53 protein-coding genes and 1 tRNA gene (1 of these 54 only partly in view) are annotated in these 55354 nt (G+C 71.3%); 26 read left to right on the plus strand and 28 right to left on the minus strand.

Features of this window, described 5'->3' with window-relative positions; translation table 11 throughout:
* A protein-coding gene (locus tag ACN265_RS22245) for a HEAT repeat domain-containing protein (RefSeq protein ID WP_421409278.1) crosses the window boundary here: on the minus strand, positions 1-1480 show its beginning. Its footprint begins 2726 nt before the window's first position; 1480 of the gene's 4206 nt are visible here — the first part of the coding sequence; the start codon lies at positions 1478-1480; the stop codon falls past the left edge of the window.
* A 299-nt stretch (positions 1481-1779) separates the two neighbouring features.
* Here ACN265_RS22245 and ACN265_RS22250 point away from each other — a divergent pair, with 299 nt between their 5' ends.
* Entirely contained in the window at positions 1780-2766 is a 987-nt protein-coding gene (locus ACN265_RS22250) for an SCO2521 family protein (protein WP_421409279.1), read from the plus strand.
* On the opposite strand, the gene ACN265_RS22255 is transcribed toward ACN265_RS22250, so the two are convergent.
* The 7 genes from ACN265_RS22255 to ACN265_RS22285 form a co-directional block, all read right to left on the minus strand.
* Entirely contained in the window at positions 2745-3722 is a 978-nt protein-coding gene (locus ACN265_RS22255; RefSeq protein WP_421409281.1) for an SCO2522 family protein, read from the minus strand. The genes ACN265_RS22250 and ACN265_RS22255 overlap by 22 nt on opposite strands.
* A complete protein-coding gene (locus ACN265_RS22260; protein ID WP_421409283.1) occupies positions 3707-4636 on the minus strand; it encodes an SCO2523 family variant P-loop protein in 930 nt (309 codons plus the stop codon). Before ACN265_RS22260 ends, ACN265_RS22255 begins: the two co-directional genes overlap by 16 nt.
* Entirely contained in the window at positions 4636-6477 is a 1842-nt protein-coding gene (locus tag ACN265_RS22265) for an SCO2524 family protein (RefSeq protein ID WP_421409285.1), read from the minus strand. The genes ACN265_RS22260 and ACN265_RS22265 overlap by 1 nt, the downstream gene beginning before the upstream one ends.
* Positions 6478-6681: 204 nt before the next feature.
* Positions 6682-7470, minus strand: coding sequence for an SCO2525 family SAM-dependent methyltransferase (locus ACN265_RS22270; RefSeq protein WP_421409287.1), 789 nt, complete (start codon positions 7468-7470; stop codon positions 6682-6684).
* A gap of 546 nt (positions 7471-8016) precedes the next feature.
* On the minus strand, positions 8017-9249 hold the full coding sequence (locus tag ACN265_RS22275) for a GNAT family N-acetyltransferase (protein ID WP_421409289.1): 1233 nt from the start codon (positions 9247-9249) through the stop codon (positions 8017-8019).
* 609 nt (positions 9250-9858) lie between these two features.
* Positions 9859-9930, minus strand: a tRNA-Val gene (locus ACN265_RS22280).
* A gap of 56 nt (positions 9931-9986) precedes the next feature.
* Positions 9987-10619 (minus strand): TIGR02611 family protein, encoded by a 633-nt coding sequence (locus tag ACN265_RS22285; protein WP_420118957.1) that lies wholly within the window; start codon positions 10617-10619, stop codon positions 9987-9989.
* Positions 10620-10912: 293 nt separating this feature from the next.
* Here ACN265_RS22285 and ACN265_RS22290 point away from each other — a divergent pair, with 293 nt between their 5' ends.
* Positions 10913-11344 carry an SsgA family sporulation/cell division regulator gene (locus ACN265_RS22290; RefSeq protein ID WP_053653619.1) on the plus strand — a complete coding sequence of 144 codons (432 nt, stop codon included), beginning with the start codon at positions 10913-10915 and terminating at the stop codon, positions 11342-11344.
* A 112-nt stretch (positions 11345-11456) separates the two neighbouring features.
* Here the strand turns inward: ACN265_RS22290 and ACN265_RS22295 are convergent, their stop codons facing one another.
* The gene (locus ACN265_RS22295; protein ID WP_420118952.1) at positions 11457-12233 is read right to left on the minus strand and encodes a glucose 1-dehydrogenase; all 777 of its coding nucleotides are present in this window, start codon (positions 12231-12233) and stop codon (positions 11457-11459) included.
* Between the two features lie 155 nt (positions 12234-12388).
* On the opposite strand from ACN265_RS22295, the gene ACN265_RS22300 reads away from it, so the two are divergent.
* The 4 genes from ACN265_RS22300 to ACN265_RS22315 all read left to right on the plus strand — a co-directional run bounded on the left by ACN265_RS22300 (position 12389) and on the right by ACN265_RS22315 (position 14754).
* Positions 12389-13303 (plus strand): helix-turn-helix transcriptional regulator, encoded by a 915-nt coding sequence (locus ACN265_RS22300; RefSeq protein WP_204924094.1) that lies wholly within the window; start codon positions 12389-12391, stop codon positions 13301-13303.
* 7 nt (positions 13304-13310) lie between these two features.
* Entirely contained in the window at positions 13311-13766 is a 456-nt protein-coding gene (locus ACN265_RS22305) for an RrF2 family transcriptional regulator (RefSeq protein WP_204924179.1), read from the plus strand.
* 150 nt (positions 13767-13916) lie between these two features.
* Entirely contained in the window at positions 13917-14096 is a 180-nt protein-coding gene (locus ACN265_RS22310; RefSeq protein WP_007075522.1) for a DUF4236 domain-containing protein, read from the plus strand.
* A gap of 127 nt (positions 14097-14223) precedes the next feature.
* A complete protein-coding gene (locus ACN265_RS22315) occupies positions 14224-14754 on the plus strand; it encodes a potassium channel family protein (protein ID WP_204924093.1) in 531 nt (176 codons plus the stop codon).
* Here ACN265_RS22315 and ACN265_RS22320 read toward each other — a convergent pair.
* Together ACN265_RS22320 and ACN265_RS22325 are read right to left on the minus strand one after the other, a co-directional pair.
* Positions 14714-15619 (minus strand): hypothetical protein, encoded by a 906-nt coding sequence (locus ACN265_RS22320; RefSeq protein WP_421409294.1) that lies wholly within the window; start codon positions 15617-15619, stop codon positions 14714-14716. The two genes, ACN265_RS22315 and ACN265_RS22320, sit on opposite strands and share 41 nt — an antisense overlap.
* A gap of 24 nt (positions 15620-15643) precedes the next feature.
* Positions 15644-16165: a VOC family protein gene (locus ACN265_RS22325; RefSeq protein WP_420118955.1), complete on the minus strand. Its 522-nt coding sequence runs from the start codon at positions 16163-16165 to the stop codon at positions 15644-15646.
* Between the two features lie 50 nt (positions 16166-16215).
* Here ACN265_RS22325 and ACN265_RS22330 point away from each other — a divergent pair, with 50 nt between their 5' ends.
* A complete protein-coding gene (locus tag ACN265_RS22330) occupies positions 16216-16677 on the plus strand; it encodes a MarR family winged helix-turn-helix transcriptional regulator (protein WP_204924177.1) in 462 nt (153 codons plus the stop codon).
* 57 nt (positions 16678-16734) lie between these two features.
* Positions 16735-18738 (plus strand): tetratricopeptide repeat protein, encoded by a 2004-nt coding sequence (locus tag ACN265_RS22335; RefSeq protein ID WP_421409296.1) that lies wholly within the window; start codon positions 16735-16737, stop codon positions 18736-18738.
* A 403-nt stretch (positions 18739-19141) separates the two neighbouring features.
* Here the strand turns inward: ACN265_RS22335 and ACN265_RS22340 are convergent, their stop codons facing one another.
* On the minus strand, positions 19142-20515 hold the full coding sequence (locus ACN265_RS22340; RefSeq protein ID WP_421411583.1) for a HAMP domain-containing sensor histidine kinase: 1374 nt from the start codon (positions 20513-20515) through the stop codon (positions 19142-19144).
* A 41-nt stretch (positions 20516-20556) separates the two neighbouring features.
* Entirely contained in the window at positions 20557-21213 is a 657-nt protein-coding gene (locus ACN265_RS22345; protein ID WP_088642184.1) for a response regulator transcription factor, read from the minus strand.
* 95 nt (positions 21214-21308) lie between these two features.
* Here ACN265_RS22345 and ACN265_RS22350 point away from each other — a divergent pair, with 95 nt between their 5' ends.
* On the plus strand, positions 21309-22448 hold the full coding sequence (locus ACN265_RS22350; protein WP_204924090.1) for a LolA family protein: 1140 nt from the start codon (positions 21309-21311) through the stop codon (positions 22446-22448).
* Positions 22449-22621: 173 nt separating this feature from the next.
* Positions 22622-24982 (plus strand): HelD family protein, encoded by a 2361-nt coding sequence (locus tag ACN265_RS22355; RefSeq protein ID WP_421409298.1) that lies wholly within the window; start codon positions 22622-22624, stop codon positions 24980-24982.
* A 69-nt stretch (positions 24983-25051) separates the two neighbouring features.
* Here ACN265_RS22355 and ACN265_RS22360 read toward each other — a convergent pair whose 3' ends face one another.
* Positions 25052-25441, minus strand: a complete 390-nt coding sequence (locus tag ACN265_RS22360) for a hypothetical protein (RefSeq protein ID WP_232377442.1) — start codon at positions 25439-25441, stop codon at positions 25052-25054.
* Positions 25442-25854: 413 nt separating this feature from the next.
* On the opposite strand from ACN265_RS22360, the gene ACN265_RS22365 reads away from it, so the two are divergent.
* Complete coding sequence (locus ACN265_RS22365; RefSeq protein WP_204924175.1) at positions 25855-26139, plus strand: hypothetical protein; 285 nt, start codon at positions 25855-25857, stop codon at positions 26137-26139.
* A 125-nt stretch (positions 26140-26264) separates the two neighbouring features.
* On the opposite strand, the gene ACN265_RS22370 is transcribed toward ACN265_RS22365, so the two are convergent.
* From ACN265_RS22370 to ACN265_RS22380, 3 genes are all read right to left on the minus strand, one after another.
* Positions 26265-27248, minus strand: coding sequence for a sporulation protein (locus tag ACN265_RS22370; protein WP_421409301.1), 984 nt, complete (start codon positions 27246-27248; stop codon positions 26265-26267).
* Positions 27249-27311: 63 nt separating this feature from the next.
* Positions 27312-28577: a Bcr/CflA family efflux MFS transporter gene (locus tag ACN265_RS22375; RefSeq protein WP_204924086.1), complete on the minus strand. Its 1266-nt coding sequence runs from the start codon at positions 28575-28577 to the stop codon at positions 27312-27314.
* A 72-nt stretch (positions 28578-28649) separates the two neighbouring features.
* Positions 28650-29318, minus strand: coding sequence for a TetR/AcrR family transcriptional regulator (locus ACN265_RS22380; protein WP_420118667.1), 669 nt, complete (start codon positions 29316-29318; stop codon positions 28650-28652).
* A gap of 56 nt (positions 29319-29374) precedes the next feature.
* Here ACN265_RS22380 and ACN265_RS22385 point away from each other — a divergent pair, with 56 nt between their 5' ends.
* A complete protein-coding gene (locus ACN265_RS22385) occupies positions 29375-30229 on the plus strand; it encodes an alpha/beta fold hydrolase (protein WP_421409302.1) in 855 nt (284 codons plus the stop codon).
* A gap of 30 nt (positions 30230-30259) precedes the next feature.
* Here ACN265_RS22385 and ACN265_RS22390 read toward each other — a convergent pair whose 3' ends face one another.
* Positions 30260-31180, minus strand: a complete 921-nt coding sequence (locus ACN265_RS22390) for an alpha/beta fold hydrolase (protein ID WP_421409304.1) — start codon at positions 31178-31180, stop codon at positions 30260-30262.
* A gap of 56 nt (positions 31181-31236) precedes the next feature.
* On the opposite strand from ACN265_RS22390, the gene ACN265_RS22395 reads away from it, so the two are divergent.
* Positions 31237-31851, plus strand: coding sequence for a TetR/AcrR family transcriptional regulator (locus ACN265_RS22395; RefSeq protein ID WP_421409306.1), 615 nt, complete (start codon positions 31237-31239; stop codon positions 31849-31851).
* On the opposite strand, the gene ACN265_RS22400 is transcribed toward ACN265_RS22395, so the two are convergent.
* On the minus strand, positions 31838-32179 hold the full coding sequence (locus tag ACN265_RS22400; protein WP_421411586.1) for a hypothetical protein: 342 nt from the start codon (positions 32177-32179) through the stop codon (positions 31838-31840). The genes ACN265_RS22395 and ACN265_RS22400 overlap by 14 nt on opposite strands.
* Positions 32180-32429: 250 nt before the next feature.
* Positions 32430-33203 carry a phosphotransferase gene (locus ACN265_RS22405; protein WP_421409308.1) on the minus strand — a complete coding sequence of 258 codons (774 nt, stop codon included), beginning with the start codon at positions 33201-33203 and terminating at the stop codon, positions 32430-32432.
* A gap of 186 nt (positions 33204-33389) precedes the next feature.
* Between ACN265_RS22405 and ACN265_RS22410 the strand changes: the two genes are divergently transcribed.
* Both ACN265_RS22410 and ACN265_RS22415 read left to right on the plus strand, forming a co-directional pair.
* A complete protein-coding gene (locus ACN265_RS22410) occupies positions 33390-34064 on the plus strand; it encodes a uridylate kinase (RefSeq protein ID WP_421409309.1) in 675 nt (224 codons plus the stop codon).
* 78 nt (positions 34065-34142) lie between these two features.
* On the plus strand, positions 34143-34574 hold the full coding sequence (locus ACN265_RS22415; RefSeq protein ID WP_421409311.1) for an NUDIX domain-containing protein: 432 nt from the start codon (positions 34143-34145) through the stop codon (positions 34572-34574).
* Here ACN265_RS22415 and ACN265_RS22420 read toward each other — a convergent pair.
* Complete coding sequence (locus ACN265_RS22420; protein WP_421409312.1) at positions 34548-34982, minus strand: hypothetical protein; 435 nt, start codon at positions 34980-34982, stop codon at positions 34548-34550. The two genes, ACN265_RS22415 and ACN265_RS22420, sit on opposite strands and share 27 nt — an antisense overlap.
* Before the next feature lie 58 nt (positions 34983-35040).
* Positions 35041-35406, minus strand: coding sequence for a DoxX family protein (locus ACN265_RS22425; RefSeq protein ID WP_421409314.1), 366 nt, complete (start codon positions 35404-35406; stop codon positions 35041-35043).
* 115 nt (positions 35407-35521) lie between these two features.
* Here ACN265_RS22425 and ACN265_RS22430 point away from each other — a divergent pair, with 115 nt between their 5' ends.
* Complete coding sequence (locus tag ACN265_RS22430; RefSeq protein ID WP_363657052.1) at positions 35522-35899, plus strand: winged helix-turn-helix transcriptional regulator; 378 nt, start codon at positions 35522-35524, stop codon at positions 35897-35899.
* A gap of 121 nt (positions 35900-36020) precedes the next feature.
* On the opposite strand, the gene ACN265_RS22435 is transcribed toward ACN265_RS22430, so the two are convergent.
* On the minus strand, positions 36021-39083 hold the full coding sequence (locus ACN265_RS22435; RefSeq protein ID WP_421409316.1) for a hypothetical protein: 3063 nt from the start codon (positions 39081-39083) through the stop codon (positions 36021-36023).
* A gap of 12 nt (positions 39084-39095) precedes the next feature.
* On the opposite strand from ACN265_RS22435, the gene ACN265_RS22440 reads away from it, so the two are divergent.
* Both ACN265_RS22440 and ACN265_RS22445 read left to right on the plus strand, forming a co-directional pair.
* Positions 39096-39911 carry an inositol monophosphatase family protein gene (locus tag ACN265_RS22440; RefSeq protein ID WP_421409317.1) on the plus strand — a complete coding sequence of 272 codons (816 nt, stop codon included), beginning with the start codon at positions 39096-39098 and terminating at the stop codon, positions 39909-39911.
* A 66-nt stretch (positions 39912-39977) separates the two neighbouring features.
* Positions 39978-40562, plus strand: a complete 585-nt coding sequence (locus tag ACN265_RS22445; protein ID WP_421409319.1) for a hypothetical protein — start codon at positions 39978-39980, stop codon at positions 40560-40562.
* A gap of 126 nt (positions 40563-40688) precedes the next feature.
* On the opposite strand, the gene ACN265_RS22450 is transcribed toward ACN265_RS22445, so the two are convergent.
* Positions 40689-40910 carry a DUF397 domain-containing protein gene (locus ACN265_RS22450; RefSeq protein WP_421409321.1) on the minus strand — a complete coding sequence of 74 codons (222 nt, stop codon included), beginning with the start codon at positions 40908-40910 and terminating at the stop codon, positions 40689-40691.
* Positions 40907-41770, minus strand: coding sequence for a helix-turn-helix domain-containing protein (locus ACN265_RS22455; RefSeq protein WP_421411588.1), 864 nt, complete (start codon positions 41768-41770; stop codon positions 40907-40909). Before ACN265_RS22455 ends, ACN265_RS22450 begins: the two co-directional genes overlap by 4 nt.
* Positions 41771-42074: 304 nt before the next feature.
* Here ACN265_RS22455 and ACN265_RS22460 point away from each other — a divergent pair, with 304 nt between their 5' ends.
* Together ACN265_RS22460 and ACN265_RS22465 are read left to right on the plus strand one after the other, a co-directional pair.
* Positions 42075-42323, plus strand: coding sequence for a DivIVA domain-containing protein (locus ACN265_RS22460; RefSeq protein ID WP_208569897.1), 249 nt, complete (start codon positions 42075-42077; stop codon positions 42321-42323).
* Entirely contained in the window at positions 42317-42595 is a 279-nt protein-coding gene (locus tag ACN265_RS22465) for a hypothetical protein (RefSeq protein WP_421409323.1), read from the plus strand. The genes ACN265_RS22460 and ACN265_RS22465 overlap by 7 nt, the downstream gene beginning before the upstream one ends.
* Before the next feature lie 27 nt (positions 42596-42622).
* On the opposite strand, the gene ACN265_RS22470 is transcribed toward ACN265_RS22465, so the two are convergent.
* Both ACN265_RS22470 and ACN265_RS22475 read right to left on the minus strand, forming a co-directional pair.
* Entirely contained in the window at positions 42623-43399 is a 777-nt protein-coding gene (locus ACN265_RS22470) for a DeoR/GlpR family DNA-binding transcription regulator (protein ID WP_357932550.1), read from the minus strand.
* Between the two features lie 40 nt (positions 43400-43439).
* Positions 43440-45488: a beta-galactosidase gene (locus ACN265_RS22475; RefSeq protein ID WP_421409327.1), complete on the minus strand. Its 2049-nt coding sequence runs from the start codon at positions 45486-45488 to the stop codon at positions 43440-43442.
* 279 nt (positions 45489-45767) lie between these two features.
* On the opposite strand from ACN265_RS22475, the gene ACN265_RS22480 reads away from it, so the two are divergent.
* The 4 genes from ACN265_RS22480 (at position 45768) to ACN265_RS22495 (ending at position 51340) form a co-directional block, all read left to right on the plus strand.
* Entirely contained in the window at positions 45768-47093 is a 1326-nt protein-coding gene (locus ACN265_RS22480; protein ID WP_204924072.1) for an ABC transporter substrate-binding protein, read from the plus strand.
* Between the two features lie 22 nt (positions 47094-47115).
* A complete protein-coding gene (locus ACN265_RS22485) occupies positions 47116-48075 on the plus strand; it encodes a carbohydrate ABC transporter permease (RefSeq protein WP_088642202.1) in 960 nt (319 codons plus the stop codon).
* On the plus strand, positions 48072-48992 hold the full coding sequence (locus ACN265_RS22490) for a carbohydrate ABC transporter permease (protein WP_204924071.1): 921 nt from the start codon (positions 48072-48074) through the stop codon (positions 48990-48992). The genes ACN265_RS22485 and ACN265_RS22490 overlap by 4 nt, the downstream gene beginning before the upstream one ends.
* Before the next feature lie 152 nt (positions 48993-49144).
* Positions 49145-51340: an alpha-galactosidase gene (locus ACN265_RS22495; protein ID WP_421409330.1), complete on the plus strand. Its 2196-nt coding sequence runs from the start codon at positions 49145-49147 to the stop codon at positions 51338-51340.
* A gap of 208 nt (positions 51341-51548) precedes the next feature.
* Here the strand turns inward: ACN265_RS22495 and ACN265_RS22500 are convergent, their stop codons facing one another.
* A complete protein-coding gene (locus tag ACN265_RS22500) occupies positions 51549-52937 on the minus strand; it encodes a cellulase family glycosylhydrolase (RefSeq protein ID WP_420117103.1) in 1389 nt (462 codons plus the stop codon).
* 381 nt (positions 52938-53318) lie between these two features.
* Between ACN265_RS22500 and ACN265_RS22505 the strand changes: the two genes are divergently transcribed.
* Both ACN265_RS22505 and ACN265_RS22510 read left to right on the plus strand, forming a co-directional pair.
* Complete coding sequence (locus tag ACN265_RS22505) at positions 53319-54281, plus strand: TIGR03557 family F420-dependent LLM class oxidoreductase (protein ID WP_377682238.1); 963 nt, start codon at positions 53319-53321, stop codon at positions 54279-54281.
* Positions 54278-55294 (plus strand): alpha/beta fold hydrolase, encoded by a 1017-nt coding sequence (locus tag ACN265_RS22510; protein ID WP_421409333.1) that lies wholly within the window; start codon positions 54278-54280, stop codon positions 55292-55294. The genes ACN265_RS22505 and ACN265_RS22510 overlap by 4 nt, the downstream gene beginning before the upstream one ends.
* The last annotated feature ends 60 nt before the right edge of the window (positions 55295-55354 follow it).

Consider the following 55354-nt stretch of genomic DNA (forward strand, 5'->3'; position numbering starts at 1 on the left):
GTCGTCGTCTGTTGCGGGGCAGCGGGTGGCCCCGGTCGACGATGGCCATGAGGATCAGCAGCAGTGGGTTGCCGGCGATCTCGTGCATCGCCCGGGAGTTGCGCACCACGTCGAGTAGCTGTCGCCGCTGCCGTTCCGCCTCCGCTTCGGTGGGCATCACGTAACGGCACCAGTTGCCGAGGAAGCGGGCGATCTGCCCGTCGTCGAGATCCTCGATCGTGAAATGGTCGAACCCGGCGTTGGCGAAGGGCGGCCGCAGGTGTCCCGCCGCCCGGGAGGTGACCACCGTCAGCACCCCCGGGTACTCGTTGGCGAAGGTGGCGATCTGCGCGGCCACCTCCTCCCGCTGCGCGGGGTCGACCACCTCGTCGAGGCCGTCGAACAGGAACAACGCCCGGCCGCCCCGGCGCAGATACGCCTCCAGCACCCCCCGGTCGAGTCCGGGCAGGCCCATCTGCTGGCTGTGGCCCACGTAGTCCAGCAGGCCGTCGCACCGCCCGTCTCCCCGGTGCGTGGCGTACGACCGCAGTTCGATCAGCACGGGCAGGTGGCCGTCCAGCGCCGCCAGCCGGGGCTCGGCGCAGACCCCGGCCAGCACCAGCGCCAGGTAGCGGGCGACCGCGGACTTTCCGGATCCGGCGTCGCCCAGCAGCACGATCATCCGCCGGGCGGGATCGCACACCACGTCGAACAGCATCGACGCGTCCTTGGCCGCGTACTCCTCCCGCAGGCGCTCCACCTCCTCCGGGTCCACCACCCCGGGCAGCCCCGCGTCGTCACCGTCCGGCATGGCCCCGGTCGTGCGCCACCAGGCCAGCGGCATCTCCGGGCGGGCTTCCTCGTGCACGCGGGGCTCCACGAACACCTTCGGCAGCCCGACGGTCAGGTAACCGATGGTGGGACGGGGTGAGACGGCGTTCACCGGGACCGCCTCGTACATCAGGGCCAGGTTCCGGTGGTAGCGGACCCGCATCTCCTCCGGCAGGTGGGTGCCCGGGTCGGCCGGCCCGCGGACCGGGGACCGGCCGCTGAGCACGTCGGTCAGCGCCGCCGTCACCTTGGCGGTCAGGTCGTCCACGCTGGAGAAGAAGTCACACAGGTGGTGCTCCTGGAGCTCCCGGCGCAGATCGACGATCCGGTCACCGTCGGCGCCCCGGTCCATCATGTGGCCCGGCCAGTGTGCGTCCTCGGCGAGCAGGAAGACCAGGCAGGGCTTGCCGGCCGCGAGCGCGACGCGGTATTCCAGCTCGGTGATGGACGACGTCTGGCCGGGCGGCCGGAATCCGTACCGCCAGGCGAAGAGCCCGAGGTAGAGGTCACAGTCCCGGACGTTACTCAGGCAGCGCTCCAGCGGTGGCTGGACGTCAGCGCCGTACGCCTCCATGGCGACGTCCTCGATATATAGCCGACGAGCCACGGCGTGCACGGCCAAGCGATATTCCAGCAGGTCCTTCTGGGTGGCCGAAATGTAGACCTTCATGAACGGCACCCTCCGGGAGGGAGACTGGCGACCGTTGCTTCAAAATACCAGCCGCCGTCCCCTGCTCATGTCCGACGGACACTCACCGCGTGGTGCTGCACATGGGATTCCCACACAGAGGCGGGCCTATGATGTCGGCAGCACGGATTCAGGTCCGAGCAGGCCGGATCTCATTTTGCCGGGATTTCTCTTCCTCCGGCACGCATCCGGAACCGGCACGGATCACGGCGGCGCATGTCAATCACCAGGGACGCATTCCGCGAGCCGGCGCGGACGGATGCGGCGATGTGGAGGAAGTCATGCTCACACTCGGTGAGGTGCACACCAACCTGCTGCAGCACAGCACGGCGCTGGTCCACGAGCAGAGTTCCGAGGTGCTCCGCCTGGTCGAGGGAGAGGCGGTGCTGACCTCCCGCCGTCCGTCGCTCTACGCGGTCTCCCCCGACGTCCGCACCGGGGTGGACTGCTGGCTGCCCAGCGCCCGCCGCCGTCAGCTACGCGGGGTTGGTGCGGTCGTCACCCGGGCGATCGTCACCGGCGGCCGGATCGTGCAGGCCTCCTCGGTCATCCGGGTGACGGGCGGTGAGCGACGCCGGCCGTGGTCGCACTACCTGGCCAACCCGGGCGTCCTTGAGACGGTCGGCAGACTGGACGCCGTGGATCTGACCGCGGGATTCCTGCGCGGCGACGACGCCGACGTGCTGAACCTGGAGGCGATCACCGGTCGGGTCCTCGACGATGTGCAGACCTCCGACCTGCTGGACCGGCGTCCGCCGCTGCGCGCGGCGCGTACCCGGCTGCGCTGGGCCGCGCAGGTGTCGCCGCAGCCGGAGCGGGAGGTCTCGGCCGTGGTCACCGTGGAATCCCCCACGCTGCGTACGGTCGAACTGGTGCTCGATCCCCAGGACGTGCCGGACGCCGTGGCCGCCCTCTGCGAGGACCTTGCTCTGCACGACTGGCTGTTGACCACGCTGTCCTCCCTCGTGGAGGCCGCCGTCGCCCGCTCGGCCTCCGGCCAGGAACACATCGAGCGGCTGCGGCCGGTGCTGGAGCACCTGCTGCACCTGTGGCTGCCCGGTGCCCGGGTGAACCCCCGGCTGCGACCGATCTGGGACCGGCTCGAACAGGTGCCGGGGTTCAGCCGGCAGTGGAACTCGTCGGTCACCTGGATCCGGGACCAGATCGCCGTGGCCAACCTGACCCTGCTGCGTGACCTCGCCAGCCTGGTTCCGGCCGGCCAGCAGGGCGGCAGGGCACTGACCGCTCACCCGCCGATGAACACGTAACTCAACCGGTCGACCAGGTCGCCGGGCAACCGCACGCCCTCGCCGCCCGCCCGGCTGGTGACCTGCTGCGCGATCGCCGGGGGCACCGCCAGCTGGCCGAGAATCGTCCGTACCGCCAACTCCACCGGCAGGTACTGGGTGTCCATCAGCGTCAACGTGCGGTAGGCGCAGAACGGCGCGGCGGCCGGATTCAGCTGAACGACGGCCGGTAGCGCATCCCACGAGTCGGGCAGCTCGCCGGTGAGCCGGTGCGGCTGCATCAGCACCTCGCCGCGACGACGCAACACACCCAGCCTGGCCATCTGCCAGACCGAGGCGAGCAGGGCGCACGACCACACCCGGCTGCTCGAATCGCCGGACCACAGCTCGACGTCGACGAAGACGGAGTGCCGGGGGTCACCTGACTGCACCGGCGGGGACCACGGCCGGGGCAGCGTCATCGCCGGCGCGTCGACGTGACCGGGTGAGCGCATGCCGTTGGACAACCAACCCGACTCACTCAACGGGGGACGGCTACCGGTGGTGTGCCGGGGTGGCTCCACCACCAGCGCGTCGACGACCATCTGGGCCACCTCGACGCCGTCGTGGCGGGCGAAGCTGGACTCCCGGGCGACGTAGTCGAGCACCAGCCCCTGCGCCGCCGCCGCGCTCTGCACCTGCCCGATCACCTCGCGGGGGGTGCCGAACCGGTAGAAGTAGTCGTCCACCATGAAGCAGGTGCTGACCCGGGGCTGGCGACCCCCCGCCAGCCCCCGGCTCGCCAGCACCGGGATGATCGCCGACCACTCGGCGATCCGGGCGAACCTGTCCCGCAGCTCCTGACATTCCGCGCCGAAGTCCTCAGCGTAGAAGTGCCCCAGTTCCACCGACAGGTGCGCGTACGCAACGCCCTTCGTACGAGCCACTGCGGCTGCCTCCTGGAACGTGACGTCCAGGTCGGTCACACGGTGTCCCACGCGGTCTCGTCGAACAGCCGCGCGGTCAGCTCCACGAAGGCGTCCACCGTCCTCACATTCGCGATCCTGGTCTGCACATCGTGGTCCGAGATGAGCTGCTCCCGCCACTGCAACAGCGGGTCGAGCGGCACCGAACCCAGTCGGGTGGTGCGGCCGACCCCCTTACGTCGGGCCAGCTCCGACAGCTCGTCGTCGCACTTACGCAGGAATGCCTGTTGGGCGAGGTCGAGATGGCCCACCTCGCTGCCCCGGGCGTCGATCAACGCGGTGCGGACGAACCGCAGCGACTCCCGCAGCCGTTCCGGCTCGTGGCCGTACTCCTTACCCACGGCCAGAATCCCGCCCGCCTCGAAGGCGAGGTCCGCCGCCGCCGTGACGTGTTGCGGGGTCCACCTGTGGAAGACCAGCCAGCGGGCGGTGACCTTACGCAGGGACGGGATGGCGGTCGCGGCCAGGGCGATGTGACTGGCGTACGACCGGCCGGTGCTGAGGTCCACCAGGGTCAGGTCGAACTCCTCCTCGAGGCGGAGGAAGAGTTCGGCGCAACGCTTGGCGATGTCGCTGGTGAAGCCGAACTCGCTGCCGTTGCGCTGGCCGGGCAGGAGCACCAGGGACCCCGAGCCGACGGGCCGCTGGCGCAGGCTGGCCCGCTCGGAGGTGCCCCAGACGTCCAGCCGCTCGGGCGAGGGAATCTGCCCAAGCAGGTACTGGTGCAGGCCGCCGCGGCTGGGCCCCGAGCCCTCCACCCCGTTGACGGCCTGCGGGATCTGGAACGTGATCCCCGCCGTCGGCGAGCCGAAGTCGTAGTCCAGGTAGCAGGTCGACCTGCCGGCCAGCGCGCTGCGGTAGGCGATGTTCGCCGCGGTCACCGACCGACCGGTACCGCCCTTGGGGGACGTGACGAAGACCAGCATCAGATCCCCTCACCGGCCTTCTGCTGACCGGTGGTGACGTCGTTGATCTGCAGCAACACCGTGTTCGCCAGGGCGGCCGCCGTGCCCGGACGCTCGTCCACCAGCAGTTGGGCCCGGCGCAGGCTGGCCCGGATGCTGCGCATGTTGCGTTGCATCGCCACACCGGAGAACGTGCCGCGCATCATCTCCCGGTCGAACAGGTACTCGGCCTCGTCGACGAGATCCTGGGCGTACGCCGCGAGCCCGCCGGCCCGGGGGAAGGGCCGTTCCGAGAGCAGCTGACTGGCGTTGACCATCGCGTGCACCGCCCGCTCGGTCAGGTACCAGGAGGGCGCCTCGGGCATCGGCGCCAGCCCCGGGAACGCGCCGCCGGCATGGTCCCACAGGCCCCGGTACCGGCCGTCCGGGATGCGCCGCAGCAGCAGGTGGTCCCACACCTCGTCCGCCAACTCGAGCAGTTCGCTGCGCCGCCGGGCGTTGTTCAGCAGGCCGGCGACGGTTACCGCCCGCTGGAGCAGCACCGTGGAGAACTCGTTGACGTTCCACGTCATGATCGGCCTCGACTCACGGTCGTTGAGGATCACCTGTTTGCCGGGCGCGTGCACCAGCAGAGCCTGCTCACCGGGGGACGCGCGGCGGGTGATCCGCGCCCGCTGCGCCAGCTCCACCAGCACCGAGGCGATCCGGCCGAGCTCCTCGTCGCCCCCGCGCCCCACGGCGAGCAGACCCTTGACCGCCAGCGACGTCGTCTGCAGCGTGTAGTAGTCGGACCGGTCGCCGTCGGTCGTCCGCCACGGGATGTCCTCGATCGGCCAGCGTCGCCGGTTGCCGAAGGTCGCCACCGTCGCCCAGTAGGTCCGGGTCAACTCCCAGCGCAGTTGCAGCGCCCAGGACAGCCGCTGCTGTTCCTCGTTGAGCAGGCCGAGCAGGCGGGTGCGTTCGGAGTTCAGGTCCTCGATGGCGTCCATCGCGATGACCGTGAAGTAGAGGCAGGGGGCGTTCTCCGCGGACCCGGGGCGCTGCCGGCCGATCGGTTCGCTGGTCGGGACCTCCTCGGCTCCGGCGATGGTCCCCCAGGACCAGCCGCACTCGAAGAGCATCTCGCTGTTGTCGAGGTCTTCGGTCACCCGGCCCGACCCGAGGAGCACGCTGCGCAGGCTGGCCATCGTGTCCCGCAACTGTTCGCGCAACGCGTCCACGACTTCCCGGCGCGGTAACTCGTCCTGGTTGACCATGTCGCACAGCCGACGGCCATACGGGTCGGTGGGGGTGAAGACGGAGGTGCTGAAGCTGCGGAGCAGACCGACCATGGCCGCGGTCAGCCGCACGTTGGCCATCGCCTCCAACTCGTCCAACTGGGCGAGGAGATCACGCCGTTGGGTGGCATTCCGGTAGACCTTGACGAAACCGATCGTCGCCAGCGTGAGCGTGACGGACACCGCGAACGAGTCGACGATGTCCAGCGAGTGCTGTTCCTCGGTGAGCGGTGGGCCGCCCTCCGTCGGGGTGAGGTAGCTGCCACCGGCGAAGATCGGCGTGCCGGCCTCGTCGGTGTAGCGGCGGAAATAGTCGATCATCACGCCGACCAGCTGACGAGGGATCCTGATCGCGCCGCCGAGCGAGCCAAGTGCCTCGACCACGTCGTCGTCGACCCGGTCCGGATCGTCGAGCGACAGCACGGAAACCTTGGCCGCGGGGAGCAGCAGGGTCAGCAACTGCTCCGCGTCACTGATCGAGTTGCTGCCGCTCCGGCCGCCCCAGCGCCATTCACCATTGTCCCAACAACTGCGCACCGTGGCCCGCCAGATGTCGAGGATCTCCTGGCGCGGCTGTATCCGCATGATCCACCGCCGTCTGCTGTAGTCGCCGACTCAGAACCGCTGTCGTTGCCGTGCGCGCGAAGGTCCACAGTCGCCGAGTTCCATCTTAGCGGGCAGGCCGCGTGTCAGCTGAGACAGAATCTTGGGTGTGGGCGAGCCGGCTACCAGTATGAGTCAGGTGTCCGCACCGGGGCGTCGTCCCACTGCGGCCATGACAAACCGTCACTATCCACGGGTACGGCCCGTGACCAGCAGCATGCTCACGTCTCCGTCACGTATCTGAGGCCGGGGACGTTCTTCGTGTACGTCCATGTCGTATGCACCGGTCGCGATATCGGCCACCACCTCGGAACGTGCCAGTGCAACGGCCGGGAACGAATGTCGACCGACGTCGTAGCCGGTGGAGCCGAGCATGACCGCCACGGCAAAGGGCGAGTCGGGCCGCAGCGCCTGGAGGAACCGGGAGATGGCACGTTCGGCCTCCACCCGATCGGCCGAGATGGAACACGCCACGAAGAACATCGTGCCGGCATCCCAGGCGTGTGTCGGCAGGTCGAAGACGCTGGTCTGCGACACCCGGCCGACCTTCGCCAGGCACCGCCGCGGCTCGGTCAGAGCCGCGTACGTCGGATGCTCCGCACACACCTGCCAGTACGGATCCCACGTCGCATCATAGGAGTCGACCTGCTGACGCAACCAGCGCACGTTCGATGTCGACCACTCACACAGGTCGATGGTGTGCGCGAACGGCAGGAGTGACAGCGCCGGATAGAGATTCGCCCCCGACCCCACGTCCACACAGCATGCGTCGGAAAGCTCAGCTCCGGCGAAGAAGTCCCTGGTCCGGCGGAGGATCTCGCGATCGTCGTCCCGCAACTCCGCGTAGTTGTGTCGGATGTACGTCTGCGGGTCGAACCCGTCCCACTCGACTTCCGCATTGACCGTTCCCGGTTTCTGAATCGATACGGGCGAGGTCAACGGCTTGCTACCATCAGCAGCCGGGGTCATCGCCATGGCTGAGCCTCCATCGATGTCAGGGGTCACCTTCGGTGGCTCGCCTGCAAGCTTGAGTGCACCACCCATTGTCCATCGGACGTGCTGCCCGCCGACAAGGGCGCTCCGTGAGCACCCAGGACAAACCACTCCGACCGACCTTGGCCTCCGCGCCGACCTGGATCACCGGCGAGATCGGCTACGTCCTGGCCGTCGGTTGCGACCGACGCGTGCACGTCAACGAAGACCGCCCCAGATACACCCCACAGCCGCACCACTGATGAACTGGCCTTACACCTGCACTGGCCACCCACCCCCTTCTGCTGCACACGACGGCACCTGTCCATCACTCTGACCTTCCTCGCCGCGGACCGACCTGGCCCGGCGATCATGGCATTGATCGCCGCCGAGATCCGCCTACCCCTCAAACGCCTTCGTGCCCACCGTGGCGCTCCCGCCGGACCATGTCCTGCGCTGGTCGAGGTGGCGACGAACAGCCCGAGCCCGCCGGTCCCACTACCAGCGCAGACAGGTCACGTGACGATGGAAGCTGGATCAGCCCGCGGCTCACCGCCGGATCTGCCAGAGACGGTCGACAACGCTGGATGTGGCCTCATCTCCGCGTTTCGCCAAGCAGATGTACGACCGGGAGATGAGGCTGAGGGCGACGGCCCCGGTCCAGACCCAGGTGAGCCAGGACGGTGCGAGGCGGATCGCCGCAGCCCCGGCCAGTGGGGCTGCCGCAGTGACCAGGGACAGCAACCGGGTCCACGTGCTCCTGTGGAACCGGACAGAGATCGAGAAGGCTGACCGGTCGTACAGGGCGAGTGCCACGGAGAACAGCAGAGCCGCCAACAGTGCGGCGGTCAGCGACGAGGTCACCTCGGCGAAGGTAACCGGCAGGGACACCAGAAATGGGAACACACCACCGAACTCGGACAGCACATTGCCCCATTTGGCGTACCGCCCGAAGCTGTTGGTGCGCAGCCGGGCCAGTTCACCCGAGGTGTTCGCATAGATGATCAGAGAAGAGGTGGTTGCCAGAGCCGCCCCCATCAACAGAACGCGTACCGCATCCGGGAAGCTGGCGTAGGCAAAGGAGAGGCCCAAAAGGAAGGTGATCGAGGCAAGGGTGCCGCTGGCGAAGGCGACGCTGGCGTTGGTCTCGTCCGACTGCAGCGCGCCGAGATCATCCTTCTCGAAGCGTGAGATCTCGAAGGCGGGTCCGCTGGGCAGCGACAGTAGAGCAGTGATCTGGTACGACTCCGACGCGAGTAACGCGGACCACTGGAGAGCCCCCTTCACCGGGACGATGAACCGGTCATCGGGGTCGACGTACTCCACCCGGGACTTGTACTGGCAGTAGAACCTGTCCTGCCCTAGGCCGAAGTAGTCCGGCATGAGCGTGCGCACCACAAAGCCCCGGGATAGCAGGAGCCCGAGCATCGCCAGGTTCTGCGGGCTCGTGACCGTGGACACCGACGGCAGGTCGCGACGCTCCGGTGCCCATCCGGCATTGAGCAGATCCTCGAGGAGCGCGGTCCCGATTTTCTGGCGGCGGCAATCGGGACGCACACCCAACGCGCCGATGTAGAGGTGGTGCTCGGATGGCGTTTCCCGCCGGAGGAAACCGACGATCTGGCCATCGAGGCGTACGACTCGGACGCGCCCCTGGTGCACAGCTTCCTCGATCTCCCCCGGAGCCGCGGGTTTCTGGGTCTCTTCCTCGGCCGGAAAGCAGACACCGTCCAGTGCGACGAGCACTGGGATCTCAGCCTCCGTGGCATCGTCAATGCTCATAGCGGTGCTTCGGGGTCGCCTCGCGCCACTGTCCCTCGTCATCCACCCATCGTGGACCGCCGATACAACCCGCCACATCGTCACCATCGTGGCCCGAGTCGCCAACCGGACACTGCCGTCGTTCGGGTGGCTGAAAGAACTTCCGGATAAGTCAGTCTCAAGCCGTGATCCGAAGTGACAAGATCACCGCCGGACCGTTCCGCTGCCACCTTTCGTCGTTCAGGCGCTGACCGAACATCGCCGCAGCGTCGATCCCGATGCTGGAACCTGACCTTCGCGCCCAAGCGCCACGGCACGTTCCGTGCCCGGGTGTGGAGGCCATCGCTACAGCGGGCCGGCTTCCGATCGGGCTGCGGTTCCACGATCTACGCCACTCGTACGCGACGTGGCTCGTCTCCGACGGCGTCCCGATCAACGACGTCGCCCCCCGTGACGGGACACGAGCAGACATCCACCACTCCCGAACCGGTACACGCACTCCACCGGCGAACGTGACCTCCGGGTGCTGGCATCGTTCGCTACCTTCTCGCTGCCTCCGGGCCAGCATTGATCGACAGAAACGACTCAAGGCCCCTCAATCGAGGGGCCTTGAGCTTGCTATATCGAGGGTGGGCGATGCTGGTATCGAACCAGCGACCTCTTCGGTGTGAACGAAGCGCTCTCCCACTGAGCTAATCGCCCTCAGCGCCGTTTACTCTACCCGATCGTGCGGCGGAGCCAAAAACCCGGGGTGCCGGTCAGGTCGTGGCGAGGTGGTGCAGCAGTTGGGCGACCAGGTCGATGCCGAGGCTGTACTTGAGCGAGAGCCAGAGCACCACGGCGACGAAGACCAGGCCGACGGAGCCGAGCAGGAGCCGTACGGGCAGGGAGCGGGTGGTGGCCCACCGGGTCCAGGCGTGGACGTGGCGGCGGGTGAAGCCGAGCAGCCGGCGGGCCCAGTGGAACTCGACGGCCCAGATGGCGAGGCCGGCGATGACGATCAGCCAGCCGGGACCGGGCAGCGGGATCAGGGCGATGCCGACGGTCACCACGATCGCCCCGGCGACGGCGATGAATATCTTGAGGGCTACGCGGCCGGTGGGGTTGGCCCGGATCAGGTCGAGGGTGGTGCGCAGCCGCCACCGCCAGCCGGTGGGGCGGGCGGCGAGGGCGGTCCGACCGGATCGACCCCCGCCACCGCGGGCACGTCCGTTGACCGGTCGGGCCCGGCCGCGGGAGTTGCGGGCGGTGCCAGCGACGCGACCGGCACGTCCGGCGTCGGAGGTCGCCCGACCGTCTCGGTCCGGTGGCTTGATCGGCACCCTGTCACCCCGCCTTTTGGCTGCCCGGGCCCCTACTTTCGGTGACTCGGCCCCACTCACCGCATCCATTGAGGAACGCTTCGCGGCCATTTCACCCCCCAGTGTCGTCCCGGCCCGTCACTTGCGCAGACCACTGGACGTTACCGGAGTAAGTCGACGACTGAACCACCCGACTTCGGACGGGCTCCCGACTGGGCAGAACCGGAAATCCTACAAGAATTCTCACATTCTCGCGGCGATTCGGACCCCCTTCCCACCACTGGGTGAAGTCAGCGTATGGCGGAGCGTAGCCAGCAGTAGCACCTGAGTATGGGAAAAGCGGGACACGCGCGTTCCGCAGCGGTGCCGGGGGGAGAACGTCCATGAGTGTCATCCGACCGACGACCGTAGAGGTCGAGACGTCGCTAAGGCTCGTCGCGCCTGACGCCACCGCCTTGCCGGTGCGTGCCAGCCTGCGTTACGACCCTGCTGACCCGTATGCGGTCCATGTCCTGTTCCATGCCGAATCGGCCGGCGGCGAGGCGGTGAGCTGGTCGTTCGCCCGCGAACTGCTGGTGACCGGCCTCGACGAGCCGGCGGGCATCGGCGACGTGCGGGTCTGGCCCTGGGCCACCCCGCGCGGCGACTTCGTCGCGCTGGCCCTGTCGTCGCCGGACGGCAACGCCCTGTTCGAGGTCCCGCGCAGCGTGCTGGTGCGCTTCCTGCGCCGGACCTACGTCGTCGTCCCGCGCGGCCGGGAGGCCGAGCACCTGGACGTCGACACGGCGGTGACCCGGCTGCTCGCCGGTCGCTGACCAGTCTGCCCCGGAGCCGCGCGGATCTGCCGAGTCCGCGCGGCTCCGGCCGTCCACCGCCCGGGTACGCGCCACGCCGCCCGGTCACACCACCGCCCGTCGGGCCCGCCGGTCAGCCGTGCGTGGTGATGCCCCCGTCCACCGGGATCACCGCGCCGGTCAGGTACGCCCCGGCCCGCGACGCCAGGAAGATCGCCGCGCCGGCCATGTCGTCGGGGCGGCCGATCCGGCCGAGCGGCACCTGCTGCGTGATCGCCGCCCGGGTCGCGGGGTCGTCCAGGGCGAAGGCCATCATCTTGCTCTCGAACGGGCCGGGGGCGATCGCGTTGACCGTGATCCGCTCGGCGGCGAGCTGGTGGGCGAGGCTACGGGTGAGCATGTGCACGGCGGCCTTGGTGGCCGAGTACGCGTACACCTCCATCGTCGGCACCCGGAGCCCGTCGATCGAACCGATGTTGATCACACGGGCCGGGTCGTCGTCGCCGGCCGCCGCCCGTAGGGCCGGCAGCAGCGCGGTGGTGAGCCGGAAGACCGCCTTCACATTGACCGCCCAGAGCTTGTCGAACGCGCTGCCCGGATACGACTCCAGCGGCGCGCCCCAGGTCGCCCCCGCGTTGTTGACCAGCACGTCGAGCCGGTCGTACCGCTCGCGCACGGCGGCGGCGAGAGCCTCGGCGCCCGCGTCGTCGCCGAGGTCGGCGGGGATCGCCTCGCACCGCCCCTCGGCCGACAACTCCTTGACCACCGCCTCGCACACGTCGGCCTTGCGCGACGAGATGACGACCGTGGCCCCGGCCCGGACGAAGCCCCGGGCGATCATCAGCCCGATCCCCCGGGAGCCGCCGGTGACCAGAACCGTCTTGCCGTCGACCGAGAACAGATCCGTCATGAGCACCCCATCGCACGTCGCGGTCCTTACCGATCGGTAACGTAGCCCGGCCCCGGCAGCCGGACAACCCCGGCGGGACACCCCTCCACCGCAAGCGCGACAGAGTCCCGTCGCCGGGATGCGACCTCGGCCGTCCCCGGTTACGGTCGACGACGATGGTCCCTTCCGGTCAGCTCTCCCCGGCAACCCGTCCCGACCTGCCCCGCCCCGAGATCGACGTCCTGGAGCTGGGCGACCTCGTCCCCGGCACGGGCGCGCCCCGGCCGGTCCTGCTCGACCACGATCTGCTCGCCCTGGTCACCGGCGGGCACGGCTTCGTCGAGCTGGACTTCCGCGCGCTGCCCTGCCGCCCCGGCACCCTGCTGCGGGCCGTCCCCGGCCAGGTGCTGCGTTGCCCCGCGCGGCTCGACGCGGTCGTGCTCCGCTGGCACGCCGACGCGCTGCGCGGCCTGGACGTCGACCCTGCCGCCGTGCCGCAGCACCACCAGCTCACCGGCCCGGACGAGGACGCCGTCATCAACGAGGTCTCCCAGCTCGTGGTGGACCACCGCCGGCACCGCGCCGACCCGGCCGCGCACGCCCTGCTGCGGCACCAGCTCGCGGTGCTGCTGATCCGGCTCGCCCTGCTGCCCGGCGTCCGCAACTCCGGCGCGACGCCCGAGGACACCGACCCGCAGCGGACCGAGCGGGCCACGTTCCGCCGGTTCTGCCGGGAGGTGGAGGCGGGGTACCCGCACACCAGGCGGGTGGAGGACTATGCGGCCCGGCTGGGTTGCTCGGTGCGTACCCTGACCCGGGCCTGTCTGGCGGTGACCGGGCGCAGCGCCAAACAGGTGGTCGACGAGCGGGTCGCGCTCCAGGCCCGTCGGCTGCTCGCCGCAACCGACGAGCCGGTGGCCCGGATCGGTCGGCAGCTCGGCTTCCCCGAGCCGACGAACTTCGGCCGGTTCTTCACCCGCGAGGTGGGGGTGAGTCCGGGCGCGTTCCGGGCCGCCCGGGACCGCCCGTCGGCGCGGATAGTCCGACCACGGCGACCCGCTGACCCCGCTGACCCCGTCGGACGGGCATGATGGCATGGTGCAGATCTCCGCGCGCGGCGACTATGCGGTTCGAGCGGCCCTGAGCCTGGCCACCGCCTACCCCTCCCTGCTCTCCACCCAGGCGATCGCCAGCGAGCAGGACATGCCGCGCAAGTTTCTCGAAGCGGTCCTGGCTGACCTGCGTCGGGCCGGCGTGGTCCGCGCGCAGCGCGGCGCCGAGGGCGGTTACACCCTGGCCCGACCACCGCGCGAGGTCACCGTCGGGGCGATCCTGCGCGCCGTCGAGGGCCCGTTGGCCGGGGTACGCGGGCTGCGTCCCGAGGAGACCCGGTACGAGGGCTCGGCGGAGAACCTCCCCCGGCTCTGGGTGGCGGTGCGTGCCGCCGTCCGGCAGGTGCTCGACGAGGTGACTCTCGCCGAGGTGGTCAGCGGACGGCTCCCGACGCACGTCCGCAAGCTGACCACCCTGCCCGACGCGTGGGAGCCGCGCTGACGGTCGCGCCACCGGTTCGGCACGCCAGAATCGTTCCGCCGTGGTCGACACCGTCCAGCCTGGACCGGAGCAGGTTTCGGTTTTCGTGGATGCGGGCATCTAGCGGGCCGAGACGGCAACGATGACAGGGAACGCGAAGGGAGCGCCACGATGGGTCTGATGTTCCGTAAGCGCAAGAAGTACGGGCCGATCATCCTGAACTTCACCGAGAACGGCTTCTCGTCGTGGAGCATCAAGATCGGTCGCTGGTCGTGGAACTCCCGGGCCAAGGCGCACCGCGTCGACCTGCCGGGCCCGCTGTCCTGGAAGCAGGACAAGTCCCGGGCGTGACGCCCTTGCGCCGAACGGGGTGCCGGTGGTCCACCGGCACCCCGTTCGGCGTCCACGCCCCGGCCCGCCGCCGGCCGGGTTCGGCGTTCCCCGGATCGGGGCAGTCCCGACGGCGCAGAATCGCCGCATGGCGAGCGACGACGGAAACTGGGCGCGGGTGCGGCGGCACACTCTGGCGGCCTGCGTCCTGCTGGTGGTCAGCTATTTCCTGATTCCGTTGGAGCCCGATCCGAACGGACTGCGGCTGACCCTGCGCGCGGTCGGCACCCTGCTGTTGATCAGCGTGGTCACCGTCCTGGTCACCCGTCAGGTGGGCCGCCAGCTCGGGAGCCGCGCCCCGGTCGGCGGGGACGAGGTCCGCTCGTTGAGCCGGCTGGTGGTGGCGCTGGTCGCGGGGCTGCTCGCGTTCGCGGTCGCCGACTACGTGGTGGCCGGCAGCGGACCGGGGCAGTTCTCCGGGCTGCACACCCGGTTGGACGCGCTCTACTTCGCCCTGACCACCCTCACCACGGTCGGCTACGGGGACGTGCACGCCCAGGGGCAGCTCGCCAAGGCGATCGTCTGCGTGCAGATGGTGTTCAGCATCGGGGTGATCGCCACCGGGGCGTCCATCGTGGTCAGGCAGTTGACCGGGCGGCCGGGGCGGGGCCCGCGCTGATCAGCACGTCCCCGCCGAGCCGCCCGTGCTCCGGGTCCCGGCTGACCAAGCCGGCGTCCAGCAGCTCGGCCAGCGCCCGCCCGGCGTCCCCGGCCCGGTAGGCGGTCGCGGTCAGCGCGTGCCGACGCAGCTCCGTCACCGTACGCGGGCCGTGGCGGGTCAGCTCGGCGAGCAGTTCGTCGCGCAGCGGTCCGGTCACCGGGTCCGCCCCCACGTCGAGCAGGCCACCGGCCGGGTCCCGGTAGCGGACGGCGAGGCCGTCGGCTCCGCCGGCGTCGGTGGCCCAGAGCGCGTCCTTGAACGCCTCCAGGCTCTTGTCCAGGCCGGTGCCGAAGGCGACCAGGCGGGCCGGCGTCCCGTCGGCGGGAACCAGCTCGACCTCGGCGACCAGAGGAAACCCGGCGGCGGTCAGGGCCGGCCGCAGGTCGGTGCCGGTGCCGGTGAGCAGCACCTCGGCCGGGCGGCCGGTGGTCGTGGCGGCCAGCAGCGCCGGTGTCGGTGCCGCGCCGTCGAGCAGGGTGAGCAGTGGTGCGCCGGCCGCACCGGCCGCCTTGAGCACCACCGGCAGCCGGGCCGGGTCGCCGGGCACCACGTGCACGGCCACGTCGCCGGGCAGGCCGGCCTCGACGACGCCGAGCCGGGCGGGCAGCTCGGGACCGCCGTCGGCGAGCACCAGCACGGTGAGCCGCCGGCCCCGGAGCCGGTCGGCGAAGCCGGCCACCACCCGTAGGGCCGCCTCGGCGCTGCCGGGATCACCGGCGTACGCCAGCGCGAGGGTGGCCCGCCGGGAGCGGTACAGGGCCCCCGGCAGCCAGTGGTCGAGCTGACGGACGAGCAGTCCGTCCAGGGCGGCGTCGATCGACATCCTGTCGTTCTACCGTACGGCCGTTCAGGCCGGGACGGAGATCCCCACCCCGCCCCGGGTCTGCCCGCCGTAGCGGGCCCGTTCGCGGTCGAGGTCGAGCCGGCCGATCCGCTTGCGGGCGGCGAGGGTGTCCTCGTCGAGCTGGTCGGCCGGGACGATCCAGACGATCTCGAACTCCAGCCCGTCGGGGTCACGGCCGTAGAGGCTCTTGGTGGTGCCGTGGTCGGAGGTGCCGACCAGGGCGTCGGCGGCGGCCAGCCGCTGGGCGGTGGCGGCCAGCTCGTCGAGGGTGTCCAGCTCCCAGGCCAGGTGGTAGAGGCCGACGGTGGCCCGGCCGGCCTGCGATCGACCGGCGTTCGTGCCGATCTCGAACAGGCCGAGGTCGTGGTCGTTGGTCGAGTCGGGGGCCTGGAGGAAGGCCGCGCCCCGGAACCCGTCCGGGGTCATCGGCACCGGGCGGAAGCCCAGCACGTCGCGGTAGAAGTCGATGCTGCGACGCAGGTCGGAGACGTAGAGCACGGCGTGGTTGAGGCGGTGGATTCCCATGTCCACCACGCTAGCGCGATTTTGTTGAGCGTTCAACTATTCCGGCTATGATGGTCGTCATGACCCGCTGGCTGGACCCCGACGAGCAGCAGACCTGGCGTGCCTTCCTGACCGCCACCCGGGCGCTGACCGACACCCTCGACCGCGAGCTGCAACACGACGCCGGCATGCCGCACGCCTACTACGAGATCCTGGTCCGGCTCTCCGAGGTGCCCGACCGGCGGCTGCGGATGAGCGAGCTGGCCGACCTCACCGGCTCCTCGCGCAGCCGGCTCTCGCACGCCGTCGCCCGGCTGGAGACCGCCGGCTGGGTACGCCGCGAGGACTGCCCCACCGACCGGCGCGGGCAGGTCGCCGTGCTCACCGACGCCGGTTTCGCGGCCCTCGCCGCCGCCGCCCCCGGCCACGTCGAGGGGGTACGCCGGCACCTGTTCGACGCGCTCAGTCCCGCCCAGGTCGACCAGTTGCGCCGGATCAGCGAGACGCTGGTCGCCCACCTGACCGGTTCTTGACCAAGTTGCCGACCGGCAAGGGTTGTACTAACCGTTGCCGGCCAAGCACGATGGGGCGTGTCTTCCGGCTTCGGTGAACTGACCCTCCAGGCGCAGCACCTGGTGTCCGCCGGCGACCTGGCCGGTGCCCAGCGACTGCTGGCCGACGCGCTGACCGACGCGGACCCCCGCCCCGACCACGCCTCCCCCGAGCTGGCCGAGGCCGCCGGGCTCCAGGCCCGGCTGCTGGTCACCCTCGGCGAACCGCACTCCGCGCGCGGCTGGGCCGCCTTCGCGTACGCGGCGTCGAGCCGCTTGTACGGCATCTCCGACCAGCGGACGATCTCGGCGGCGGCCACCCTGGCGGCGGTGCTGCACCGGGTCGGCAGCGACGCCCGCGCCGCCCGGCTCTACTCCGAGGTGATCCTGGAGCTGACCGCCCACGACGGCCCCGAGTCGCTGCGGGTGCTCGCCGCGCACGCCGACCTGGCCACCGTGGAGTATGCCCGGGGCCAGTGCTCCGAGGCCCGCGAACGCCTCCAGGACGCCTGGGAGCTGCACCGCGAGGTGTACGGCGACGGCCACGCCAGTGGCATCAAGATGCTCGCCCGACTCGGTGCCATGCAACGCGACTGCGGCCGGTTCGACGAGGCGCACGACAACCTCGCCCTCGCCCGCGAGCTGGCCCGTGAGCACCTGGCCGCCGACGACCCGCTCGCCCGTCAGGTGGCCGCCCTGGCCCGCGCCGCCGCCGACCCCGACCACGTCTGCGACGACGAGCCCGCCCCCGAGCGCGGTACGCCCGTGGTGCCGGCCGCCCGCACCCCGCCGCCCGCCGAGGGTCCGCCCGACCTGCCCGCCTGGTCGGCCGGCCCGGTGCCACCCGACGATCCGTACCCGCCGACGGTGCCCGGCCAGCGGATGCCCGCCGACGACACCGGCTACCCACCGGACGCCGACCCCTACGGTGCCCCCGACCGGTTCGATCCCCCTGACCGGTTCGGCGCGCCTGACCGGTTCGACGCGCCCGGCCGGTTCGGCGCGGCCGGTACTGCGGCGGGTGGCGGGTATTCCGCCGGCACCGGCTATCCCACCGACAGCGGCTACGGCCCCTGGGACGGCCAGCCCGGCGGGGACGGCTACCGGGCCGGCGACGGTCCGGGCGACGTCGGCTACCGGGGCGACACCGGCTATCCGGGCGGCAGCGGCTACCCGACCTCCGGTCATCCGACCTCAGCTCGTCCGACCTCGGATCACCCGACGCCGGGCCGGCCGGTCGAGTCGGGCTATCCGGCGGGCGCGGGTCATCCGGCCGGGCCGGGTGATTTCGGCAGGCCCGGTCACTCCGGCGGGCCCGGTCACCCCAGCGGGCCTGGTCACCCTAGCGGGCCGGGGTATCCGGCAGGGTCGGGCCGGATCGACGACGACGGACACTGGCCGCCCGAGCCGGCCACGGCCGGGACGACCGGTTCCACGACCGGCGGGTGGCGGGACACCCCCTACGCCCCGCCGCTGTCGCAGAGCCGCCGGGACGAGGAGGCGGCCGGGGTACGCCGGGTCACGCCCACCGAGCCACCGGTGGACCCGTCACGGTTGCTGCCCGTGCTGGTGCCGCGCCGGCACGCCCCGCCCCGCCGCCGCCCGGGTGCCGTACCGCTGGTGGCCGCCGGGGTGGCCGTGGTGCTGTTGGGTGCGGTCGCGGTGATCGCCGGGGTGTCCCAGGTGGGCGGCTCCGACGCGCCACCGCCCGCCGCTCCGAGCGAAGCCGCCCCGACCGCCGCCACGCCGAACGCCGGCCCGCCCGCCTCGCCGGGCACCCCACCGGGGCGGGTGACGCTGCGGGACCGACCCGACGGCATCACCCTGACCTGGACGTACCCAGCCGGCAGCGAGGGCCCGGTGGTGCTCTCCGCCGCCCAGGCCGGGCAGGACCCACGCCCCTTCCAGACCCTCCCACCCGGCACCGACAACTTCGTCGTACACGGCCTGGACCGCACCACCAACTACTGCTTCACCGTCGCCGTCGTCTGGTCCACCGACGTGGTGGCCCGAGCCAAACGCGTCTGCACCACCCGCCGCTGACCCACCCCTGCCCACCCGCCCCGTCCCACCCCCTCCCCGCCCGGCCCCTCCCCGCCCCGCGCCGCTCACCAATGTTGATCAAGAGGTTTGCGTCACCCCCAGCGAAATCCCTGACGCAAACCTCTTGATCACCGCCCCCTCCACCCCACCCGGTCGGGTGATCAAGAGGTTTGCGTCAGCCCGGGTAGGTGGGAGTGACGCGAACCTCTTGATCACCGCGGGCAGGCGGGGCACGCGGACGCACGGGGGCAGGGCACGCGGGCGCGCGGGCAGTCAGGGTGCCGCGGGTAGGTGGACCGCCGAGGCGAGCGGGACCACCGGGGCGGGCTGCTGCGATTGAGCGGGGGCCGCTGCGCCCGGGCGGGAGCGGGGGGGGTTGGCGGGGGTGGCGTGGGGGGGTGGGTCAGTCGGGGTCGGGTAGGAGCGGTAGGTGGAGTCGGACGGTCAGGCCGGGGTGCGCATCGTCGAGGGTGATGGTGCCGCCGCCCCGACGTACCAGCTCGCGCACGATGGCCAGGCCGAGTCCGGCACCGCCCGCGTCCCGGGCCCGACCCTCGTCCAGCCGGGCGAACCGGCGGAACACCCGCTCCCGGTCCGCGACCGGGATTCCCGGTCCGTCGTCGGTCACCGTCACCAGGTGGTACGCCCCGTCGGCCGCCGGTGCGACCGCCAGTACCACCCGGGTACGGGCGTGCCGGACCGCGTTGTCGACCAGGTTCCCCAGGACCCGCCGCAGTTCGTCGGGCACACCGACGGTCCACACCGCACCCGCCGCCGCGACGACGGTCACCTCCGGTGCCACCGCGGGACCCGTCCCGGCGGTCGGGCCGGGCCAGCGGGCGGCGACCTCGGTGAGCAGTGCGCCAAGCTCCACCGGCTCCGCCGCGCGGAGGTGGTCGACCTGGTGTGCCGGCTCCTCGTCGAGGCGGGCGAGCAGGAGCAGGTCGTCGACGAGCCGGCCCAGCCGTTCGGTGTCGGTGAGCAGGTCGGCGGCGACCGCCGGCCAGTCGGTACGGTCGCCGAGGCGCTGGGCCACCTCCAGTTCGGTACGCATGTTCGTCAACGGGCTGCGCAGTTCGTGTGCCGCGTCGGCGAGGAACGACCGTTGCCGGGCGCGGGCCGCCGCCAACCGGTCCAGCATGTCGTTGAGGGTGACCGCCAGCCGGTGGATCTCGTCCTGGGAGGCGGGTACGGGCAGCCGGCCGGCCGCGTCCCGCCCGGTGATCTCGGCGGCCCCGCTGCGTAGCGCCTCGACCGGGCGCAGGGTGGCCCCGACCACCCGCCAGGCGACCACCGCGAGCAGCCCCACCAGCAGCGGGAAGGCGACCAGCAGCACCGTACGGGCGGCCTGGGTGGCGTGCCTGACATCCACCGTGGAGCGGCCCACCAGCACGGTCACCGGCTCCCCCGCCGACCGGGCGGGTACCGCCACCACGCGTACCGGCCCCTCCCAGCCGAGCCGTTGGCCGGGCACGACGGTGCGCTGCCGGCCGGTGCCGGTGAGCTGGTCGGGGCGGACCATCGGCACCAGCCGGTCGGCGTCGATGGAGGCGGCCCGGATCCGCCCGGCGGAGTCGACCACCTGGACCCGTAGCTGCCCACCGGCCACCGGCAGCGGATCGGGCAGCGCGTTCTCCCCGGCCAGCCGGGCGACCGCGTCGGCGGTGCGGAACGCCTCCTCGTCGACGGTGCGTTGCAGCGTCCAGCCGAGCGCCACCAGCAGCACCACCCCGCCGAGGGCCAGCCCGACCGACAGGCCGGCCACGCCGAGCACCATCAGCCGGGCCCGCAGCCCGAGCGCCGACCAGCGCAGCCGGCTCACGGGATCAGCCGGTAGCCGGCGCCCCGGACGGTCTCCAACCGGTCCCGGCCGATCTTGCGGCGTAGGTAGCCGACGTACACCTCGACGGCGTTCGGGGCGGTCCGCAGGCTGGCGTCCCAGACGTGGTCGAGCAGTTCGGTCTTGGAGATCACCTCGCCGGGGCGGCGGATCAGGTACTCCAGCAGCGCGAACTCCCGGGCGGTGAGCACCACCTCGGCGTCGGCCTTGGTGACCCGGCGGCGGGCCGGGTCCAGCCGCAGGTCCCCGACGGCGAGCACGGTCGGCCGTTCCGGTGCGCCGCGGCGCAGCAGCGCCCGCAGCCGGGCCACCAGCACCACGTACGAGAAGGGTTTGGTGAGGTAGTCGTCGGCTCCGCAGTCCAGCCCGTCGGCCTGGTCGTACTCGCCGTCCTTGGCGGAGAGCATCAGCACCGGCAGCCAGTGCTCGTCGGCGCGTAGCCGGCGGACCACCTCGTAGCCGGACAGGCCGGGAAGCATCACGTCGAGGATCATCGCGTCGTAGCCGCCGTGCCGGGCGGCGTCCAGCCCGGCCGGGCCGGTGCCGGCCGTGTCCACCACGAACCCCTCGGCTGTGAGGCCACGTTGCAACGCCGCCGCCAACCGGGCCTCGTCCTCCACCACCAGCACCCGCATCGTCCCAGCGTGCCACCTCGACGCGACGGACCGGCACGCCGTCCTCAGCGGGCTCACAGCAGCGAACCGGCAGGATGGTCGCAGGAGGTGCGCTCATGTCCGTACTGAAGAACCGTTCCACCCTGCGGTGGCTGGTGCCGCTGGCCGCCGCGGTCACCGTCGTCGGTGGGGGTGCCGCGATCGGCACGTTCGCCGCGAACGCCGAGCCGGCCCTGCCGCCGCGCAGCGCCGCCCAGCTCCTCGTCGACCTGCAGACCGCCCGGCTGGACGGGTTGTCCGGCACGGTGGTGCAGCGGGCCGACCTCGGTCTGCCGCCGCTGGCCGGGCTGGCCGGCGGGGACGCCGCGCTGCTCACCGGCACGCACACCCTGCGGGTCTGGTACTCGGGGCCGGACCGGCAGCGGGTCGCGTTGCTCGACACCCTGGGCGAGCGGGACGTCATCCGTTCCGGTCGGGACGTGTGGACCTGGGACAGCAAGGCCAACACGGCGACGCACCGGACGCTGCCGGAGTCGACCGGGCGGGCGGCGGAGGGCGCGTTGCCGGTCACCCCGAAGGACGCCGCCGAGCAGGCGTTGGCCGCCGTCGACCCGAGCACGCTGGTGACCACCGGCCGGTCGGCCACGGTCGCCGGGCGGGACGCGTACGAACTGGTGCTCACCCCGCGTGACGAGGCGTCGCTGGTGCACCAGGTGCGGATCGCCATCGACGCGACGGAGCACGTGCCGCTGCGGTTCGAGGTGCTCGCCGACGGGGCCGACCGGCCGGCGTTCGAGGTGGCCTTCACCCAGGTCGACTACCGTCGCCCCGACGCCGACCAGTTCACGTTCAACCCGCCGCCCGGGGTGAAGGTGTCCGAGGAGACCACCGGCCGGCCGGGGTCGAAGGCCGGCCCGCACCGCAAGGACGGCAAGCCGGGCGCGCAGCGCCCGGGGGCCGAGGACGCGGGTCTGCGTACCGTGGGGACGGGCTGGACCACCGTGCTGGTGGCGCGGACCGGCGCGGCGGACGTGGCGCGGACGCCGGCCGGTGACGCGGCGAAGCCGGGTCCGGCCGACGGCCCCGGCGCGGCGCAGGCCCTCGACCTGCTCAACGGGTTGCCGAAGGTCAGCGGGGACTGGGGCAGCGGCCGGTTGTTCGCCGGGAAGCTGTTCAGCGTGCTGCTCACCGACGACGGGCGGGTGCTCGCCGGCCTGGTGACGCCGGAGCGGCTGTACGAGGCCGCGCGGGGCTGATCCCGCACGTCACGACCCTCGGGGGTCCGGGCCGGCTCGCGCCGGCGCGGGCCCCCGTCGCCGTGTCCGGCGTGGGTTCGGAGTCGTGTCCGGCAGGCTTGGTGGGGGGCCGCCGCAGGCGGTATCTTGAACAGTTCCCGAAATGCAAAAAGGAACGGCTGAAGAGCCATTCCATGCGTGATTCTAAGCGACGAGGAGACGGCTTGTCAACGCACCCGGACGAGCTGCGACAACACGACGACGAGATCGGCTGCGAGCAGGAGTACGTCTCGATGCTCTACGGCCGGCTGGACGCCATGCGCGAGCAGGCCGCCCGGCGGCTCACCGGCGAGCTGCGCGCCGGTGGCGGCGGCACCCAGCAGGACCGCTCCCAACGCGACAGCGCCGTCCAGATGTACGCCGACCAGGTCGAGCAGTTCTCGGCGGTCGAGCAGGGGCTGGCCTTCGGCCGGCTCGACGGGGCCGACGGCAGCCGGCACTACATCGGCCGGATCGGCATCTTCGACACCGACGGCGACTACGACCCGCTGCTGATGGACTGGCGTGCCCCCGCCGCCCGGCCGTTCTATCTCGCCACCGCCGCCAACCCGCAGGGCATCCGGATGCGGCGGCACCTGCGCACCCGCGAGCGGAAGGTCACCGGCCTCAACGACGAGGTGCTGGACATCGAGACCGCCTCCCCCACCGGTCACGAGGAACTGACCGGTGAGGCGTCGCTGCTCGCCGCGCTCAGCGCCGGCCGGACCGGCCGGATGCGGGACATCGTGGAGACCATCCAGGCCGAACAGGACCGGATCATCCGGGCCGACCTGCCCGGCGTGCTGGTCGTGCAGGGCGGCCCCGGCACCGGCAAGACGGCGGTCGCGCTGCACCGCGCCGCGTACCTGCTCTACACCCACCGGCAGCAGCTCTCCACCCGGGGCGTGCTGCTGGTCGGGCCGAACGCGACGTTCCTGCGCTACATCTCGCAGGTGCTGCCGACGCTGGCCGAGACGGGTGTGCTGCTCAGCACCCCCGGCGACCTGTTCCCCGGGGTCACCGCCCGGCGCGCCGAACCGGCCCGGACCGCCGCCCTCAAGGGCCGGGCGGTGCTGGCCGAGGTGCTCGCCGCCGCCGTCCGGGACCGGCAGTGGGTGCCGGACGAGCCGATCGAGATCGAACTGCCCCAGCGGGAGGTGCTGCGACTGGACCCGGAGACGGTACGCCAGGCCCGCGACCGGGTCCGGCGTACCGACCGACCGCACAACCTGGCCCGCGCCCTGTTCGACATCGAGATCGTGCACGCCCTCGCCGACCAGGTCGCCGAACGGATCGGGGCGGACCCGCTCGGCGGGGACAACCTGCTGGAGGAGGCGGACCGGGCCGAGATCCGTCGGGAGCTGCGCGAGGAACCGGAGATCACCGCCGTCCTGGACGAGCTGTGGCCGGTGCTCACCCCGCAACGGCTGCTCGCCGACCTGTACGCCGCGCCCGAGCGGATCGCGGCCGCCGCGCCGATGCTCACCGACGACGAGCGTGCCCTGCTGCACCGCGCACCCGGCGGTGGCTGGACGCCGGCCGACGTGCCGCTGCTCGACGAGGCCGCCGAGCTGCTCGGCGAGGACGAGCGGGCCGCCGCCGCCCGCCGGGAACGCATCAGGTCCTTCCAACGCGAGTACGCCGAGGGCGTGCTGGAGATCGCCAGGGGTTCCCGTTCGATCGACGTCGAGGACGAGGCCGAAGGCGGTGAGATCCTCGGCGTCACCGACCTGATCGACGCCGATCGGCTGCTGGAGCGGCAGGAGGAGACCGACCGGCTGACCACCGCGCAGCGGGCCGCCGCCGACCGGCGGTGGGCGTTCGGGCACGTGATCGTGGACGAGGCGCAGGAGTTGACCCCGATGGCCTGGCGGCTGCTGATGCGCCGCTGCCCGAGCCGGTCGATGACGATCGTCGGGGACGTGGCGCAGACCGGGGCGCTGGCCGGCACCCCGTCCTGGGGCGAGGCGTTGGAGCCGTACGTGGCGCGGCGCTGGCGGTTGGAGGAGCTGACCGTCAGCTACCGCACCCCGGCCGAGATCATGGCGGTGGCCGCCGAGGTGCTCGCCGGGATCGACCCGGAGCTGCGCCCGCCCCGCTCGGTACGCCACAGCGGCGTGAAGCCGTGGGACCGGACGGTCACGGCGGACCGGCTCGGCGCGGAACTGGTCGCGGCGGCCCGGGCGGAGGCCGCCGACCTGGCCGGTGGCGACGGGGACGGCCACCCCGGCGACGGCGGGGGCCGGCTCGGGGTGATCGTGCCGGCCGGGCGGGCCGACGAGTTGGCGGGCGTCGTGCTGGCCGCGATGCCCGAGGTGGCCGTGGGCGAGCAGCCCGAGTTGGAGAGCCGGGTGGTGCTGCTCACCGTCGGCCAGGCCAAGGGGCTGGAGTTCGACTCGGTGCTGGTGGTCGACCCGGACGGGATCGTCGCCGAGTCGCCCCGGGGCCGCAGCGACCTCTACGTCGCGTTGACCCGCGCCACCCGACGCCTGGGCGTGCTGCGCCCGGCCGGCTGACCGCCGCGCGGCCGGGTCGGGGGGCGGGCCCCTCCGACCCGGCCGCCGGGGCGTCGGCGGCGGCCGGCGTCAGTCGTCGGAGAAGTCGCCGATCTCGACGGCGCTGGCGGACTGGTCGCTGACCGGGCCACCGGTCGGGGTGCTCAGGCCACCGGTGGTGGCGTCGCCGGTGGTGGTCGGGGCGACCGTGCCCGGATGCCGTTCGGGTTGCCGGGCCACCCGCCGGACGCTGGCCGGCCCGGCGGTGCCTCCGGTGGTGGTGACCGCGCCCTGACCCCGGGTGGGGCCGCCGTCGCGCAGCACCTCCGGGTCGACCGGCACGTCGGCCACGTCGTCCGGGTCGTCCTCCTGTAGTGCCCGGGTCACGTCGATCTGGGGCACGGTCACCTCGTCGAGGGCGCCGGGACCGTACGCCCCGGCGGTGAGCCGTTCCTCGGCCTGGCGGGTGGACTCCCGCATCCTGTCGTCGCGCACGTTCCTCACCTCACAGGGTGTCGGTGGAACCCACTGCGTGCCCGGGGGCCCGACCACCAAACACCACCGCCCTTTGCCAGCCGACACCACCGCTCTTTGCCGGCCGGGGCGGCGCGTACCACGGTCGGGGCACCGGGCTGCGGACCCGGCGGGCGGCGAATTTTCGGCCGGAGGCCGGTGTTACCTGCTCCGGGTCGGGGGGTAGACCCAGGGTGCCCCCGCCACAGCAGGTGAACCGTGCCGTGGCCGACCGCGGTAGCGGGGCGAGGGAGTGCAGGTACTCATCAAATCCTGAGGAGGACCAGATGAGCACGCAGGCTGCATCCACCAGGCCCATGAACCGGCCGATGCAGGACACCGCCCAGCGCAACGCCATGATGAACGACCAGACCCGGCAGATGCCGATGATGCACGACGGGCACCGGGAAGCGATGCCGTCTCCGGGTACGGAGACCAAGCAGTCGTTCCTGACCACCGAGTTCTGGGTCTACGCCGCCGCCGTCGCGGTCGTGGTGATCTCCGCCTTCTGGCGTGGCACCACCACGAACGGCCTGAACATCAACAACCCGACGCAGGCGTGGTGGTTCCTGACCGCCCTGACCGGCGCCTACCTGGTGAGCCGGGGCCTGGCGAAGGCGGGTTCGGCGCGGCGTTCCGGCGCGGAGCGCAAGGGTCGTCGCTGACACGGCTGACCCGAGCAGCGTGAGCTGCTGAGCACGATGGCCCCCCGGGACTACTCCCGGGGGGCCATCGCTGGTCCGCGTCGGCCGCCGCACGGCGGCCCGCCGACGTCGGGCGCGGTCTCAGCTCACTCGTCGTCGCCGAAGTCGCCGCCGTCGTCGCCCTCGAAGGCGTCGTCGAGCAGTTCACCGGCGACGAGTCCACCGGCGACACCGAGCGCCGCGCCGGCCACCACGCCGCCCATCCCCGGCCCCCGGCCGTGGTGACCGTGGCCGTGGCCGTGCATGGGGTAGCCGTGGGTGGGGGCGCCGAAGCCGGAGGAGGCGCGCAGGTTGCCGTACGTGGCGGTGGTCTCGCGCAGCCAGCCGTCGACGACCCGGACCCAGTCGACGCGGTCGACGTCGCCGTGGGACACGGTGTACCTGCCGAACACGTCGTGCCCGGAGCTGAGGAAACCGCCCCGCTTGTCGCACTCCAGCACCACCTCGACGCCGTGCGGGCTGGTCACGAAGGTCAGCTCCACCTCGGAGATGGCCTGCGCGTACTGGGGTGCGGCGAAGAACTCGATCTCCTGGTAGAACGGCAGCGTCTGCTGCGAGCCCCGAATGTGGCCCCGCTCCAGGTCGGCGTGCTTGAACCGGAACCCGAGCTGTTGGAACGCGCCGAGGATGTGCTCGTGCACCGGCAGCGGGTGCACGTTGACCTGGTCGAGGTCGCTCTTGTCGACGGCGCGGGCGATCGCCAGCTCGGTCCGCAGCCCCATGGTCATGCCGTGCAGGCGCTGGCCGTAGACGTCGGTGATCGGGGTCTCCCACGGCACCGGGAACTGGAACGGGATGGCGAGCTGCTGCTTGGGGGCGAGCTGGAGCGGGCCGCTGACCACCATCCGGTGGAACTCCATGACGCCTGCGTACTCGCTGTCGCCGCCCTCGATCTCGACCCGGGTGACCAGGCCGATGCCGATCTGCTCGATGTTGGCGGGGGCGTCCCCGCCGACCAGGTTCACGTTGCCGTCGAGGGTCAGGCCGGGCCGGGTGTTCGGGTTGGCCAGGACGGTGTCGACGCTGGGCCCGCCGACCCCGAACGCGCTCAGCATCTTCTTGAAGACCATCGGAACTCCCGCTTCACGGTCGGCGCACTCCACCGTGGAGCACGCACGGTTACCCGGCGCACCCTAACCGCCAGGACTGTGAAGTGCCTGAAAGGACGCACCGGGGCGGGTCAGCAGCACCAGCACCACGCAGGCCGCCACGAAGAAGACCGCCATGGCCGAGGCCATGGGCAGCAGGGTGGCGTACCCGAGGAGACCGGTGAGTGGCGTGACCAGCGCGCCGGCGAGGAAACCCAGACCACCCTGGAGCGCCGCGGTGGTGCCGGCGGAACGCCGGCCGGCCTCCTGGGCCAGCGCGGTGCTGGCCGGCAGGGTCAGGCCCATGCCGGCGACCACCACGGCGAGCAGCGTCCACGGCACGGCCAGCGGCCCCCCGGCCCGCCGGTCGACCAGGGCGACGACCAGCAGCACGAGGGTGGCCACCGTGGACGCGGCGAGCCCGGCGGCCCGGAGCCGGCCGGCGCCGAGCCGCCTGACCAGCACCCGGAACAGCAGCCCGGCGGCGGCCATGCCGGCGGCGTTGGTGGCGAAGATGAGGGTGTAGCGGGACTCGTCCACCCGATAGGCGGTCTGGAAGACGAACGCCGAGCCGCCGATGTAGGTGAAGAACCCGGCGATGGCCAGGCAGAGCACGATCAGGTTGGTGAGCACCGTCCGGTCGCGCAGCAGCCCGGCCATCCGGGCCAGCGCCGCACGTGGGCCGCCGTCGTGCCGGCGGTGCGTGGGCAGCGTCTCCGGCAGGCCGACCAGCGCGGCCACCGCCATCGCCGCCCCCAGCCCGGTGAGGGCGAGGAAGACGGTACGCCAGGTGCCGTGGTCGAGGATCACCCCGCCGACCGCCGGTGCCAGCACCGGGCCGAGAAACGTCACCGAGGCGATGCTGCCGAACCGGGCGGCGGCCTGGCCGCCCTGCCACGCGTCGGTCACCATCGCCCGGCCGAGCGCCACCCCGGTGCCGGCCGCGATCCCCTGCCCGAGCCGGGCGAGCACCAGCACCCCGGCGGTCGGGGCGGCGGCGCAGAGCAGCGACAGCAGGGCGAAACTCACGGTGCTCACCAGGACGATGCCGCGCCGGCCCCGGCTGTCGCTGACCGGGCCGAGCAGGAGCTGACCGGCGGCCACACCGATGATGAACGCGGTCAGGGTCAGCTGCGCCATGGTGGCGCTGGTGTCCAGGGAGCGCCGCAGTTCGGGCAGGGCCGCGATGTACGCGTCGGTGGCGAACGGCCCCACCCCGGTCAACAGCACCAGCGCGGCCATGGACGGCCGACCCGCCACCCGGCCGGGTCGGTGCGACCCGGACGGCGTCTTCACCTGCGCAGGGGTCACCCATGGACCGTAGTCCCGTGACCGGGCGGGCGCAGGGTTGTGGTGTCGGGCCGCCATCAGGCGCGTCCGGGCCTATCCGGCGTCGTCGACGAGCAGTCCGCGCAGGACGCCGCGTACCGTCGCTTCGAAGAGGTCGCGGGGCGCGGACGGTGACGGGTCGGTCATGGCGGCGACCAGGTTCGGGTAGGCCGCCAGGTCGGTGCCGGCGAAGCCGACCGGCGGCGCGGCGGTCTCCTGCCGGGCGAACAGCGACGTCACCCCGGTCATCATGGCGATCGCCTCGAACTTGGTGGTGGTCGCGGCCGGGACCGGCCGCAGGACGGCCAGGCAGTGGTCGAACCAGGCCAGGCTCTGCGGGCCGGGGGCGGTCGGCCGGGGCAGGATCTCCACCAGCCAGGGGTGCCGGCGGTAGAGGTCGAGTTGCCGCCGGGCGAGGCGCAGCATGGTGTCGAGCCAGTCGTCGCCGGCTTCCGGGTAGGGGCGCAGCTCCCCCGCGGCCCGGTCGACCATCAGGTCGAGCAGGTCGTCGCGGGAGGACAGGTAGCGGTAGAGCGAGCCGGCGCCGGTGTGCAGCGCGGCGGCGACCGCCCGCATGGAGACCGCGCCGATGCCGTCGGCGTCGGCCGTCGCGATCGCGGCGGCCACGATCTCGTCCCGGGAGTGCGAGGGCGCGGGACCGCGCTGCCCCCTTGCGGGCCGGGACCAGATCGGCGGACGCGCTGGCTCGTCGGGTGAGGTCACCGCTACACTCTAAAACTGCAAACGCCGTTCGCGGTTTCGATGTCGGGGAGGACGAGATGGAACAGCACTGGACCGTGCAGCGGGTACCGGCGGCCGACGACGCCGAGATCGTGCTCCACTCCACCGGCAGCGGGCCGGGCATCGTCGTGGTGCACGGCGGCGGCGTCACCATCGGCATCTACCGCCGGTTGGCCCTGCGGCTGGCCGACCGGTTCACCGTGCACCTCTACAACCGTCGCGGGCGGGACGATGCGGCGGCCCGCGCCGAGCCCTACGACGGCGAGCAGGACGTCGACGACCTCGCCGCGCTGCTGACCGCCACCGGGGTCGGCAACGTGCTCGGCCACAGCGGCGGCGGCTTCGTGGCCCTGCGCGCCACCGCCCGGGGGTTGCCGATCGACCGGCTCGCCCTCTACGACCCGGCGGTGCAGGTCAACGGCCTGTTCCCGCTCGACTGGGTGCCCGCCGCCCGCGCGGCGGCACATGCGGGCGACATCGCCCGCGCCATGGCGATCACCGGGGCCGGCCTCAACACCCAGTCGGCCACGTCGCGCCTGCCACTGGCCGTCCAGGTGGCCATCTGCCGGCTGTTCCTGCGTACGCCGATCGGGCGCGGCATGGGCGAACTGCTGCCGACCACCCTCGACGAGAGCGCGCTGATCCAGCACCACGACAGCCCGCCGCAGCGGTGGGCCGGCATCACCGCCGAGGTGCTGCTGGCCTGCGGCGGTAGCGGCCCGCCCTACTACCGGCCGATCACCGAGGCGCTGGCCGGGGCGCTGCCGCACGCCCGCACGCTGGTGGTGCCGCGCGCCGGTCACGACGCGCTCAACCGGGCCCCGCAGCACCTGGTCGACGCGCTCGCCGACTTCTTCACCACCCCGGTCACCTCGCAGCGGGCCCGCCCCTGACCAGCCGGCGGACAGGCCGGTGGGCCGGACTCAGCCCTGCGACACGGCCGGCGTCGACCCGCCTCCGAGGAAGCCCGTCAGGATCTCGGTGAACCGCGCCGGCTGCTCCTCGGCGGCGTAGTGGCCGCAGTCGTCGATGACCGCCTCGGTGACGTCGTCGGCGGCCAGGCGCATCGTCCGGGCGACAAGCGCGCCACTGTAGAGCGCGCCGCCGATGGCGAGCACCGGCAGCGTCAGCCGGGTCTTCGCCCGCTGTTCGTTCTGCGCGATCGTCTCGTCCAGCGCCCGGTAGTAGCCGAAGCTGGCCCGCAGCCCGCGCGGGTCCGCGACGATCGCGTCGACGTAGACGTAGACGGCGTACGCGGGGATGGTGGTCGGGGTGGCGGCCTTCGTGGCGAACTGGTAGCCGAAGAACAGCCGCTCCCGGCCCCGGACCAGCGCCTCGCTGAGATCGTCGAGCCGGTTGAAGCCGAAGTGCCAGAACCGCTGGCTGACCTCGGCCGGGCTGAAGAACGGCGGGGTCGGCGTGAGGCCGGGGATGATCGCGTCGACGACGGCGAGCCGGCCCACCCGCCCGGGGTGGTCGGCGGCGAGGGCGTAGCCGGTCCACATGCCGATGTCGTGGCCGACCACGTCGAACCGGTCGTGTCCGAGGGCGGCCATCAGGGCGACGAGGTCGGCGGCCAGCGTGCCGGCGTCGTACCCGTCGTCGGGCTTGTCGGAGAGGCCGGTCCCGCGCTGGTCGACGGCGACGACGGTGTGCGTACGGGCGAGGGCGGGCATCACCTCACGCCAGGCGTACCAGGTCTGCGGCCACCCGCCGACCAGTAGCAGCGGTGGGCCGTCCCCGCCGGTGACGGCGTGCAGCCGCAGCCCGTCCAGCTCGACGAGCCGGCTGGAGAAGACGTCGGTGAAGCCGTCGGGCAGCCGCAGCGCATCCAAGGTTGTCATGCCGGCGACCATACTCATCTTGGAACGATCGATACAAGATGGGTATGCTGACGATTATGGCGGGCCGCAAGCAGTTCGACGTGGACGAGGCGTTACGACGTGCGATGCACGTCTTCTGGCGCTGGGGCTACTCGGAGGCCTCCATCGACCGCCTCACCGAGGGCACCGGCCTGGGCCGCAGCTCGCTCTACGGCACCTTCGGCGACAAGAGCGCCCTGTTCCGCAGCAGCCTCCAGCTCTACACGCAGACTTACCACCCGCTGTACGACCAGGCACTGCGCGGCCCTCACCCGGACCCGGGCGCCGTGGTGGCCGCCTTCCTGCGGGTCACCCTGAACCGCATCGCCGACCCGACGGTGCCGGACGGTTGCCTGGTCACCGTGTCGGCCACACAGTTCCCGGCCCTCGACGAGGAGGGCCGGGCGATGGTCCGCGCCGTGATCGACGGCCTGCGGGCGATGCTGGAGCAGGCGTTGCTGACGGCGGGGGCCGGTGAGCGGGAGGCGTCCGAACTCGCGCTGTGCACACTGGCGACGAACAAGTCCCTGGCGGTGCTGAGCCGCGCCGGCTTCTCCGGTGAAGAGCTGGCCACCGTCGCCGCAGCCGCCGCCCGCCCCCGGGGACCAGCTGTGCCGGCTACGCCGACCCCGCCCGCCCTCACCGACCGGTGAGCACCGGCGACGTGATCACCGACAACTCCAGCACGGCCGGCAACGCCGCCACACCCGGACCACCGGCCCGAACCCAGGCGACCAGATCAGCCACCACGGCGTCGTCGGCGACAAGCCCGAACCAGACCGGCCGCGCACCGTGACGCCGCGCGGCCGCACTGGGCTGCACCACCATCACGTTGGACTGCGCGCACACGTCCAGGCAAAGACTGGTCCGCACCCGATGATCCGGCTCCAGAGCCTCTCGTAGACCGTCGAGCTGCGCGTCGTGATCGACCGTCGGATGCTTGGTCCGGCTGCCGCAGCAACAGTCCCGGCACACCGTCACCAGGCAACCCTCGGCCACACCGGTCCTCCCCGTCGCGCCTCTCACCACGGTAACCGCAGCTCCGCCACCACTGAGATCACCAGTGTCGCTGCGGGTGATCCCCACGGGCGCCCACGGGGCTGACGCCGGACCTGGGGTCCGCTTCGGGTTCGGCCCACATGCCGTTGTAACCGACTTTCCGCTGACTGGTCTTGCGTGCACCCTCCCCGACGGCTGCAATCCTGCCAACCCCACCCGCCCCCGAGAGCGGTCAACGCGTCCAGAAGGTCGCCGGAAGGGCTTCGACGTCGGTCGCGGACCGTTCGAGCAGTGCCGCGATGGGCAGCAGAGCGGTCGCCGCAGCGTCCCCGGCGTCGGCCAGGTGACGGATCACCTCCGCCTGCCGCCGGGCCCGCTGCGGCACCGCGGCGGCGAACCCACCCCGGTCACCCTCATAGCCGTACGCGTCGAGCAGCAGGCGCAGCCGGCGGGCCCGCTCGCGCAGGTCGTCGTCGGTCAACGGGCTGCCGTCGCGCGGTGAGGCCAGCGGCACCCAGGTCAACGCGGAGAACGCCAGGTCCCACTCCCGCGACGACGGGCCGGCGGTGTCCCAGTCGCAGAACCCGACCAGCCGGTCACCGTCCACCACCGCGTTGTAGGGGGAGGCGTCCTGGTGCCCGACGACCAGCCCGGCGCCCATCGTGCGGCCGACGAACCAGCACTCGTCCGGCGGCGGGGTGAAGTCGGCGGTCAGGTCGTGGACCCGGCGCAGCCACCGGCCGACCTGGACCAGCATCGCGTCGGCCCTCGCCCAGTCGGGCCAGGGATCCCGGCCGCCGATCGTCTCCCCCGGCAGATAGCTGAGCATCTCGCGGCCCCGGTCGTCGAAGCCGAGGACGCGGGGGGCGGCGTCGAACCCGGCATCCTCCAGATGCCGCAGCACCGCGTGCACGGTGGTCGTCCACCGCGACGCCCGCTTGTGTACGACACCATCGATCAACACGGCACCCGTGGTGTTACCGCCGGGAAGCACCTCTTCACGCATCTGCCCGGTATACCGGGCGTCACGACGCCGACGACACCGAATTTCGTCCGACCGGGCCCGACCACGACCCGGCATTCACGACGATAAAGTCACAAGGTGCGCCAGTCAGCTTGTCGGCGATGGGCTGGGCTGGCACCGGGAACGGTCATCGGGTTCCACGCCGAGCGGTGGGGACAGGGCGGGGATATGGACCAGGGCACCCGCGACGAGTTGCTCGGCCGTCTGGCTGATGCGGTCGGGACCATCGCCGTCAAGCACCCGACGCGGGTTGCCGTGGACGGGCCGCCCGCCGCCGGCAAAACCATGCTCGCCGACGAACTGGCAGTCGTCCTGCGCGAACGTGGCCGCGATGTCATCCGCGCCACGATCGACGACTTCCTCTTCCCTCGGGCACAGCGCTACCCACGCGGCGAGTACTCGGCCGAAGGCTGCTACTTCGACGCCCACGACCGCGAGGCGCTGAACCGGGTTCTGCTCGATCCGCTCGGTCCGGGTGGAGACCGGCGCTTCCGACCCGCCGTCTACGACGGCACCACCGACACCGCACTGTCCCCGTGGGTGACGACTGCCGCCACCGACGCCGTGCTGGTTTTCGACGGCGTCTTCCTCATGCGCCCGGAACTGATTGATCGGTGGGAGCTACGCGTCTTCGTGTCGGCCACGCCGGAAAAGACCGTGGAGCGTGCCGTCGTCCGCGAGCGCCGGGCATCCTCCCGGGCCGAGGTCGAACGGCGCTGGCGCGAGCGTTACCTACCTTCCCAGGAGTTCTACTTCACCACGGTCCGTCCGACCGATCACGCTGACATCGTCGTGCACAACGACGAGCCGCAGCAGCCCGCCTGGACGGTTCGGACCCGCTGACCGCCCTCGATCCGACTACGCCACCCCGACCGGCTGCGAGGGCCAGGAGTTGTCCCACCCGTGTGGTCGGATCCCGGCATGCACATAGTCGTCTGCGGAGCGCTCGTGGTGAATGACGCGGTCCTGCTGGTGCACCGCAGTCCGGCCCGCCTGGCGTACCCGGATCTGTGGGATCTGCCCGGGGGTCACGTCGACGCGGGCGAGTCCGAACGCCAGGCCCTCGCCCGTGAGCTGTGCGAAGAGGTCGGCGTCGAGATCGTTGCGGAGTCCTGCTCCCGGCTGGGCGAGCTGCGGTCCGGCAGCGGCGAGGACGCCGTACGCGTGGGTGTGTGGCACGTCGGAGCCTGGCTCGGCTCCCCCACCAACCGCGCGCCCGACGAGCATGACGACCTCGCCTGGGTCGGGCTCAGCGAGCTGGGCGGCCTCCCCCTCGTGCACGGCGGCCTACCGGCGCTGCTCCGCGCCCTCGACCGGCCGCCCGCCTCACGCCTGATCGAGGAGGTGGCGTGACGGCAGGTAGTCGATCTTCGTGTCGGCGTAGACGCCGAGCGTGCCGTCGTCGAGGCACCGCAGGCCGACGCTGATCCAGCGCACCTCGCCGTCGGCACCGAGCGCGTAGCCGACCGCGACGGCGAACTGCTCACCCCCGCAGGGGCAGGAGCAGGACTCGTGACCGGTCTCGTCCCAGTAGTCGGCGCTGTCGCCGATGAAGGCGACCGCGCCGCAGGCGAGGCAGGTCCGCCGGGTCGCCTCCTCCTCGTCGATGTCGACGCGGAAGGCACGGCCGTCGCACCCGGCACACCGGGACTCCACCACCGTGGCGACCGGGTAGCCGCCGGCCGCGAAGTAACGGAGGTAGTCGGCGAGGTCGTCGACGTTCTCCCCGCGCCACAGTCTTCCGGACCTGTCGATTGCCATCCCGGCATTCTGCCCGGTGTGGGCGGTGCGTCGGCGGGCCGGACGACCCTCGTGCGGCTCAGACCCAGGTGGTGGCCAGCCAGATCGCGACGGCGGCGGTCACCAGCAGACCGATGTTGAGCCCGATCTGGCGGGTCTCACCCCGGGACAGGTGCACCGCGATGCCGCCGACCTGGATCAGGACGAACCCGGCGGCCGCCGCGACCGCGAGCCAGGGTGCGATCCCGGTCAGCGGCGGCAGGACCAGGCCGGCCGCGCCGAGAACCTCCAGCACCCCGATGGTCCGGACCAACGGCATGGGTACGCGGTCGACCCAGCCCATCATCGGCCGGAGCTGCTCCCGGCTCTGGGCGACCTTCTTGCCCCCGGCGTAGAGGTAGAAGACGGCCAGCAGGGCGGCGACGATCCAGTAGGCGAGTGTCATGACGGGCCTCCAACTGTGAACACGATGGTTACGAGAAGGAACTAGCCACATCATGTGTCAGTATCGGAGGGCTTACAAAAGGCACACGGGTGTGCGTAAGGCACAGGGGGTGGTCATGTCGCAGTACGAACACACCTGCATGATCCGAGGCGACGGCGGCCGGACGATCCGGGCGATCCTGGACCGGATCTGCAACAAATGGACGTTGCTGATCGTGGCGACCCTCGACGCGGGCGCACTGCGCTTCACCGAGCTGCACCAGCAGATCCCCGGCATCTCCCAGCGCATGTTGACGCTCACCCTGCGCCACCTGGAGCACGACGGCCTGGTGTCCCGCACGGCGTACGCGGAGGTCCCGCCCCGGGTGGAGTACGCGCTGACCCCCACCGGCAAGAGCCTCATCCCGCCCGCGCTGGCCCTCGCCGGCTGGGCCATCGAACACGTCCCCCACATCGAGGCGAGTCGGGCCCTCCACCAGACCGGGACAGGATGACGTCGGAAGGCTGTTTCCATGGAGGCTGCGGGGCCCACCACCGTTGCGGCGGTGGGCCCCACGTCACCGGGGATCAGAGGTTGCCGTCGCCCACACCTGCGAGATCTGTCCTCGTACGGCGTCAGGTGCCGTTGGAGACGTAGATGTTGTAGCGGGTGGTGTCGGTGTCCGTGCCGTCCGCCTTGTGGCCGGTCACCGACAGGGTGTGCGTCTCGAAGTTCTGCGCGGGCGTGTAGGTGATCGACGCCCACCCTTGGCTGTCAGCCGGCACGTCCGTCGACGGGCCGTCGTCGATCTGCCAGGAGAAGGACACGATTCCCGCAGTGCCGCCGCTGAACTCGAAGGTGCCGGGAACACCGGCACCGCCAGACCAGGTACCGCTCGGATACTGGGCGCTCACGACGTAGGGCGCATCGCCGACCGTGAAGTCGTAGTCCGTCACGGGCGAGAGTTCACCGCCCGCCGTCGAGCTCCGCACGTGCAGCGTGTTCGTACCGTTGCGTTCGAACGGCACCGCGACCCGTGTCGCCGTACCGTCGGCGCTCGCCGGCAGGATCTGCTCCGGACCGTCGTTGACCCGATAGTGGTACTCGGTCACCTCGCCGAACAGTTGGGTGCTGAAATAGAAGTATCCGGTCCAGCCGATCCCCACACGTGACCAGTCGTAGGTGCTGTAAACGGCGACCTTGTTGTCCCGAACGCTGAACGGCGCGATCCGCAGGTCCGATTCGGTGCCGTCCGCGCCGACGCTCGTGACCCGCACGTCGTTGTAGCCCCACGAGCCCGGCGTGTACGTGACCGTCGCGGTGCCGTCGGGACCGGCCTGGATGGTCTCCTCGTCGGCGCTGTTGAACGAGTAGCGGTAGGAGGCGACGTCCGGCAGTCCCGGATGGAAAGTGAACGTCACGGTCCGACCGACGGTGCCGTCGCCCTCCGGCGTCTGCGTGACCACGGGGCCGGACCAGATGCCGAACGTGTAGGTGGTGGCGGGCGAGCGCGAACCGTCCGACAGCAGCGCCTGAACGACCACGGTGTTGTCGCCGGCGTGCGTCGGCGTGACCGTGATGAGAGCGTACGGATCGCCCCCGGTGGGCACGGTCTGCTCGGCGCCGCCGTCGAACCGGTAGACGAATCCGGTCAGGTTCGGCAGTCGACTCTGCAACTCGACGCTCAGCGGCACGCCGACGCCGTCCCGGCGCGGCCAGATGCTCAACTCGTTGGCGTAGGCGGTCGGGCGGTTGTCGATGATGTTGAACTGATAGTCCGCTTCCATCGACGTGGAACCGTCCGCCCGCACCGACCGGACGACCATCGAGTGCCAGCCCGGCGTCGCCGTCCACGGCAGTACGGCGGTGTCGTCGTCGGCTGCCGGAACGGTCTTCCACTCGTCGTCGAGGTTGTACTCGTAGGCGACGACATCGTTGCTGTGCGGGGTGAACCGGAACGAGCCGACCTTGCCCGCGACCTGGTCGGTGTCCAGGTTGAACTCCGCCGACTCGACGCCGGGAGCATCGGTGACCCAGACCTGCAGGGTCTCCTGCCCGATCAGCTTGTTGTTGGCGTAGCTCCGGACAGCCACCTCGATCAGGCCGGTGGTGGTGAACGTGACAGGGCCGGTGGCCTTGCCGTCGACCGCCGGGAGACGGACCTCCGCGCCGTCCTTGAGCTGGTACCCGAACGCGGTGGTCTCGGGCTTCGACGCGATGAACGTGATCGTGCTCGGCAGGCCGACGCCCTGCACGACGACATCGACGCGCGGTGCCGTCTCGGCGACCCGGAACCGGTAGTTCTTCTCGGGCCCCCGGTTACCCGCCGCGTCGACGGACGCGACATAGAGGTCGGTGATCAACCGCAGCTTCGGGGTGTACTTCAGGGTCGCCCTGCCGCCCGGGTGCCGGGCCGGAACCTGGCCGGAATATCCCATGGAGTCACGCCAGGTGAACGCGACCACGTCACGGTCGCCAGCCCCGTCGAAACGGAACGTTCCCTCGATGCCGGTGCCACCGCCCGGGGAGTCACCCTCGGGATAGGTCCGCGACGACACCTCCGGCGGATCGGCCGGTGCGGTCAGATCCATGACCAGGTAGCAGATCCTGCTCCATGGGCCCTGGTCGTAGTAGTCGCTGGCCTGCGCCTGCCAGGCGAGGACCGTACCGTCGGCGTACTGGCTCAGGTCGGTGCCGTAGTAGTCGTGGAATTCGCGACGCTGGTCGGGGTGGTCGACCGGCCAGATCGCGTACAGCACGGTCGGGTGGTCGCCCTCGTCCGCATCACTGGGGGTGGCTGAGAAGACCGTGTTCCGTGCTGCCGGCGACGGCTTGGCCAGCGTGCCGCACGGCCGGTCCGGGTACTTCAGTTTGAGGTCCGTGACCGTGGGCGGGTGGTTCACCGTCACACTGAGCACCGGCTTGTCGAAGGTACGACCGGTCCACCCGACGCCTTCCTGATCGGCGGCGACCCGGAACTCCAGGGTGATGCTCTTTTCACCCCGGCTGAGCGCCGCGTTGAGCGTGGCAACCATGTCGAAGCCCAGGTAGCCGGGGCAATAGGCAGCGCCGGCACCCCGCTTGGCGGTCAACAGCTTCTCGATCTCGGCCGGCGGACGCAGCCAGGTGGTGTTGCTCTTGACCGGGCGGGTCCGCCACACCTCGATGGTTGCCGGGACGGAGCAGTCGACGACCGTCTTCTCGTTCGTCCACAGGTATGAGCTGTGGACGACCGTGCCCTTCAGCATGGTCAGGTCGTAGGTGAAGTAGGAGCGGTAGATGTGCGTCCGGTCGGCCTCGTCGCGGGAGGTTCCGACCGGCGGCGCCACCGCCGCATCGACGACCTTCGCGTCCGGGTTCTGCGAGTCGAGATAGGCCCAACTCTTCAGCGTCACATCGAACGAGTCGGCGGCCGAGGCCGGAGAACCGGTGGTCACCATGGCTGCCACAACCGCAAGAATCGTCAGCGGTATGGCCGCCCTGAAGCGTCTCATGTGGACTTGTACCCTCCCCCGTGGCGGCGTCGCTATCGACGCCGAGGGCGTCATCGTAGCGAGGGGAGCGCAATCCGTAGGGGCGGTTTTCGACGCCCTCTGAGGTGCGGGATCAGGCCGCTCGGAGGGTGACCACGGGGCAACCGACACTGTTCCTGACCGACCGTTACCGGCGCGCGGTGCGCGCCCGCAGCTCGGCGACACTACCCTTCAGTCATGTCGATCAGCGACCACGCCCTGGCCATCGAGGCGGCGCAGGCCGGTGCCGCGACCGTACGCTCCCACTACGGTTCGGCCCTGGCACGTTTCGACAAGGTCGGTGGCGATTTCGCCACCATCGCCGACCTCGATGCCGAGAAGGCCATCATCGATGTCCTACGCGCGGCGCGCCCGGACGACGTCGTGCTGGGCGAGGAGGGCGGACGCACCGGCCCGGCAGGCAACGGTCGCACATGGCTGGTCGATCCCCTGTGCGGAACACTGAACTTCGCCGTACGCAACATGCTGGTCTCGGTCAACGTGGCCCTGCGGATCGGGACCGCCACCATCGTGGCCGCCTCGGCGGACCCGTTCACCGGCGAGGTGTTCTGGACCGACGGCGATGCCGCGTACCTGCGCACCGGCGGGACGGACGCACAACTCGTCCCGTCGGCGGAGTCCCACCTGGTCGACGTCAATCTCGACCCGCCGTTCCCGAACAGGAACAGCTTCCTGGCAGCCCGGCTGCTGGCCGACGACGACTTCATCCACCGGTTCCGGCCCCGGGTGGTATCCACCACCCTGGCGGTGGCCTGGGTCGCCGCCGGACGCCGTGCCGCGTACGTCACGGACGGCCACCTACGCGACAGCGTGCACTTCACCGCCGGAATCGCCCTGTGCCAGGCAGCCGGTTGCGTCGTCACCGGAATCGACGGCGAACCGCTACACACGGGTGCCGGAGGACTCGTCGCGGCTGCCGACAGCCAGACCCACATCGCCCTCCTGGACCTCATCCGCAAACAACGTCTCACATCCGAACCGGTATCCGCATGAACGGCGGCCCCGACAGGGCCCTGCGGTGGCAGGACGAGGCAAGCAATCACCCAGGGAGACAGCGGCATGACGTCGCAGAAAGACGCGATGCCAGAGGAGCCCGCCTGCGGCGGGAAGTACGCACGGGTCGAGCGGGAGAGACGGTTCCTGCTGGCCGGGCCACCGCCGCCGGCCACGGTTACCGCCGGCCGCCGCATCACCGACCGGTACCTGGATGGCACCCGGCTTCGCCTACGGCGGGACGAGAGCCTTGCCAGCGGAGCCTGCGAGTTGAAGCTCACCCAGAAAGTACCCGCCCAGCGGCCGGGTCACGTCCAGGGACTGATCACGAACATGTACCTGTCCCCAGCCGAATTCGAACTGCTCGCCCGCCTGCCGGCCGCGACCCTGGGCAAGACACGCCTGAGCGTCCCACCGCTAGGCATCGACGTCTTCGACCCACCGCTGCACGGTCTGGTCCTCGCTGAGGCCGAATTCACCACCGACGAGGCGGCACACGCCTTCCTCCCACCCCCGCAGGTGGTCGCCGAGGTGACCGACGACGTCCGGTTCACCGGCGGCTCGCTCGTCCACGCCCACCGTGACGATCTGCTCAGCTGGCTCGCCGACTACGGCATCAAGCCAGTCACCACCACCCGGCGGACCCCCTGAACTCCCCGTTCTCACCTCGGCCTGCCGATCGGTGACGATGTTCTCCAGGAGACTCCGGTCTTTTGTCCACCCGGGGTCGGTGGGTTGGTCGAACACGCCGGCAAGGTCGCCCCACTTGCACCAGGCTCAGGCGTCGGTGAAGTCGAACTCGCCGTCCTTGACTCCGCCGACGAAGGCCGCCCACTCGTCAGCCGTGTAGACGATCGTCGCCGCGTCTCGGGCCTTGCTGTGTCGCACGGCCACCCGACCCGAGCCGTCGAGCAACGGCCCCGCTTCCACACAACTCCCGCCGTTGCTGTCGCTCTTGGTGCTGATGTGCCAGGCGACCTCAGGCAAAGCCTCGTTCATGCCAACTCCTCTGCAATGACGCCCATCAGGGCGGTCGACTCATCTTTGCTGAGTGCGGACTTCGACAGACGATCGTACGCATGGAGAAAGCGCTCGGCTTTTGGTGACTCCATGTAGAGCCGACCGCCGAGGGATTCGACGTAGGCAACCGCAGGATACGGCTCGGGAAGATGGAAGATCCAGAACGTGCCGTCGAGTCCCTGGTGGAGGGCAACCGAGAACGGCATGATCTGGATGCGGACGTGCGGCAGGGCCTGGAGTTCCATCAGGTGCGCGAGCTGGTCCCGAAGAACCTGGACACCACCGACCCGGCGACGCACGACGGACTCGTCGATGACGGCATGAATCGTGAGGGGACGTTCCCTGGCGAGCACTTCCTGCCGCGAGAGCCGCAGCTCGACCCAGCGGTTGATCATCGACTCGGACGCCTCCGGTTCCGCCGCGTTCCGGATCACCGCCTCGGCGTAGGCCCGGGTCTGGAGCAGCCCCGGCACGAGGGTCATGTGAAAGCAGCACACCTTGTCGGCACGGCCCTCCAGCCACGGGTACTCGATGAAGGACGAGTCGACGACGTCGCCGTAGTCCTCGTCCCAGCGGTCGGTACGCCACACGTCCTCGGCCAGCGCCAGCAGGCGGGCCCGCTCGGCGGCGTGGTGGAAACCGTAGAGGTCGAGCAGTGCGACGACGTCACCCTTGCGGATCGGCCAGTCCGCCCGCTCGTAACGGCCGAGCGCCGACATGTCGCGTTGCAGGTGCTCCGAGACGAGTTTCAAGGTCATTCCGCGTTCTTCTCGGAGTGCGCGGAGTTGTTGGCCGAGCCACTGCGCGCGCAGGGTCCGTATGAACGGCTTGTGCGGCATGATCCACCTCTCGAAAAAGTTGACGAGGCCCGCGAAGGAACCATTGCTCCAGTTCCAGCCCACTGGAAACGTGGCCTTCGGGTGAGGGTGATCACCGGCCCCCGGGGACGCCCGGTGCAAGCGCAGTAACCGCGGCTGTGCCAACAGCCGAGAAGGTGACGAGAGACGGCCTCGCGGATGGCAGCCGCATACCGGATCTCGTCGGGTCTCAACATGAAGCCGAGTTCCGGCTCCGACCGACTTGCTGAATACCTATCACGGCGGCGTGGGTTCCCGCGACCCCGTACCCATCAGGAGGCGACGAATGATCCGCGACGACGGCACCCTGCCGGCCCGGCTGCATCCGCTTCTGGTCCGCGACCACCAGTTCCCCACCGCCGGCTTCGGCCGGCGGGGCCTCGATCCCCGGGAGGTACGCCGGTTCCTGATCCGGGTCGCCCTGGAGTTGGCCAGCCTGCATCAGGAGGTGTCCCGGCTGACCGGGGAGAACACCAGACTCAAGCGGCTGCTGCGGGACCGCCGCAGCGCCCAGGCCAACCGTCCCCCGTGCTGAGCGATGACCCGGCGTCCGGCCGGGACGACGGTCACCGCCACGTGCTGCACCTGCCCGTCACGGCCACCGACCAGGACCAAGCGCTGCGTTTCGCGTACGCGCTGGCGCGGTCGTTGGCCTTGGTGCCGGGGGTCGAGGTGGCCGGGGCCACCGTCTCCGCCGAGGACGCCCAGCACGTACGACGGTGGGTGTTCTGTGACCGGATCATGGCGGACCGGCGGCGCTGCCGGGCGCGGGCCGACCACGACGGGCCGTGCGACCCCGAACGGTGACCGAGGTCGGCGGGGACGCGACGGCGGTCAGTCGACCTCGACGACGACCAGCTCGCCGACCTGTTCGCCGATCTGCCGGCGGCTGTCCGCCGGCAGCCCGGCGTCGGTGATCAGCAGGTCGGCCTCGGCCAGTGGGGCGATGGTGGCGATGCCGATCGTCTCCCACTTGGTGTGGTCGGCCAGCACCACGAGGTGCCGGGCCGCCCCGATCAACCGCTTGTTGACCGCCGCCTCCAGCAGGTTGGGGGTGGTGAACCCGGTGCGCGGGCTCATCCCGTGCACGCCGAGAAAGAGCAGATCCACATTCAGGGTACGGATCGCCGCCTCGGCCACCGGCCCGGTCAGCGCATCCGACGGGGTACGGATGCCGCCGGTCAGCACCACCGTCTGGTCGACGCGCGGGTTCTGGTAGAGCGCGTCGGCGACCGGGATCGAGTTGGTCACCACGGTCAGCCCGGGTACGTCGCCGAGCAGGGTGGCCAGCGCGGCGGTGGTGGTGCCGGCCGACAACGCGACGGCCATCCCGGGCTCGACCATCCGGGCGGCCCGACCGGCGATGGCCCGCTTCTCGTCCTGCTGGCGGATCGACTTGGCGGCGAAGCCGGGTTCCTCGGCGGACCCGGGGCCGGCCAGGGTCGCCCCGCCGTGCACCTTGTCGACCAACCCCCGTTCGGCCAGCACCTCCAGATCGCGGCGGATCGTCATGTCGGAGACGCCGAACCGGCTGACCAGGTGACTGACCCGCACCCCGCCGCGCTGCCGGATCAGCTCCAGGATGGCGTTCTGCCGTTGCTGAGCGAGCATCGAACCTCCCAACCGCGCGGACGAGGGAACGGTACGCAGGTCAGGCCGCTGCGGCCGGGGACGGTTCACCCGCTGGGACCGCCCCGCTCACGGCCGGCTCCTCCCGCACCACGGCCACCTCGCCGGCGGGCACCCGCAGCGTGCCGCCGCAGGGCTGCCCGGTGAGCAGGTCGGTGCCGGTCACGTCGAGGGTCGCCTCGGCGTCGGTGTGGTTGACCACGAACAGCCAGGACCGGTCGTCGGCCCGGCGACGGACCACCTCGACGCCGGTCGGGGCGACGGCCGGCGGGCGTACCCCGGCCTCGGTGAGCAGCCGGCCCACCAGGGCGTCGGTGGCCGCCTCGTCGAGCCGGGTGGCCAGGTACCAGGCGGTGCCGTCGCCGACCCGGTGCCGGGTCAGCGCGGGCACGCCCGGCAGCGGGCCGTCCTCGTAGGACGCGACGACCTCCGCGCCGGCCGGGTGCAGCCACTCGGTCCACACGTCGGCGGTGGAACCGTCGTCGAGCGCCACCCGCTCGCCTGCCAACAGCGGGAAGAACTCTTCGGTACGCACCCCGAGCAGGTCCCGGAACGCCCCCGGGTAGCCGCCGAGCCGGATGTGGTCGTGCTCGTCGACGATTCCACTGAAGTAGGTCACCAGCGCCGTCCCGCCCCCGGCGACGTACCGGCTCAGCGCCTCGGCGTCGGCGTCGCGGACCAGGTAGAGGGTGGGGACGAGGACCAGCCGGTAGCCGGACAGGTCGGTCGACGGGTGCACCACGTCGGCGGTGACGCCGGCCCGCCACAGCGCGTCGTAGAGCGCCCGCATCCGGTCGGCGTAGGTGACGTCGACGCTGGGGTGGGAGTCCAGCTCGACGCCCCACCACGCCTCCCAGTCGAACAGGATCGCCACCTCGGCGTCGACCCGGCTGCCGCGGACCTCGGCCAGGGCGGTGAGGTCGGCGCCGAGCCGGCAGACCTCGTCGAAGACCTTGGTGTCCGGGCCGGCGTGCGGGACCAGGGCGGAGTGGAACTTCTCCGCGCCGGCCCGGGAGGCCCGCCACTGGAAGAACAGCACCCCGTCGGCGCCGCGCGCCACGTGGGTGAGGCTGTTGCGGCGTAGCTGGCCGGGGGTCTTGGCGACGTTGCGCGGCTGCCAGTTGACCGCGCTGGTGGAGTGTTCCATGAGCAGCCACGGGTCGCCGCCGGCCACGCCCCGGGTGTGGTCTGCGGCGAACGCCAGGCCGAGGTGGGCGTTCGGGTCGGTGACGGTCAGGTAGTGGTCGTTGGCGACCAGGTCCACGTCGGCGGCCCAGGAGTGGTAGTCCATGTGCTTGATGCCCATGCCGATCATGAAGTTGGTGGTGACCGGCTGGCCGACCCGCCGCTTGAGCACCTCCCGTTCGGCGCGGAGCTGGGCGCGCTGCGCGTCGGAGGAGAAGCGCAGGAAGTCGAGCTGCTGGGTGGGGTTGGCGAAGGTGGGCGCGGCGCGCGGCGGGTTGATCTCGGCCCAGTCGTGGTAGCGCTGGCTCCAGAAGGTGGTGCCCCAGGCGTCGTTGAGCCGGTCGAGGTCGCCGTAGCGCTCGCGCAGCCACTCGCGGAACGCCTCGGCGCTGACGTCGCAGTAGCAGTGCACGTTGTGGCAGCCCAGCTCGTTGGAGACGTGCCACATCACCACGGCGGGGTGCTCGGCGTAGCGGTCGGCGACCGTCTCGACCAGGGCCAGCGAACGCTCGCGGAAGACCGGCGAGCTGGGGCAGTAGCCCTGCCGGCCACCGGGCCACAGCACGGTGCCGTCGACGGTGCGCGGCAGCGTCTCGGGGTGCCGGTGGGCCAGCCACGGGGGCGGGCTGGCGGTGGCGGTGGCCAGGTCGACCCGGATGCCTCCGGCGTGCAGGACGTCGAGGGCGCGGTCGAGCCAGCCGAACTCGTACCGGCCGGGGGACGGTTCGAGCAGGGCCCAGGAGAAGATCCCGACCGAGACGAGGTTGACGCCGGCCCGGCGCATGAGCGCGACGTCGTCGGCCCAGACCTGCTCGGGCCACTGCTCGGGGTTGTAGTCGGCGCCGAAGTAGATTCCGTCGCCCTGCCAGCTGCCGTGTTGCCGCATGAGAGCAGAGCGTGCCCCTAGCGGTCGATCAAGTCAACACTTTCCAACACGGACCCGCTTTCCAACGTTTACCACCAGGATCCCGTACGGCTTCGGCGATATCGATCCGGAGCTGCCCTCTTGACAGGCGCGCACGGACGGGTAGCTTCAAGCGCCACCGGGAGTTTGTGTTTGCCAATGTTCGTTCTCGGTGGATCTATGTTGGCATTCTCGAACAGCCGCTCCCCCACCACTGACGGCCCTCGGGCGCAGCGCACCTCTTCTTCCGCAGGAGGCACCATGTCCCGTCCCCGCACCGAAGCCGAGTATCTCGCCCGGCTCGTACCGTCCTCCGTCGCCGGCATCGGACGACGTTCCCTGATCACCGGGGTCGGCGCGGGCGCGCTGCTCGGCACCGGGCTGCTCGCCGGTTGCGGCTCCGACTCCGACTCGGGCAGCGACAGCAAGGAGGTGTCGGTCGGTTCCAACCAGTCCGACCCGCAGCCCAAGGGGGTCATCGCCAAGGTGATGGACGGGTTCAAGACCTCGTCCGGCATCACCGCAAAGATCAACACGGTGGACCACAACACCTACCAGGAGAACATCAACAACTACCTGCAGGGCAAGCCGGACGACGTGTTCATGTGGTTCGCCGGCTACCGGATGCGCTTCTTCGCCGCCAAGGGACTGGCCGGCGACATCAGCGACCTGTGGGGCAAGCTCTCCGGCTACTCCGACGCGTTCAAGAAGGCGTCCACCGGGGACGACGGCAAGCAGTACTTCGTACCGTCGTCGTACTACCCGTGGGCGATGTTCTACCGCAAGTCGGTCTGGAAGCAGCACGGCTACCAGGTGCCGACCACCCTCGACCAGCTCACCACCCTCAGCGCGCAGATGAAGCGGGACGGCCTCACCCCGATCGCCTTCGCCGACAAGGACGGCTGGCCGGCGATGGGCACCTTCGACATCCTCAACCTGCGGATCAACGGCTACCAGTTCCACATCGACCTGATGGCCGGCAAGGAGGCGTGGACCTCCGACAAGGTGAAGAAGGTCTTCGACACCTGGGCCGGCCTGCTCCCCCTGCACCAGCCGGACAGCCTGGGCCGCACCTGGCAGGAGGCCGCCCAGTCGTTGCAGCAGAAGAAGAGCGGCATGTACCTGCTCGGTCTCTTCGTCGCCCAGCAGTTCGGCAACGACGAGCAGGACGACATCGACTTCTTCACCTTCCCCGAGATCGACCCGGCGATCGGGGCCAAGGCCCTTGACGCGCCGATCGACGGCTACATGCTGGCCCGCAAGCCGAAGGCCGAGGCCAGCGCCAAGAAGCTGCTGGAGTTCGTCGGCTCCAAGGAGGCCGCCGACATCACGGTGAAGAACGACCCGACCACGCTGGTCGCCAACAGCGGCGCGGACACCAGCGGCTACACGGCCCTGCAGAAGAAGGCCGCCGAGCTGGTCGGCTCGGCCACCGAGATCGCCCAGTTCCTCGACCGCGACACCCGGCCGGACTTCGCCTCCACCGTGATCATCCCGGCGCTGCAGCAGTTCATCAAGAACCCCAAGGACATCGACGGGCTGGTCAACAGCATCGAGAACCAGAAGAAGTCGATTTTCACCAGCTGACGGCGAGAGGGGGAGGACCGTCGTGTCCGACCTGCCCCTGATCCAGGCGGATCACGCCGTGTCGTCGCCGGCCACGACCACCACCTCCCCGGGTGGTCGCGGCCGGCGGCTACGGCTCCTGTCCCGCACCGACCGCGTGGTGATCACGCTGATGGTGCTCGTACCGCTGCTGCTGGTGGTCGCGCTGGTCTGGCTGCCCGCACTGGCCACCGTGGCGCTCTCCGGCACCGACTGGGACGGCATCGGGCCGCTCAGCGAGATCGACTGGGTCGGCGGCCGGAACTACTCCGACGTGGTCAACATCTACCCGCCGTTCGTGCCGGCGATGCAGAACAACCTGCTCTGGCTGGCCGCGCTGTTCGTGGTGGCCACCCCGTTCGGGATGTTCCTCGCCGTGCTGCTCGACAAGGAGATCCGGGGCAGCCGGTTCTACCAGACCGCGCTCTACCTGCCCGTGGTGCTCTCGCTCGCGCTGATCGGCTTCGTCTGGCAGCTCATCTACTCCCGCGACCAGGGGTTGCTCAACGCCGTCCTGGGCGGCCAGACCGACTGGTACGGCGACCCGAACGTCAACATCTGGGCGGTGCTGGTGGCGGCCGGCTGGCGGCACGTCGGCTACATCATGCTGCTCTACCTGGCCGGGCTCAAGGGCGTCGACCCGTCGCTGCGGGAGGCCGCATCGGTCGACGGCGCGTCGGAGACCAGCACCTTCTTCCGGGTGATCTTCCCGGTGCTGCGGCCCATCAACATCATCGTGCTGGTGGTGACCGTGATCGAGTCGCTGCGCGCGTTCGACCTGGTCTGGGTGATCAACAAGGGACGCAACGGCCTGGAGCTGATCTCCGCCCTGGTGACCCAGAACGTCGTCGGCGAGGCCAGCCGGATCGGCTTCGGCTCCGCCCTGGCGACGATCATGCTCGCGGTCTCGCTGGTCTTCATCACCATCTACCTGGCCGTCGTCATGAGGGAGAACCGGCGATGAGCGCGTCGACCGTGACCCGACCGCCGGCATCGACGCCGACGGCCAAGCCGGCACCGCGCCGCCGGCCCCTGCGCCCCGCCCGGGTGGTGCTGCACCTGTTCCTCGGCGCGGTCGCCGTCGGTTGGCTCTTCCCGATCCTCTGGGCGGTGCTGACCTCGCTGCGCTCGTACGCCTACACCGCCGCCAACGGGTACGTCTCGTTCGGCGGGTGGACGTTCGACAACTACGTCACCGCCTGGCAGACCGCCGAGTTCGGCAAGCACTTCCTCAACTCGGTCTACATCACCGTCCCGGCGGTGCTGCTGACCCTGTTCCTCGCCTCGTGCGTGGCGTTCGTGATCGCCCGGTTCAGCTGGAAACTCAACATCGTCCTGCTCGGGCTGTTCACGGCCGCCAACCTGCTGCCCCAGCAGGCGCTGCTGATCCCGCTGTTCCGGATCTTCACCGAGGTGCCGCTGCCGGAGTTCATGAGCGACTCGGAGCTGCTCTACGACAGCTACTGGGGGCTGATCCTGGTCAACGTGGCCTTCCAGTGCGGCTTCTGCGTCTTCGTGCTGAGCAACTACATGAAGGCGCTGCCCCGCGACCTCTACGAGGCGGCCATGGTGGACGGGGCGAGCATCTGGCGGCAGTACTGGCAGGTGACCATGCCGCTGTGCCGGCCCGCGCTGGCGGCCCTGGCCACCCTGGAGGTGACCTGGATCTACAACGAGTTCTTCTGGGCCACCGTGCTGATGCGCACCGGCGACAAGTTCCCGGTCACCAGCTCGCTGAACAACCTGCGCGGCGAGTTCTTCACCGACAACAACCTGGTGTCGGCCGGCTCGGTGCTGGTCGCCATCCCCACCCTGGTGATCTTCTTCCTGTTGCAGAAGCAGTTCGTCAAGGGCCTGACCCTGGGGGCGTCCAAGGGCTGAGCCACCGCCCCCACCCACCCATGTGCGCGAGAGCGGTATTCCTGGCAGGCATGAACATGACCCACAGGCATACCGCTCTCGCGCGGCACTGACACCCCTCGACCTCACCCACCGTGACGGACGCCGGGGTGCCCGCACCGGAGATGAGCGCCATGACCGATCCGACCGTGATCCACCTGCGCCGGGGCCACACCAGCCTGGTGCTCGACGCACGCGGCCCGGGGCTGCCCCGGATCGTGCACTGGGGCACCGACCTCGGCCCGGTGCCCGCCGACGACCTGCCGGCCCTGCTCGATGTCACCGTGCCGCCGGTGGTGCCGAGCAGCTTCGACGCGCCGACCGTGCTGTCCCTGCTGCCCGAGGCGAGCGCCGGCTGGAGCGGCCGGCCCGGACTCGCCGGCCACCGCCACGGACGGGACTGGTCGACCGCCTTCCGCCTCGACGCGATCGACGTCGATGATCCGCGTGGCGACGTGGGGGACGCGGTGCGCGTAGCCCATGAGGAGGATGACCGGGGTGGAGTCGGCGCGGCGCGGGTGAGCGTGCGGGCGACGGACCCGGGCGTCGGGTTGACCCTCACCGTCGAGATCGCCCTCGACCCGGTCGGGGTGCTGACCGTGCGGCACCGGCTGCGCAACGACGCCGACCAGCCCTACGAGGTGCGCGAGCTGACACCGGTGCTGCCCGTGCCGGCGCTCGCCACCGAACTGCTCGACCTGACCGGCCGCTGGTGCCGCGAACGTGCGCCGCAGCGGCACCCGTGGCCGCACGGCGCCTGGGTGCGCGAGGGTCGGCACGGGCGGACCGGGCACGACGCCACCCTGCTGCTGGTCGCCGGCACCGCCGGATTCGGCTTCGGCCACGGCGAGGTGTGGGCGGTGCACACCGCGTGGAGCGGCGACCACGTGACCGTCGCCGAACGCCGCCCGACCGGTGAATCCACCCTGGGCGGCGGGGAACTGCTCGCCCCCGGGGAGATCGTCCTCGGCCCCGGTGAGGAGTACGCCACCCCGCTGCTCTACGCGGTGCACTCCACCGCCGGGCTGGACGGGCTCAGCGACCTGCTGCACACCCACCTGCGGGCCCGGCCGGAGCATCCCCGCACGCCGCGTCCGGTCACCCTCAACGTGTGGGAGGCCGTCTACTTCGACCACGACCTGGACCGGCTGCGGACCCTCGCCGACCGGGCCGCCGAGGTGGGCGTGGAACGGTTCGTGCTCGACGACGGCTGGTTCACCGGCCGCCGGCACGACCGGGCCGGCCTGGGCGACTGGCAGGTCGACGCCGACGTCTGGCCGGCCGGCCTGGGACCGCTCATCGAGCACGTTCGCGGGCACGGCATGCAGTTCGGGCTCTGGGTCGAACCGGAGATGGTCAACCCCGACTCCGACCTGTTCCGCGCCCACCCCGACTGGGTGCTCGCCGCCCCCCACCGGCTACCCCTGCCGTGGCGGCACCAGCAGGTGCTGGACCTGGCCAACCCGGCGGCGTACGCCCACCTGCTCGACCGGCTCGACGCCCTGCTGACCGGGAACCCCGGGATCGGCTACCTCAAGTGGGACCACAACCGGGACCTCACCGAGGCCGGGCACGCCGGCCGGCCCGGGGTGCACGCGCAGACCGTGGCGGCGTACCGGCTCCTCGACGAGCTGCGCGCCCGGCACCCGCACCTGGAGATCGAGAGCTGCTCGTCCGGCGGGGCCCGGGTCGACCTGGAGATCCTGCGGCGTACCGACCGGGTCTGGGCCAGCGACACCAACGACGCCCTGGAACGGCTGTCCATCCAACGCTGGACCGGGCTGCTGCTGCCCCCGGAACTGGTCGGCACGCACATCGGCCCGGGACGCTCACACACTACCGGCCGGGTGCACACCCTGGGCTTCCGGGCGGTCACCGCGCTCTTCGGCCACCACGGCATCGAGTGGGACATCGTCGCGCTCGATCCCGCCGAGCGGGCCGAGCTGACCGCCTGGGTCGCCCTGCACAAGCGGCTCCGGCCGCTGCTGCACACCGGGCGGGTGGTGCGGTTCGACCACCCGGACCCCGCCGTGCAGGCGCACGGCGTGGTCGCCCACGACCGCTCCCGCGCCGTGTACGCGGTGTCCCGGGTGGCCACCTCAGTCACGCAGACCCCCGGCCCGGTGCGCCTGCCCGGCCTCGACCCGGCCCGCCGGTACGCCGTCCGTCCCGCGCAGGGGGTGCCGGAGCCGGACGTCATGCAGATCACCGGACCGGGCTGGCTGCCCGCCGTGACGCTGCCCGGCTCGGTGCTGGCGACGGTGGGCCTGCACCTGCCGGCCCTGAACCCGGAGCAGGCGCTGCTGCTGGAGGTCGACGCCGTCGACTGACCCGCGCGGGTCGCGTGATCCGGCGCGGCGCGCCTGACCGGCCGGGCGCCGGCCGGCCGCGGCGCCTGACCGGCCACGCGGCGCTTGATCGACTCATCGGGGGCGAGGTAGCGGTGTCCCCGACGCTCGATACCGCTACATCGCCCCCGATGAGGGGATCACGCACGGGTGGTGGCCGGGCCCCGGAGGACCCGGCCACCCGGGGCGGTCAGCTCGCGGTGCAGGTCACCGCAGGCGCCGGGTTGCTGCCGGTCCAGCTACCGATGAAGCCGAAGGCGGTGCTGGCCCCGGCGCCGAGCCGGCCGTTGTAGTCGACGTTGCGGGCGGTCACCGTGCTGCCGCTGCTGCTCAGCGTCGCGTTCCAGGACTGGCTGACGGTCTGGCCGTTGGCGTAGGTCCACTTCGTCGTCCAGCCGTTGATCGCCGCGCTGCCGGCGGTCACCTTCACCTCACCCTGGAAGCCGCCCTGCCACGACCCGATGACGGTGTACGTGGCGGTGCAGCCCCCGGTCGCCGGCGGGGTCGTCGTCGGCGGGGTGGTGGGGGGCGTGGTCGGCGGGGTGGTCGGTGGGGTCGTGGGCGGGGTGGTCGGCGGCGTGGTCGGGGTGGTGCCGGAGTAGACCGAGGCCTCCTTCGCCGTCGCCTTGATGCCGTTGACGCCGTTGAAGATCCGCTGGCCCCAGGTGGTCAGGGCGGCCGGGTTGAAGTTGGTGGTCATGTCGAGGTACTCCACGCCACCGCCGTTGCCGCTCCACGACCAGCCCAGGTAGCCGATCCCGTTGGCCTGGGTGTACGACAGGATGGTGTCCTCGTCGGGGTTGCCGTCGGAGTGGTCGAAGCCGAACTCGCCCACCACGATGGGCAGCTTGGCGGTGCGGAACCGGCCCAGGTAGTCGCTGATCTCGGCGGCGGTGTCGAAGACGCCGTACATGTGGATCGAGAAGACCGTGTTCTTCTGCGGATCGGCGGCGAACACCCCGGCCGCGTTGTCGCGCATGGTGAACGACCAGTCCTGACCCCAGTTCGGGGCGTCCACCATGATCGTGTGGCTGATCCCGCCGGCCCGCAGCCGCTTGATCGCGTTGGCGTTGTCGGTGGCCCAGGTGGCGTAGCCCTGGTTGCCGTACGGCTCGTTGCCGATGTTGACGATGACGTACCGCTCCTGGCCCTGCAGGGCGCTGGCGATGCTCAGCCAGTAGTCGACCGCCCGGTCCAGGGTGATCGCCCCGGCCTGCTCGCCGTAACCGGTGGTGTCGTGCACCTCCAGCACGCAGATCAGCTTGTTGGCCCGGCACAGCGAGATGACGTTGCTGACGTCGGCGGCGGTGTTCTTGGTCCAGCGGTCACCGCTGGCCAGCACCACCCGCACGGTGTTCGCGCCGAGCGCCTTGATGTTGGCGAAGGAGGTGGTCTGCTGCGGGTACCAGGTGTGGGCGTGGTTGACGCCCCGCATGATGAACTCGTTGCCGTTGGCGTCGTAGAGCTTGCCACCGGAGACCGTGAAACCGGCCGCGGCCTGGGCCGGCTGGCCGAAGGCGAACACGGCGGCGAGGACGGTGAGCAGGGCGACGCCGGCGACGGAAAGCCGCTTCTTCATGGGTTTCCTCAGGAAGGGTCGACCCCGTTGCCCTGGCGGGGTGGCGATGCTGGTGACGGTGGCGCTCGGCTGCAGCCCGACAGCCGCCGCCTGACTCCCTGGCCGCGTGCGGACCAGCGTAGGGCCACCGGGCCGGGAAGGCAACCGGTTAAGTTGCCTGCCTGCCTCCGCCGACCCTGCGGCGACCCACGCCGACCGTGAGCCGCCACAGGGGGCGGTCATCCCCACCACAGGATGTGACACCACCAGCCTGAACCGGTTAAGCCGGACATTAGACGGCCCTCCCGTCACCGTCAAGAGGGACCCGGCCGCACATCCGAGGTTGACCGGCACCGGCCAGGGGTATCCGGTGACGATCGTCGCCCGGAAGGAGAAACCAGTATGGTCCGCGTCGGCTACACCCTGATGTGCGAACAGACCGGCCCGAAACAGTTGGTCGACCACGCGGTACGGGCGGAGGCGGCCGGCTTCGACCAGCTGGTCATGTCCGACCACTACTATCCGTGGCTCGACGCGCAGGGCCACTCCCCGTACGCCTGGTCGGTGCTGGGCGCGGTCGCCCACGCCACCAGCCGGGCCGAGCTGATGTCCTTCGTGACCTGCCCGATCCGCCGGTACCACCCGGCGGTGGTGGCGCAGAAGGCCAGCACCATCGGGGTGCTCTCCGACGGGCGGTTCACCCTCGGCCTCGGCGCCGGGGAGAACCTCAACGAACACGTGGTCGGCGGGTGGCCGCACGTGCAGCAGCGGCACGAGATGTTCTCCGAGGCGCTCCAGATCATCCGTCCGCTGCTCAACGGCGAGACGCTGACCTTCTCCGGCAACCACTTCGACGTCCCCGACGCCTACGTCTGGGACCGCCCGGAACACCCCGTACCGATGGCCGTCGCCGCGTCCGGGCCGTCGTCGGCCGCCCTCGCCGCCGAGTACGCCGACGGCATCGTCGCCACCGAACCCGACTCCCGGATCATCCAGCTCTACGACGACGCGGGCGGCGCCGGGCAACCCCGCTACGGCCAGGTGGCCATCTGCTACGGCCCCGACGAGGCCGAGTGCCGCAAGATCGTGCACGACCAGTTCCGCTGGTTCGGCAGCGGCTGGAAGGTCAACGCCGACCTGCCCGACCCGGAGGCCTTCGCCGCCGCCACCCAGTTCGTCCGGGAGGAGGACGTCGCCGACGGCATCCCCTGCGGGCCCGACGTCGACCGGCACGTCGAGGCGTTCCGCGCCTTCGTCGACGCCGGCTTCACGCACGTGGCGATCGTGCAGGTCGGCGGAGACAGCCAGCCGATGTTCCTGGACTGGGCGCAGGAGCAGCTACTGCCCCGACTGCGCGAACTGTGACCGCCGTGGCGGGTCGGGCCGGGTCGCGTACCCGCCCCGGCCCGACCGGGACCGGCCTCGACGCGTTGCGGCGGGCACTGGCCGCACCGCACCCGACGGCCGGGTCCGATCGGCCGCCCGCCCACACTCCGGGCCCGGACCACCCGGTCACCGCGCCGGACCCGGACACCGCCTCCCGGGCCGCGCCGGATCCGCCCCGCACGTCGCCGGCCACGCCGCCGGGTCCACAGGCCGTCGCGCGCCGGGTGCGGACGGCGTTGACCAGCGAGTTCCGGCTCGTCGACGGGCTGCGCACGCACACCCGGCGCTCCGCCGACCCGACCGTGCCCGGCGCACCCCCGGTGGTGCTGGTGCACGGGCTGGCCGTGTCGCACCGCTACCTCACCCCGCTGGCCGAGACGCTCGGCACCACCCACCCGGTGTACGTGCCGGACCTGCCCGGCTTCGGGCTGAGCGCCCACCCCGGCCACTCCTACGACCTGCGGCAGCACGTCGCCCACCTGCTGGCCTGGCTCGACGCGTACCGGATGCCCCCGGTCTGCCTGGTCGGGCACTCGTTCGGCGCGGAGGTGGCCGCCGCGCTCGCGGCGGACCACCCCGGGGCGGTCCGGGCCCTGGTGCTGGCCGGGCCGACCAGCGACCCGACCGCCCGGTCCCGGCGGGGGCTGGTCGGCCGGTGGCTGGTGGACAGCCTGCGGGAGACGCCCTGGCAGGTGCCGATCCTGGTGCGCGACGTCCTCGACGCACGCCCCTGGCGGGTGGCCGCCACCATCGCGCACTCGGTCCACAACGCGGTGGAGGAGGATCTGGTCCGGATCGCCGCGCCCACCCTCGTGCTGGCCGGGGAACGCGACCCGATCGTGCCGCCCCGGTGGCGCGCCCAGGTGACCCGGCTGGTGCCCGACGCCCGGCTGGTCACCGTGCCCGGTGCCGCCCACAACGTGCTCACCACCGCCCCCGGGCCGGTGGCCGGAGCGATCCGTGACCTGCTCGTCCCGACCCTGGCCAGGTGAACCATGCGCTTCGGCAACACGCAGATCCGACCCCTCGGCGGCGGCTTCGGCTGCCTGCTG

Source organism: Micromonospora sp. WMMD730, assembly GCF_049178955.1.
Taxonomy (GTDB): Bacteria; Actinomycetota; Actinomycetes; order Mycobacteriales; family Micromonosporaceae; genus Micromonospora; species Micromonospora wenchangensis.

What these genes read in the sequence shown, in the direction of transcription:
- ACN265_RS22330 (WP_204924177.1), top strand. Translation starts at nt 16,216, where the DNA reads ATGGTCGTCATGACCCGCTGGCTGGACCCCGACGAGCAGCAGACCTGG.
- ACN265_RS22275 (WP_421409289.1), bottom strand. Translation starts at nt 9,249, where the DNA reads ATGAGCATTGACGATGCCACGGAGGCTGAGATCCCAGTGCTCGTCGCA.
- ACN265_RS22475 (WP_421409327.1), bottom strand. Translation starts at nt 45,488, where the DNA reads ATGCGGCAACACGGCAGCTGGCAGGGCGACGGAATCTACTTCGGCGCC.
- ACN265_RS22490 (WP_204924071.1), top strand. Translation starts at nt 48,072, where the DNA reads ATGAGCGCGTCGACCGTGACCCGACCGCCGGCATCGACGCCGACGGCC.
- ACN265_RS22300 (WP_204924094.1), top strand. Translation starts at nt 12,389, where the DNA reads ATGGTCCCTTCCGGTCAGCTCTCCCCGGCAACCCGTCCCGACCTGCCC.
- ACN265_RS22415 (WP_421409311.1), top strand. Translation starts at nt 34,143, where the DNA reads ATGCACATAGTCGTCTGCGGAGCGCTCGTGGTGAATGACGCGGTCCTG.
- ACN265_RS22505 (WP_377682238.1), top strand. Translation starts at nt 53,319, where the DNA reads ATGGTCCGCGTCGGCTACACCCTGATGTGCGAACAGACCGGCCCGAAA.
- ACN265_RS22500 (WP_420117103.1), bottom strand. Translation starts at nt 52,937, where the DNA reads ATGAAGAAGCGGCTTTCCGTCGCCGGCGTCGCCCTGCTCACCGTCCTC.
- ACN265_RS22350 (WP_204924090.1), top strand. Translation starts at nt 21,309, where the DNA reads ATGTCCGTACTGAAGAACCGTTCCACCCTGCGGTGGCTGGTGCCGCTG.
- ACN265_RS22315 (WP_204924093.1), top strand. Translation starts at nt 14,224, where the DNA reads ATGGCGAGCGACGACGGAAACTGGGCGCGGGTGCGGCGGCACACTCTG.
- ACN265_RS22430 (WP_363657052.1), top strand. Translation starts at nt 35,522, where the DNA reads ATGTCGCAGTACGAACACACCTGCATGATCCGAGGCGACGGCGGCCGG.
- ACN265_RS22260 (WP_421409283.1), bottom strand. Translation starts at nt 4,636, where the DNA reads ATGCTGGTCTTCGTCACGTCCCCCAAGGGCGGTACCGGTCGGTCGGTG.
- ACN265_RS22495 (WP_421409330.1), top strand. Translation starts at nt 49,145, where the DNA reads ATGACCGATCCGACCGTGATCCACCTGCGCCGGGGCCACACCAGCCTG.
- ACN265_RS22460 (WP_208569897.1), top strand. Translation starts at nt 42,075, where the DNA reads ATGATCCGCGACGACGGCACCCTGCCGGCCCGGCTGCATCCGCTTCTG.
- ACN265_RS22360 (WP_232377442.1), bottom strand. Translation starts at nt 25,441, where the DNA reads ATGCGGGAGTCCACCCGCCAGGCCGAGGAACGGCTCACCGCCGGGGCG.
- ACN265_RS22420 (WP_421409312.1), bottom strand. Translation starts at nt 34,982, where the DNA reads ATGGCAATCGACAGGTCCGGAAGACTGTGGCGCGGGGAGAACGTCGAC.
- ACN265_RS22480 (WP_204924072.1), top strand. Translation starts at nt 45,768, where the DNA reads ATGTCCCGTCCCCGCACCGAAGCCGAGTATCTCGCCCGGCTCGTACCG.
- ACN265_RS22355 (WP_421409298.1), top strand. Translation starts at nt 22,622, where the DNA reads ATGCGTGATTCTAAGCGACGAGGAGACGGCTTGTCAACGCACCCGGAC.
- ACN265_RS22445 (WP_421409319.1), top strand. Translation starts at nt 39,978, where the DNA reads ATGACGTCGCAGAAAGACGCGATGCCAGAGGAGCCCGCCTGCGGCGGG.
- ACN265_RS22295 (WP_420118952.1), bottom strand. Translation starts at nt 12,233, where the DNA reads ATGACGGATCTGTTCTCGGTCGACGGCAAGACGGTTCTGGTCACCGGC.
- ACN265_RS22250 (WP_421409279.1), top strand. Translation starts at nt 1,780, where the DNA reads ATGCTCACACTCGGTGAGGTGCACACCAACCTGCTGCAGCACAGCACG.
- ACN265_RS22285 (WP_420118957.1), bottom strand. Translation starts at nt 10,619, where the DNA reads ATGGATGCGGTGAGTGGGGCCGAGTCACCGAAAGTAGGGGCCCGGGCA.
- ACN265_RS22440 (WP_421409317.1), top strand. Translation starts at nt 39,096, where the DNA reads ATGTCGATCAGCGACCACGCCCTGGCCATCGAGGCGGCGCAGGCCGGT.
- ACN265_RS22265 (WP_421409285.1), bottom strand. Translation starts at nt 6,477, where the DNA reads ATGCGGATACAGCCGCGCCAGGAGATCCTCGACATCTGGCGGGCCACG.
- ACN265_RS22410 (WP_421409309.1), top strand. Translation starts at nt 33,390, where the DNA reads ATGGACCAGGGCACCCGCGACGAGTTGCTCGGCCGTCTGGCTGATGCG.
- ACN265_RS22385 (WP_421409302.1), top strand. Translation starts at nt 29,375, where the DNA reads ATGGAACAGCACTGGACCGTGCAGCGGGTACCGGCGGCCGACGACGCC.
- ACN265_RS22290 (WP_053653619.1), top strand. Translation starts at nt 10,913, where the DNA reads ATGAGTGTCATCCGACCGACGACCGTAGAGGTCGAGACGTCGCTAAGG.
- ACN265_RS22340 (WP_421411583.1), bottom strand. Translation starts at nt 20,515, where the DNA reads ATGGTGCTCGGCGTGGCCGGCCTGTCGGTCGGGCTGGCCCTCGGCGGG.
- ACN265_RS22450 (WP_421409321.1), bottom strand. Translation starts at nt 40,910, where the DNA reads ATGAACGAGGCTTTGCCTGAGGTCGCCTGGCACATCAGCACCAAGAGC.
- ACN265_RS22345 (WP_088642184.1), bottom strand. Translation starts at nt 21,213, where the DNA reads ATGCGGGTGCTGGTGGTGGAGGACGAGGCCCGGTTGGCGGCGGCGTTG.
- ACN265_RS22270 (WP_421409287.1), bottom strand. Translation starts at nt 7,470, where the DNA reads ATGGCGATGACCCCGGCTGCTGATGGTAGCAAGCCGTTGACCTCGCCC.
- ACN265_RS22455 (WP_421411588.1), bottom strand. Translation starts at nt 41,770, where the DNA reads ATGCCGCACAAGCCGTTCATACGGACCCTGCGCGCGCAGTGGCTCGGC.
- ACN265_RS22365 (WP_204924175.1), top strand. Translation starts at nt 25,855, where the DNA reads ATGCCGATGATGCACGACGGGCACCGGGAAGCGATGCCGTCTCCGGGT.
- ACN265_RS22320 (WP_421409294.1), bottom strand. Translation starts at nt 15,619, where the DNA reads ATGTCGATCGACGCCGCCCTGGACGGACTGCTCGTCCGTCAGCTCGAC.
- ACN265_RS22325 (WP_420118955.1), bottom strand. Translation starts at nt 16,165, where the DNA reads ATGGGAATCCACCGCCTCAACCACGCCGTGCTCTACGTCTCCGACCTG.
- ACN265_RS22425 (WP_421409314.1), bottom strand. Translation starts at nt 35,406, where the DNA reads ATGACACTCGCCTACTGGATCGTCGCCGCCCTGCTGGCCGTCTTCTAC.
- ACN265_RS22470 (WP_357932550.1), bottom strand. Translation starts at nt 43,399, where the DNA reads ATGCTCGCTCAGCAACGGCAGAACGCCATCCTGGAGCTGATCCGGCAG.
- ACN265_RS22390 (WP_421409304.1), bottom strand. Translation starts at nt 31,180, where the DNA reads ATGACAACCTTGGATGCGCTGCGGCTGCCCGACGGCTTCACCGACGTC.
- ACN265_RS22370 (WP_421409301.1), bottom strand. Translation starts at nt 27,248, where the DNA reads ATGGTCTTCAAGAAGATGCTGAGCGCGTTCGGGGTCGGCGGGCCCAGC.
- ACN265_RS22405 (WP_421409308.1), bottom strand. Translation starts at nt 33,203, where the DNA reads ATGCGTGAAGAGGTGCTTCCCGGCGGTAACACCACGGGTGCCGTGTTG.
- ACN265_RS22395 (WP_421409306.1), top strand. Translation starts at nt 31,237, where the DNA reads ATGGCGGGCCGCAAGCAGTTCGACGTGGACGAGGCGTTACGACGTGCG.
- ACN265_RS22310 (WP_007075522.1), top strand. Translation starts at nt 13,917, where the DNA reads ATGGGTCTGATGTTCCGTAAGCGCAAGAAGTACGGGCCGATCATCCTG.